Origin of the sequence: Paraburkholderia sp. CNPSo 3076, from assembly GCF_026343935.1 — a bacterium.
Lineage (GTDB): Bacteria > Pseudomonadota > Gammaproteobacteria > Burkholderiales > Burkholderiaceae > Paraburkholderia > Paraburkholderia nodosa.
Genome location: NZ_JAPMAL010000050.1, coordinates 1 through 46,153 on the forward strand (window position 1 = coordinate 1; position 46,153 = coordinate 46,153).

The window sequence follows — 46,153 nt, forward strand, 5'->3', positions numbered from 1 at the left end:
TGGCTCGCAGCAACTTCTCCGGCGCGATGCTCGGCCGTCCACCTTTTATGTCCGCTTCGTACATCTCGGCGAACAGTCGATCCATCTTCGCCAGCGCTTCGTTCGCCATTACGCGGATCGAACGCAACGGATGCGACTTGGGGACGAAGTCGTCCAGCTTGCGCACGGAAAACAAACTCTCGGTGAAAGTGTCGGCGCCGCGCATGATCTCCAGTGGGTAAGTGGTGGTTCATCTATCAACGCTTCACGAACTCTGCGCGATGACATGTTTCAGCGGTACTTCAGCAACCTGTTAAGCGTAGATCGACGCAACGGGCGCTTCGCCCACGCGCGCGTAGCCGCGATACATGCCTTCGGTGTTGAACGGCAGGACCACGTTGCCTTGTGAGTCCACGGCGATCAGGCCGCCACGGCCGTCGATGCGCGGCAATTGCTCCATCACGACATTCGCAGCGGCTTCGGAGAGTGAAACACCGCGATATTTCATTTGCGCCGCGACGTCATAGGCCGCGACCATGCGCATGAACATTTCGCCTGATCCCGTGGTGGACACCGCGCAGGTGGCGTCGTCGGCATAGCAGCCCGCGCCGATCAGCGGCGCGTCGCCCACGCGGCCCACCTGCTTGTTCGTGATGCCGCCCGTCGAAGTCGCCGCCGCGAGGTGGCCGTGCGCGTCGAGCGCCACTGCGCCCACCGTGCCGTATTTGCGGTTGGGGTCGATCGGCTCGTGCGGCAGGCTGTCTGCCGATGCGTTTGCAGCCGCCCGGGCTTCCGCATTTGCCTGAAGGGTTGCGCCATCGTGATCGAGCATCGCGCGCGCTTCGCCGCGGGCGAGCTGCCATTGGCGGTAGCGCGCGTCGGTGTGGAAATAGCCGGGATCGACGAATTCGAGGCCCTGGGCTGCCGCAAACGCTTCCGCGCCTTCGCCCGTGAAGAGCACGTGCTCGCTCTTCTCGAGCACGCAGCGCGCCGCCCGCACCGGATTGCGTACGCGCTTCACGCAGCACACGGCGCCCGCTTCGAGCGAGCGGCCGTCCATGATCGAGGCGTCGAGTTCATGCGTGCCCGCGGACGTGAAGACCGCGCCGTGGCCCGCGTTGAAAAGCGGACAGTCTTCGAGCAGGCGCACCGCTTCTTCGACTGCGTCGAGCGCGCTGCCGCCAACGGCCAGGATGCGCTGGCCGGCCGCGAGAATGCCGCTCAGCGCGTCGAGATACCGGGTTTCGACTTCGGGCGCCATCGATGCGCGCAGGATCGTGCCGGCGCCGCCGTGAATGGCAAGGACTGCGTTCGATTTCATGACTTCTTTTTCGTGGGGGAAGACGGGGCGCCAGGCGCGGCAGGCGCCTGCGCCGAGGTGAGCCACGGCAGCACCGATTCGGTGATGGCCGCCGCGGCAACGACGGAATCCTTCGCGCGCAACGCCACGGCGTCGCACAGCGCTTCGATGACGGCCAGTACCGCGGCTTCCGAGTTCGCCGCAAGGCGACGCTCGGAGCGGATCAGCAGCGTGAGATCGGCGAAGCGCGCGAGCGGCGAGTCGATGCTGTCGGTGAGCGCGAGCACGCGCGCGCCCAGCTTCGCGGCATGGCGCGAGAGCTTGATCGTGTCGTCCACGTAGCGCGGAAACGCGATGCCGATCACCAGATCGTCCCTGTTCGCGCCGAGCAGCCTGCGCGCCGAATGCGTGGGGCCGCCGACCGAGGCGAGCGCCTGCACGTTGTCCAGATACGGCAGCAGCGCGTTCTCCATGAGCCCGGCGAGAAACGCGCTCGTGCCCGAGCCGATCACGTAGACGCGGCGCGCCGAAAGAATCGCGTCCACAGCTGCGGCGGCCGCTTCGCTGTCGATCGACTGGCGCGACAAACGCAGGTTCGACTCGGCCTGCTCCAGCGAGGCGCCGAACAGCCCGGCGCCGCTGGTCAGCGATTCCTGCGCGCTGCGCAGCCGCTCGACCGGCGCGAGCGTGGCCTCGAAGCCGCGCACGAGCGCCTCGCGAAACTGCGGATAGCCGTCGAACCCGAGCGAGCGCGCGAAGCGGTTGGCCGTGGCCACCGAAGCGCCCACCGCGTCCGCCAGTTCGTCGATGCGCATGGTCGCGGCGTGGAACAGGTTTGCGAGCACGTACTCGGCCATGCGCCGGTGGCCCGGTGTGAGAACGGGCATCGCGGCGGTGATGCGCGCGACGATCTCGGCTTCGGGCGTGTCAGGAGTTGACGGTCGGGTTGGCATGCGTGAGCGGGAGTTGGGACGGCAAGGCCGTAAATGAAATTACATGAGCGGATCTTAGTGAAAATTAATTTTCATCGCGCCCTGGGTTTACCCTATTCGAGCGAAGAAAGGTCAAATTCGCCTGACCGGGCGCAACGCAACGCGAAGCTGTGCGCCTCGTACAGTTGCAGGATTTTGGAGGGAGGACCCGGCAGAAGCCGGAAAGAGACGTCGCCCGCAGGCGAGATAAGGCGCGCGGCGGCGCGTGGGAAGTGGTGCCGCACTTGCCGCCAGCCAGGCGCTGGCGGCAATCGAATCAGTCACATGAAAACGCGGTGCGCGGCTTCACGACGCCGCCATCGCTTCAGCGCTCGGCGCCAACCGCCACGTATTGCGCCCCGCGCGCTTGGCTTCATACATGGCCGCATCGGCGAGACACAGCGGATCGTCGGCCAGCGCCTTGTTCTCGGCCTCGGCCGAGAGCACCGCGCTCGTTGCATCCACCACACCAGCCGCGCCTGTCATGCCAGTCAGCACGACGCCCACGCTGGCGCTCGTCTCGATCACGCGGCCCGCGACGACGAACGCCTTCGACACTTCACGGCAAATGGCTGCCGCGATGCGCTCGCCGGTACGCGCGTCGCTCACGCCGCGGCTCGCCACCACGAATTCGTCGCCGCCCAGGCGGCTCACTACGTCGCCCGTGCGCACGGTGGCGACGAGCCTGCGCGCGACCTCCCTGAGCAGGGCGTCGCCCAGATCGTGGCCGTAGCGGTCGTTGATGGACTTGAAGCCATCCATGTCCATGAAGAAGAGCGCGAAAGGCTCGCCGCTCGCGCGCAGTTCGCACAGCGTTTCCTGCAGCGCGCGCCGGTTCGCGAGTCCCGTGAGCGGGTCGATCAGCGCGCCCTCGCGCAGGCGTTGCTCGGTGCGGCGCTGCTCGGTCACGTCGTGCGCCATCACGTAGAAGCCCGTCACCTTGCCTTCGCGCTTGGCCGGAATGTAGGTCGCCGACCACACGCGGTCGGCGTCGGCCCGATAGCGCACCTCGTCGCAGGTGACGCGTTCGCCGGCCAGCGCGCGCGCAAAGAGCGGCTGCAACTGCTCGAACACTTCGGGGCGCAGCGTTTCGCTCAGGCTGCGCCCGCGCAGCGCCGCCGGCTCCGCGCCGAACACGCGCTTGAACGTCTCGTTGTTGAACTGGTAGCAAAGATCGCGATCGACCACGGCGATCAGCGCCGGCACATTGTCGGTGATGGTCTGCAGCGCGTCGCGGCTGCGCTGCAGCTCCCCTGTGCGTTCGCGCACGCGCTCTTCGAGTTCGACGTGATAGTTGCGCAGCGCCTCCTCGCTCTTCTTGCGGCTCGTAATGTCCTGCACCGCCGCGATGAAATGCAGGGGCGTACCGGACACATCGCGCACGAGCGATACCGCGAGATTGACCCACACGGCCTCGCCGTCGGGCCGCAGATAGCGCTTTTCGATTGCATACGTGGCCTGGCGGCCCGCGAGCAATTCGGCCACTAGCGCGAGATCGGCGGCGATGTCGGCCGGGTGCGTGACCGAGGCGAACGTGCAGCGGCGCAGCTCGCTCTCCTCGTAGCCGATGATCTCCGAGAACTTCTGGTTCACGTCGAGAAAGCGGCCGTCGAGATCGACCACGGCCTTGCCGATCGGCGTTTGCTGGAACACGGTCCGAAAGCGCGCCTCGCTGATGGCGAGCGAACGGCGGTCGCGCTCGTGCGCCGTTCGCGCGCGGTTCAACTGCCGGCGCAATTCCAGCTCGCGTTCGACGAGGTGCGCGAAATCCGCGAGCACGGCGGCCTGTGCGGCGTCGAACGTGCGCGGCTTTTCGTCGATCAGGCAAAGCGTGCCGACCACCTGGCCGTCGGCCAGACACAGCGGCGAGCCGGCATAGAAGCGGATGTTCGGCGCGCCCGTGACGAGCGGATTGTCGAGAAAGCGCTCGTCGTCGAGCGCGTCTTCCACCACGAGCATGCGCTTGCTTAGCACGGCGTGCGCACAGAACGACACGCTGCGCGGCGTTTCGCAAGCCGCCAGCCCGTGGTGCGACTTGAACCACTGGCGGTCTTCGTCCACGAGCGAAATCAGCACGATCGGCATGTCGAACGCAAAGGCGGCGAGCCGCGAGATGCGATCGAATGCTTCTTCAGGATCGGTGTCGAGTATGTCGAGTTGCCGCAACGCCCGAAGGCGGACGTCCTCATCCAGAGGAAGCGGAGCAGTGATCATCGTGTGAGGGGCCCGACAGGGCGGATACGGTTGCATGGCGCTTTCCGTACCGGCGCGCCTTACCGGGGTTTACGGCCGGATTAAGCAAAAACTGAAGCACGGAAATGCCCGCGCCACGCGTGTCGTGCCAGTCTTGCGCGCCAGGCATTTCCCCTACGCACAAACCGCAACTTAAGCGCACGAACGTTCGGTATGCGTGTGGTTGCGCAATCATCGAGCGCCGCGGCCGTCATACCCGCGCTGCTCGCATGTCCCGGCGCCACGGCGCGTGACGCATCATCCTCCTGAAAGTTCACGGCGGTCAAATTGTTTCGTTTTCCGAAATACATGCCATTTTTAACCGGCCGGTTAACGTGTTGCGAAATCGATCAAGCCCTCAAAAAAAACATGTTTGGCGACTTCAGCAACGCTTTTTCACCGCCGTAAAAAGGGCAAAGCTCCACCCCTTCCGGTGTCACCATGAAAACCCTCGCGCAACCCCTGCGACTGAAATTGACCATCCGCATCGCCACCGCGGCGCGTATTGCCGCCGGCTGTGGCGCCAGCACGCGCATGAGCGCTGCACCCCGTGCGCGTCGCGCACCGTCGCGCAGCACTCATCCGCCTACCGGCACGTCGTGCCACTACGCCGTGCGCCGCCTCGCGGCGCAGGTGCGCACGCGCAGAATCTGACGCCACACGGACATCGAGACATGAGACAGGAAACCGTGGCGGCCATGCCCGATCCCGCCGCTGCCTTGAATCCCACGGCGGCGCTTCCCTGGATAGGACGTGCGCGCGCCACGTTGCGCGCCTCGATCCGCACACGCACGAAGTTCTTCATCGGCCTGTTCTTCGCCTTGTTCGCCACGCAAACCACGCTGCTGGCAAGCCAGCTGATCGCGTTTGGCCATGCCTTCGAACGCGTGGATACGAGCTGGCACGACGAGAGCGCCGCGCAGGAAAGCGAAGCGCCACCCAGGCAAGCCGTCTCCGCCGCGCCGCGCGAACTCGCTGTCGAGAGGCTGCACAGTCAGGTCCAGCGCGGCATCCTGCGCGTGCATCACACGCTCGAAGCCGCCTTTGCGATCGCACTCGCCACGCTCGCCTTCGGCCTCGTACTGCTGCACTACCTCGAGCGCACGCTACTGCGTCCGCTGCATACCTTGACCGACTCGCTCGTGCGCCTCGCGCACGGTGAGGACATGCGCGCATTGCCCGACATGAACCGCACCGACGAGATCGGCGCGATGGCGCATGCCTTCGATACGTTGTGCGAAAAATCCCGCGAGCTGCATCTCGCCCACGAAGCCACGCGCGCCGCCGAGGCCCACGCCCAGACACTGGCGCGCCACGATCCGCTCACGGGCCTGCCCAACCGGCGTTTGCTCGCCGCGGAGATGAGCGCGGCGCTGGAGCGCACGCAGCACCGCTCGCCCGACTACCTCGTGTTCGTGATCGATCTCGACCGCTTCAAGCCCGTCAACGACTTTCACGGTCACGCCGCGGGCGACACGGTGCTGTGCGAGATCGCCGCGCGCCTGCGCCGCGTGGTGCGCGACGGCGACACGGTCGCGCGCCTGGGCGGCGACGAGTTCGCCGTGCTCGCCCGCGTGCATCGCGACGACCATATCGAGGCCGCTAGCGAGCTGGCGCAGCGCCTGCTCGCCGCCACGCGCGCGCCCATCGACATCGGCAAGCTGCGCATCAACGTGGACGCGAGCATCGGCATTGCGTGCTGCCCACGCGACGGCGGCGACCCGGACGCGCTGCTGCGCGCCGCCGATATCGCCATGTATCGCGCCAAGTGCGAAGGCAAGGGCACGTACCGCTTCTTCGAGCAGAAGATGGACGACGAGCTGCGCCTGCAGGCCTCGCTCGAATCGGACCTGCGCCGCGCGCTCGCGGGCGGCGAGATCCGGCCGTTCTACCAGCCGCTCGTGCGCCTCGCCGACGGCCAGACTACCGGCTTCGAGATTCTCGCGCGCTGGCATCACGAGCAGCGCGGCTGGATCTCGCCCGAGGTGTTCGTGCCGCTCATCGAGCAGATGGGGATTTCGCCCGCGTTCACGGCTTCGATCTTGCGGCGCGCGTGCCGCGACGCGCTGCGCTGGCCTTCGCGCTACCACCTCGCGCTCAATCTTTCGCCGGCGCAGTTCAAGGACACGCAACTCGCGGCGCTGCTGCTCACGATCCTCGCCGACGAGGGCATGCCGCCCGAGCGCATGGAGATCGAGATCACCGAATCGGCGCTGATGTACGACTTCGACGCGGCGCGCGCCGTGCTCGCGGACTTCCGCAACGCGGGGCTGCGCATGTCGCTCGACGACTTCGGCACCGGCTATTCGAGCCTGCAGCACCTGCGCGAGCTGAAGGTGGACAAGCTGAAGATCGACCGCTCCTTCGTGCTCTCGATGACCTCGTGCAACGAGAGCGCCAAGATCGTCGACGCGATCATCGCGCTCTCCTCGAACCTCGGCATGAGCACGGTGGCCGAAGGCGTGGAGACCGCGGAACTCGCGCGCACGCTGGCGGCGAAGGGCTGCGATTACGCGCAGGGCTATTTCTTCGGCAAAGCGATGGCGGCGCGTGAAATCGACGCCTTGCTGAACGTGGATCGTGCGGCGAACGAGGCACGGCTCAAGCGTGTTGTCGAGCCGGCCTGAACAGATTGACACGTAGTACTTTGAGATTGGAAAGGTAGACATCATGTTTGTAGCAATAGGCTGGATCGTCGTGCTCGGATCGGTGATCGGGAGCTTCGTGGGCGTGGGGGGACACCTGCCCGCGCTCGTTCAACCATTCGAACTCCTGTGTATTTTCGGCGCGGCACTGGGCGCGTTCGTGGTGAGCAACCCGACCGCCACGCTTGGCAAGACGCTCAAGGCGCTGCCCACCTGTTTCAAGGGCGGCGGCTACACGAAGGCGCAATACCTGGAGCTGATCGCCCTCCTCTACGAGTTGCCGGACCTCATGGACGAAGAACTCGACACGCACCACTCCGAGGTGTCGATTGCGCCCAATGCCATCCAGAAGATGGCCGACGGGCTGCCCGCGTTCGGCATCGTGGCCGCCGTGATGGGCGTAGTGCACACCATGGGCTCGGTCGGCAAGCCGCCGGCCGTGCTCGGCGAGATGATCGCGGGCGCGCTCGTGGGCACGTTCCTCGGCATTCTGCTCGCCTACGGCTTCGTCGGTCCGATCGCGGACCTGCTGACCGCCAAGGGCCGCGCCGCCAGCAAGCCGTTCCAGTGCGCGAAGGCCGTGCTGCTCGCGTCGCTCGCCGGCTATGCGCCGCCCGTGGCCGTAGAATTCGGCCGCAAGGTGCTGTTCACCGCCGACCGCCCGAGCTTCCAGGAACTCGACGAAGCGGTGCGCGCCACCAGGGCGCCGAAGGCCGCTTAGGAGTCCCGAGATGGCCGAACGGAATCCTGGCTCGCGCGCCGCGCGCGACACCGAGGGCAGCAAGACCACGCTCGTGGTGCGCCGCGTGAAGAAAGGCGGCCACGAGGGCCACCACGGCGGCGCATGGAAAATCGCCTATGCGGACTTCGTGACCGCGATGATGGCGTTCTTCCTCTTGATGTGGCTGCTCGGCTCGACGTCGCAGTACGACCGCGACGGCATCGAGAAGTATTTCAACACGCCGCTTTCGGCCATGCCCGGCAGCAAGCCCGACGCCGCGAACCCCAACCCGAGGGTGGTGCAAGGCGGCGGCCGTGACCTCTCGAGCAAAACGCCGGCCGTGGGCGGCTCGAACGCGCAGCCCACGCTCTCGCACGTCGTGCCGATGGAAGCGGTCGATAAGTCGCACCTTTCGCAGCTCAAGGAAAAACTCTCGGCGCTCATCGAGCGCAAGCCGGAGTTGCGCGCGTACCGCGACCAGATCCGCATGTGGATCACGGACGAAGGCCTGCGCATCGAGCTGGTCGATTCGCTCAAGCGCCCCATGTTCGCGACCGGTAGCGCGAAGCTCGAGGACTACGCGTACGAGATCCTCGTGCAGATCGGCAGTGCGCTCAACGACGTGGACCGCGGCGTGTCGATCGCGGGGCACACCGACTCGGTGCCCTACTCCGGCGGCCTCGCCGGCTACTCGAACTGGGAGCTTTCGAGCGAGCGCGCCAACGCCGCGCGCTGGTGGCCGGCCACCTGAGCGAGGAGAAGCTGCTCCAGGTGCGCGGCCTCGCCGACGTCCTGCCGCTCGACCACGACACGGCGGACAGCCCGCTGAACCGGCGCATCACCATTCTGGTGATGAACAAGGACGCCGAGCGCGCGTTCTTCGAGCAGGCGAAACGCTACGACGTCGACACCCCGCAAAAGGCAGCCACGCCGGCTTCATAAGGCATCTACCGCGCGGCCCAAAATGGGTCTCCAAACAGGCAGGAACGCCGCCGATGCCTCTCGCGCCGGCGCATCGAATCGACGGGCGCGACGCGGTACGCGGCTTGCTATGTCTGCGGCAGGCGGCCAGAACCGCCGCGGCATCGCCTGCCGCCTGACACGGGAATCGTCGGGAGTCTGGCCGGACTCAACATTGTTCCCCTCATAGATGGAGACCAGCATGCCCACCTTCATTCCTCCGCCCATGCCAACCGGCAATGGCGTGCGCATCGTCGGCAAGGGCCGCGTGAGCGCCGCGGGGCCGGGCCCCGACGTGATGGCCGCAAGCACGCTCGACAGCGACCGCGTGCTCAGTTCGGACGGCCAGGAAGTCGGCAAGATCAAGGAAATCATGCTCGACGTGCAGAGCGGCCGCGTAGCCTACGTGGTGCTGTCGAGCGGCGGCTTTCTCGGCTTCGGCGACAAGCTGCTTGCCATTCCCTGGAGCGCGCTCATGCTCGACACGAGCCGCAAGTGCTTCCTGCTCAATGTGTCGTCCGAGCGCGTGAAGGAAGCGCCGGGCTTCGACCGGGACAGCTGGCCCTCCATGGCCGACGCGAGTTGGGGCAGCACGCTGCACGCGTATTACGGCGCCGAGCCGTACTGGGCCGCGGTCGAGCCGGTGACGCCGCGCCACTGAGCTTCTCGTCTGGCGCGCGGCTCCGGACGGTAAGCGGGCGTTCGGAGCCGGACTTCGCGTCGAGGGCACGCCGGCGTTCAGCCCGGCGTGGTCCCGGCGTTCGCGGCCATTGGCGGCGCCTCGGGGGCGTCGGCCGCCTCCAGCGCCCACGCGCGCTGCCCGAACGCGATCACGCGACCCGGCCGAATACGCCAGCGGTTGCCACGGACCCGATTTTGGGTCCCGATGGCGACAGGCGCACAATACGCGTTGTTACGGCCCAGCCTCAACGTCACCGCGATCAGGCGCAGCAACCCTACAGGTAACCCCGAACCATGACCCAGTTCTTCAGCGAAGCCGCCTCCGCCGAGGCCGTCAATGCGCGTATCGGCGAAAACGCCGACGAGCGCGTGCGCGAGGTGATGAGCGCGCTCGTGCGTCATCTGCACGCATTCGCGAAAGAAGTGCAGCTCACCCAGCCGGAATGGGAGACCGCCATCGACTTCCTCACCACGGCGGGCCAGCTCTGCAGCGCCGAGCGCCAGGAGTTCATCCTGCTCTCGGACACGCTGGGGTTTTCCATGCTCGTGGACGCCATCAACAACCGCCGCCCAGGCGTCGCCACCGAAAACACCGTGTTCGGCCCGTTCCATGTGGCCGGCGCGCCCGAGCGCGAGATGGGCGCGTGCATCACCGCCGACGGCAAAGGCGAGCGCTGCCTGTTCGAGGGCCGCGTGCTCGATCTCGAAGGCGGCCCGGTGGAGGGCGCGCGCATCGACGTGTGGTCCGACAACGCCGACGGCTACTACGACGTGCAGCAGCCCGGCGTGCAGCCCAGGTGGAACAACCGCGGCATCTTCACGACCGGCGCGGACGGCGTCTATCGCTTCGTCGGCATCAAGCCGGTCTCGTACCCGATCCCACACGACGGCCCGGTGGGCAAGATGCTCGCCACCCTCGGCCGCCACCCGTACCGGCCCGCGCACATGCATTTCCTCATCACCGCGCCGGGCTTCCAGAAGGTGGTCACGCATACCTTCGTGGGCGACGACCCGTACCTGCAGTCGGACGCCGTGTTCGGGGTGAAAGCGTCGCTCGTCGCGCCGTATGAGCGGGTGGCCGACAGCGACACGCCCTGGCGCTCCACGTTCGATTTCGTGCTCATGCCGCTAGCGCCGCACGCCTGATCCGGCAATGCGGCGAACTGGACGCGATATCGCGCCTTGCTCGCCGCATTGTCCGCCGCTCCCGGGTCATAGACTGGTCTCGCAGTCGAACGAACAACCGGGAACACCTTTGGGGGCGGCGATGCGGGTCACGAACTGGATTCTGGTGCTGGAATGCGCGTATATGGAGTTTTCCAGCTGGCGCGGCAAGAACGTGTATCGCCGTACGGTGGCATACGACAGCGTGGTGTGGTGCTAGCACTTCCCGCAACCATCTAGCCATCGACGCAGCGGCAATCCTCCACTACAGTCGAAGACTTTACCGTCATCGCTGCTGGAATCGAGGATTCGAACATGCTGTTCCCCGCCATTGCCACCGTCGCCTTGCTGATCGTGGTGTATGTCCACGTGAATATTCCGCGCTTCACCGAGCGAGGCCCGAAGCGCATCCTCGCCCACGCCACGTTGTTGCTGGCTGGCCTGTGCTTCGGCGTGGTCGGCGCGATGATGTCCGGCACGATCGCGCCGCCGTGGGCGGTGATCGCGTGCGGCATGGGCGTCGTGCATTTGCCGGCGCTCTGCGTGCTCGTGCTCAAGCGATTCGGGCATTCGGGACGCAGCTAAAATCCCGGCTCAGGCGCCTTACTGGCACTGCAACACGACGACGCCACCAATCCCCTGCTTATTCGGCAACGTGGCCGAGTAACCAACCGCAACCAGCGGCTTCGTCGCGTCGTGCCCCACGACAACCGACTGAACGGACAACTGCCCGGTCGTCGCAATGCCATTCAACGGCGACTGCGCGTTCGTAAGCGCATACTGGGTACCCGCCAGATTGATCGACAGGCTCAGATTGTTCAACGTGCGTGCCACGAGATCGAGCGTGGCCGTAGCCGTTGCGAGCGTACCGGTTACTCCGCCATCATTGTTCGCCACCGTATCAGCGATCAGTTGGGTACATGCGAGCGCGCCGCTCGTCGCGGACAATGACAGCGGCGTGCCGACTGCATAGTGAACGCTCTGCGCGCTCGTATAGGTATTGCCGTCCGTGTCCATGGCCTGATTCCACCGGCCAATCGCCACGTCGCTACCGACGCCCTGGATTTCGGTCACCGCACCCTTGGCAAGCCCAAGGCAGTCGGTCGCCGCACCCGACGACGCAAGCGTGGTAAATGCACCACCGGTCTGTTGAACCTGGCTCGACGCGGGCGCATTCGATGCAGTCATGTTCCTGTTCTTCGAATTCGCCGCCGGCAAACTCGGTACAACAACCACAGCCAGTTGACCGTTGTTGGCCGCCACCTGCGGTGCCGATCCCGAATAGGTGAAGTTGCCGTCCGGCCGGCACGCCGTCTGCGCCGAAGCTTGCGGTGTCGAGGCTCCGCCGGGAGAGGAGGCTGCTGACGCCGCTCCGCCTGCAGCGGCATTCGAGCCACTCCCGTTACCGCCACCGCATGCCGCCAGCAGCACGGAAGCACCCATCAAAACCGCCAGCAATTTGCTCTTTTCCATCGTTGTTATCTCCTTATGGTCGGTGAATCGTTCATCAGAATTGCGCTGTTACCTGAAAGCCCAGCGTTACGCTCGGCGCGGGAAGACCTGACGGTGCATAGATTGGCGTACCCGCGAATACGTCATAGCTGTAGGCGCCAAAGCGAGACGGCACCGAACCTTTCAGGCCGATAGCCGCACCCGCGAGCTGCGTGCCCGCGAGAAAAGCGGTCGCCGGACCCCACAGGTGGCCGTAGTCGACACCCGCATAGAGAACCAGCCACGATTGCCCGAGCGGATACTGAAGTTCGTTCCGCCAGTAGAAGCCTTTTTCCGCCGCGAGCATCGTCTGGCCGCTGAAACCTCTCACCGTATAGCGGCTACCAATCGTCAGGTCGTCGATATAGTTCAGCTCGTCATTCGTGAACTGCCCATGAAAGGTTCCGACATAACGAAGCGTCTGACCGGCGACCGCGAACGGGACCGAGAGGTTCGCGTCGAGCGTCGCCATGTGAAGTAGTACGTGGGTCCGCTTGTCGTGTTCGGCATCGCCCCGAGCCCACCGATACCCTGATGATAGGCGAGCGTGCCGTCGAACTGCGCCGCGCCGAAGTAATGCCGGTTCGTCAGCCCCGCCTCGATGAACGTGTTGTCTCGGTGTTGTTGCAGTATTTCGGTATCCTCGATAAAACTCGCACCAAACCGCTTGATAAGCTGGAGCTCGACGCCCGATTTGTCGTTCTGGCTGCGGTAGAAAACGCGCTCCAGCTTCAGGCCCGCCGTCTGCGCGTTGCCGCCCGAAACGAAGGTCTGGTTAACCCCGGCGATCTGTTGATAGTAGGTGTTCGTATAGCCGTAGAACGTACCGGTCCAGTAGCCCCAGGGAACCGAATACGAGGCATTCCAGCCGTGCGTCCCGAGGGAGTGATTGCCGAACTGGAGATCCTGGTTATAGCCGCCCGAGAGTACGTCGTTCAGGCCGAGGAGGTTGTATAGCCCGAGCGTGACGTTTCCGAGGTATCGGCCCGTCTCGTCCGTCCCGGAGTTGTCTGCCGAGACGACAAGCGACCACGGCTTCGTGCGCTTGACGGTAACGACGACGTCGCTCTCGCCGGGCGACGTACCAGGCATGATCTGCATAGCCGCGTCCTGGTTCGGCACGCGTTTCATCTGCTCCAGACCCTGCTCAAGGTCGCGCACCTGGAGTACATCGCCCTCTCGAGCAGGAAAGGCACTTTTGAGGGTGCCGCGCGTATTGGCGTCGGCGAACTTCAAACTGCGGATTACACCCAGAATAAGGGCGAACCTGAGCGTTCCCTTTGACAGATCCTGCGCGGGCAGAAGGATCCGGGTTGTAACGTAGCCACGGCTTAGGATGACGCCTTGCAGACCCTTGGTCAGCAGGTCGAGGCCCTGTCGTCCGACGCATTGCCCCTCGTAGTGCCGTAGCCAGTCGTGCAGGAACGCGCTCGGGTCCATCGGTAACGCCGACGCGCCTTTTACGAACTCGACCTCGGGCAACGTATCGGGCACCTCGACCGTGAACGTGTCGATACGAAAGCACGGCGTTTCGACGGGCAGTACGGGGTACTCTCCCGCTGCGGGCGCAGTCGAGCGCACAACGGGCGCGGCGACGGTCGCCTCGCGCTGCTGCGCGTCGCGCCGCTGCTCGACCTGCTGTTGCTGTTCTGCGTTGGTACGGGCCGCAGCATCGGGGGCCGGCTTGCGCAAACACATCGAATGAAATCAGGAATGCTAACGAGATGGCTGTTAGCTTCAGGTGGTGGTGCATTCTTTGTTCTCGGCTTCTTGTCGTCTATCCTACTGTCCGGGCCTGGGTGCAATATGGCCTGGAATCCAGACCCATTCCATACCGCTCCATTTCCAGAAGCCCATAACCCAAAACGCGTTGGAGCTCGGTGGTAGCACGGGCTGCATCTCAGGCTTCGGCGGAGGCATGGGCGGCGCACCGGGAGGCGCGTTCTGGCATGCCGCCAGCAGCGCGAGCGCTGCCAGCACACCAAAGCTGCTTTTATTCATGATCCTCCCATCGCCTCCGTGAGGTCGTTCCTCCTAAAAAATCGAGAAGTCTCAGGAACACTCCACAGAAAAAGCAGAGAACTCCGATCATTCCAATTCCAACCCCAACCCTTAGATTGAAAAGCCATCCGATCCAAGCCCCGATAACGGCGAATAGTGGGGCAAATGCAACGATCCTAAGAGGAAGCCATTTTCTCCCCTTGAAGCAGGAGAAAAAAAATAAAAAAACAAGCAGTAAAATAATCGAAACAAAGAAAAGTTGAGCCGGAACTTTCATGATCGTCAATTAATCACACAATGGCTCGTCTGAGTACATTGGGCTTGTCCTGCCGCAGCGCCCGCACCTACGCCCAAAACCCCCTTCCCGACAGAAATATTGCCACTGTTGTCATGCGTCACCGTAGTATCTCCGTACCACCCATCGCCACCCTGAATAAATGCGCCGCTAGATTTGGACGCGCCACTCGAAGCAGAACCAGCCCCCACTGTAACACCCACGCCGACACCAGCGGCAAGACCCGGGCCTATCGTTTCGCAAGACTGCGTATAACTGCAAATATTTACGTTTTTCCCCAGACCGAATGTGACGCCACCCTCAATGTTGTTGCCTAAACCAAGAGCATGCAGGCCTGCGTTTGCACCGATTTGAACCGTAAAATTTATATTGGACGACGGATTAAAGGTAAGGGAATTCTGCTCGGGCGTATGTGATCCCGTTGCATTATTTACGAAGGGATTGTTGTAGTTCGAGTCCTTTTTGAATAGACCATTGGCATTCTGACTAATATAAGCAATAGCCGTTGCGTTGGCACCCGGTACATTAGAAGCTGCGCTGTCAACAAGGCGCAAACCATTGCCAAGTAGAAGCTGTTGTGCTTGGTCGGGCGTGATCGCCAAGCCCGTCTGTTGCTCGTAGTATTTTGCAAAAGCTACAGCGTTAGTTGAAGCCCATTGCCGTTCACTCTGGTCAAGCTGACGGTTATAGACCTCGTTGTTTGATGCGGAACCCGCACCCGCGATTGCACCGGACGACCCGCCACCAGCAAGCGCGCCACCTGCCGCACCGCCCGCCGCCGCGACAACCTCATAGAGTGCATTGCGCAACGCTGCCTGACTTTCGGGCGGAACCTGCGCGACAGCCTGCTCGATAATCGGCTGCGCCAGCGACTGCAATGCGTCGCCTCCGAGTGAACCGCCCACAGCGCCCGCGATGTTACCGCCCGACAGCACCGCGCCAACTGCTGCCACCGCTGCATGCATTGCATCGCGTGCGACGCCGCCCTCGGCAAAGGCCGGATTGTTGCTCTCAAGCTGGTCCGCGATCTGGCCAGCCGCATAGGTTGCGGTCTTGCCAAACGCGTGAGCAAACGCAAGGTTGTTCTGAACTTGTTGCAGGTTGAACGTGTTCTGCACGGTCTGGTTTGCATTGGCCGTATCGCGCGACAGGCCCGCCGTACTGTCCGTTCCGCTCTGCTGGTCGGACTTCACCGTAATGCTGCCAGGGCTCACCGCCGCATGGGTTGTGCCGCTTGCGCTGCCGGTGGTCTGCGCAAAGCTCGGGCCACCCGACAGCGAAAGCCCTTGCGTCGAGCCGGAATATGACATCGTGTTCTGGACGTCGGTAAAGCCAAGGCTTCCCGTTGTCAGGCTGTTGCTTGCCGCCGGAGCTGCACTCGCAATCTCGGCGCCGTCAAGCTGCGTATGACCAGCAACGTTCACGTCGAAGCCACCAGTGCCCGCCACGATACCCGTCTGATGGTTGACGGACGCATAGTTGCTGTCGATGCCGGTATGGCTGACCGAGGCATCCACGCTGCTGCCGTAGCCGTAGGTCAGCGTGCCGCTGATACCACTGCTGTGCTGGTTGCTGCCGTAGGTAGACGTATCCTGAAGGCTCGTCATCGTCAGGTTGCCGCCAACGTCCACGTTGGCCGTGTTGCCTGAAACCTGTGCGCCCGCAAGCGTCGTGTCGCCACCGGATTTCATCGACAGCGTATTGCCTGCTGCGACGGTCGTATTGTCCTGCGTCACGCTGCTTCCGTTGCCCTGGCCGTGAGCGTTCTGCGCGCTGGCAAAGATGCTGATTCCGGTGCTTTTGCCGACGCCGATCCCGACACCGGCATTCCAGCCGCTCGAACTGTTCGAACTGCTGTCCTGTTCGGTGCTCTGCGCGCTTTGCAGCGTGATCGAGTTGTTGGCCGCCAGCGAGACGTTTTTCCCCGTCACGGTTGCGCCAGTCATGGTGATGTCACCCGTGCCCGCCTGCGCGTTGCCGTTTGCGTCCGGTGCGCCGGTCGCCGTCACAGAGACGTTGCCGTTGCCGATGATCGAGGAGCCCTTCGCGGTCGCCATCGACGTGCTGGAATCGCTGCTGCTGTGGCTCGACCCGACGCTGATCTGCAACTGGACGCCTTGCGTCGCCGCACTCGCGTCACCGTTCGCGAGGCCGCTCGCCGCGCCGCCGATCGCGCCGCGATTCTGGTAGGCCATTTCGGCTGCCGCCACGCCCTGTACCGCGGTGAGGCGCGAATCACCCGAATGGACACCCTGACGCACGGTTGATGCCATCTGCTGCCCGAGGCTGACGAGACCGCCGCCCAGGCCAACGCTCAGACCGGACTGGCTGGTCTGCTGCGCCTGGTTGTCCTTGTAGGTATCGTAGGCAGCGTCGACGGCGACATTCTGGCCGGTCAGCGCCACGTTACCGCCCGCTACGACCTCGCTACCTGTGATGCCGACATTGTGTCCGGCCGTAATCGAAACGTTGCCGGTCGATGAACCGATGACGCTCGCGTTATTCGTGACGGACGATTGCTGATCGGTGGTTGCGGTTTGCCTGCTACCAATCGTAACGCTCAGACCGCTTGTCCCCAGGCCCGAATCCTTTTCCTGGTAGCTGGTCGACGACTTCATGGTGTCCTGCGACGTCGTGATATTCACATCGTGCGCGGCGTTCAACGCTACGTCGTTCGTGCCGACTATTGCGCTACCCGCGACGTTGATATCCTTGCCACTTGAGACCGCGACGCTATCGGCGGATATCAGGCTGCCTTGCGAAAGCGTCGTCGTCGTATCGCTCGAACTCGATACCGCCTTGCCGCTCACCACATTGCTATGGCTGTGCTGCTCCTGCGAATTGTCGACGTGGGTTTCAGTGGCCGCGCCGATGTTGACATTGCCGAGTGCCGCGAGCGTCGCCGCTCCCTTGTGAGGCTGATCGTGCTGCCGGTGACGTTGATATCGTTGCCCGAGGCCACGACAAGCGAGTTACCGGACTTAAGCGTCGTCGCGGTCAATGTATCGTCGGAGGTGTGCAGCGATGCCGAATAGCTGCCGTGATGGTCGCTACCCGCGCTGCTGCTATCGACGGTGGAGGTCGTGGTGGCTGCCTGCAGCGTCACGTCGCCCTTCGCCGCGACGATACCGCCACCAGCCAGGTTGATGTTCGCACCAGTCGCCGTCAGGTTGCCGCCAACGCCAATCTGCGAAACGCCACCAACGTTCACCGTACTGCCGGTCGCGCTGTTGAAGTTCGTATCCGACACGCCGTTTGCGCCATAAACCACCTTCTGCTCGCCGGTCTGAACGGTGCCGATGTCGTAGTTGCCGCCCACGGCCATGCCGAGGTTGCCGCCAACATTGAGATTGGCCGCGTTCTGCTCGAAGTTGCCGCCCGTCGCAATCGCGGCGTCGCCCTTTACATTGAGGTTTGCAATAGGGCCGAGCATGGTCGTGGTTCGCGTGGCACCTGTCGCGCTGACCTGGTTGACGGTATTCGTCGCCGTATTCAGGAGCAGGTTGCCGCCTGCGTTGAGCGCGAGACTTCCCGCATTCACGGTCGCCGAGGTCAGGTTGACATTGTCCGTGGTTGCCAGCGACATGAGGCCGCCGCTTTGGAGTGTGCCGAATGCATTGTTGATGGACTGGCCGTTGATCGTCAGCGTATTGCTGGCCTGCACGGTGCCGCTGTTCGTGAAGGTCTGCGCGTTCTGGAGATCAATGTCGGTCGCCCCGATAAGCGGGCCGTTCATGTTCTGCTGGCTGGCCTGAGCGAGATAGACGAGCGGCACGAGCACCGACTGCCCGTCCACGACCTCCGTTTGCATGATGACCACGCTCTGCGTGAGCGCGGCGACCTGCTCGGGCGACAGCGCCATACCGAGCGGCAGGTTCAGCGATCCGGAAAGCGATGCGCCCGCCGAGAGCAGCGCCTGGTACATCGCCTGCGTGTCGGTATAGGGGCCAAGTACGGCCTTGCCGGTCAGCGACGTAATCTGGTTCTGTACGAGCTGCTGCTCGTACAGGCCATCGCCGAGACGCTTTTCCACGGTCTGCGGATTCAGGCCAAGCTGCTGGAGATAGTAGTCGCTCGATATGAACGATTTCGCGTTCGTGAAGGCCGGGTTCGTCTCGATCAGGTACGGCGCGTTCGGTGCTGTATCCCGGTGGAACAGGCCGCCTTGCGGAATCGACAGATTGCTCAGGACGTTCACCGCGGTGGCGCGCGCGATGACCGGATTCACCTGGACCGCGCTGCCATTAACCGAAGCGGCTCCGGTCTTCGTACCGCTCGCGCTGCCGCCGAGTACGCCGACATTGACACCCGTTACCGACTGACCGGGCGCGAGTCCGAGCGACGGAATACCCGCGTTGCCCGCCGTGTTGTTGATACTCACGCCCGTGCCCGAGAGCGTACCGCCCGCGACGAATGTCGATTCGTAGCTCGGCAGTGCGTAGATGCGGATATCAGCCGGTGCCACCTGGTAGCCGCCCGGATTGGAGGTGACGAATGTGCCATTGCCGAACGGCAACTGCCAGTTGTATTCCGTGTTGTCGTAGTTGTCGTAGTGGTACTGGCCCGAGTACGTCACCTGCACGGCGGGGGCCATCTGCCCCTTCCAGCTATTCTGGTCAAGCGAGACAGGCGCGGCGATGTTGCCTGCGGCCGCAACCGCACTCCAGTAGTTCTGGAACAGGCCCACATTCGACGCGTCGAGGTCGCCACCCGCGATAATCTGTGCTTGAGGGCTGAATCCCGTGACCAGGTTCGCAAGCGGTACGCCCGTATAGGTCGTGTACTGATATGTCGAGTTCCATTGTCCGCCGTGCGGTGGGTCGGTGGGCACGCCACCGATCATCGACGGGTCGCCCCTGGAGCCCAGCACCTGCGGATTGCCGGGGCCGCACGCGGCCATGTAGGTGGCCGTACACCCCGACAGACTGATGCCGAGCTGCGCCAGCAGCGCCGGATCGACCTGCTCCGTATACGCCCCGTCGGTCGTCATCACACGACGGGTATTGATGACCTGGTTCGCATGCAGCGCCATATCGCCAGAGGACTGGACAAGCGCCGATACGTTGTCGATCAGGTTCGCGTCGGTGTAATTGCCACTGGCATCCTTGCCGCCTGCGAGTACGACCCTGCCAAGACCATAGATTGCGGTGGTCGCCTGCGCATCGGTTGCCGTGGTGTCGTCGCGGTTCTCGATGTCGTTCGAAAGCAGCTCAAGCGTACCGTTGCTGTCGGTCGCGCCAATGAGCGCGGTCGGCCCCGTGTTCGACAACGTTTGCGTAGCATTCAACGAGACGCTGCCACCCACGATTGCGCCCGTGTTTTCCAGCGTATTCGAGTGAGTGGTGAGGGTCCCACCGGCCATCATCGTGCCGCTGTTGGCGATGTCGTTCGCGTTGATGTTCAGGTTATCGACCGCTTCAAGCGAGCCGGAATTGCTGAACGTGCCGGGTAGCGTAAAGGCAAGGTCGTGCCCGGCCATGAACTGAATGGCGGGCGTCGGTGCAATATCACCCTGAACATTCACCGTCACGTCATTGGCTGCGCTGTATGCGCCGCCTCCGGTAAGCGTTGCTGCGTTCAGCAATAGATCATGATCGGCGCCAATTTGCCCGTTTGTGTTCGTTACGGCCCCCGTCGCCGTAATGGCGACATCGCCGCCCGAACCGGTAAAGGTACCGATCTTGCCGCCCGTGTCATCGAGCGTACCGGCCTGGATCGCGACATTCGCGCCGCTGACCTGGCCGTTCTGCGTGTTCGAGATGGACGAGGCGCCGAGCGTCACGTTGCCATTGCCCGCAATGAGGCCGTTCTGGTTGACGATCTGGCTGCCACCCTGGACGGTCGTGTTTCCCGTGCCGAGGTTGCCAACGAGACCGTTCGTGTTGTCAATGGACGCGACCTGAACCGAAAGCGTGCTGGCGTCGCCGGCTGCTCCCGTGCCCGACTGGATCTGACCGTTCGTGTCCGTCAGCGCGCCGCCGCTCGTGAATGCGATCGAGGAGAGCGAGCGAACCTCGCCCTGCGTGTTGTTCACGTTGCCCGCGATGTTCGCCGAGATAGCGCCCATCGCAGCGAGCGCTCCGCCCTGATTGTTCAGGCTCCCAGCCTGAAGCGCAAGCTGCCCCGCCGTGATAACCTTGCCACCTGCATTTGAGAAGGAACCCGAACCATTAGCCGGGTCAATCGTGAGCGTGCCAGTACCCGCGTGCGTGATGGTGCCATTGTCGTTATCAAGCGTAGCCGGTGCGAGCTTGAGGTCCGTGCTGTTCGTCTGGAACGTGCCGCCAACCGAGTTGTCGAGCAGGTTGCTGACATTGACCGCCATCGGCGACGCGCCATACTGCGTAATCGCGCCGCCGTGGTTGAGGAGGGCGGTCTCGGATAGCGCGAGTTGGTTCGCCTCGATGTCGCCGCCGCTGTTGTCGAGCGTCGAGGTCGTCGTGAGACTGAGGTTCGGCGCAACAAAGGCCCCTCCGTTGTTCGTGAGAGACCCCGTGTGGACCATTTCATTCGAGCCCGCGCCGACCTGGCCGCCATCATTCGCCAGTGTGCCGCTCGTGAGGCTCAGATCCGAATTCGACAGCAGCTTGCCGTTCGCGTTATTGAGCGCACCGCCGACCGTTGCCGTAAGGCCCGTCTGACCGACCACGGTACCCGATGCGTTGTCGAACGCTCCGGCCTGGGCCACGACCTGTCCGTTACTGTTGATCTTGCCGCCAGCATTCGAGAGCGCTCCCGAACCGTTACCCGCGTCGAGTGTCAGGATTCCGGTGCCTGCGTGCGTGATCGTGCCACCATCGTTATCCAGTGCGGCGGAGGCAAGCGTAAGGTCCGTACTGTTGGTTTGAAGCGTACCGCCCGCGGAATTGTCGAGCGTATTGCTGACATTCACGCTCATCAGCCTCGAACCGCTCTGCGTGATCGTGCCCGCGTGATTGACGAGGTTCGTTGCGTTGAGCGAGAGTTGCGCGGCCTGGGTCGTGCCCCCGCTGTTGTCCAGCGTCGCGGCGCTAAGGTTCGCCGCCTGCCCTGCAACGATAGTGCCGCCACCGTTGGTCAGTTGTGCCCCGGCGTTGATCGTCGCATTACCTGATGCCTGGAGCGCGCCAGCGTTATTGTTCAGCGACTGCGTATTGACATGGAGGTTCGTTTGTGCGCCGACCGTGCCATGATTCGCAATGCTGCCGCCCTGCAAACTAACGGCGCCATTACCTGCAATCACGCCACCCTGCGCGCCGCCTGCGGTCGTACCCGCCGCGTTGGTAATTGCGCCCGTGGTCGTGACCGACAACCCGTCGCCGTTAAGCGACGTGACGCGGCCTGCCGTATTGTCCAGGGATGCGCCTGCGACGCTCAATCCGGCGGCGCTCTGAATGGTCCCCTGCTTGTTTGCGATGGCACCACCACGTACCTGCATCGCGCCGTCCGAGACGATCTGCCCGCTCTGGTTCGCAATTTGTCCCGAGGTCTGCGCGACGAGCGCCCCCTGCGACGAAATCTCGCCAGCCTGGTTCGACAGGCTGCCCGCGTTGAGCGTGACGCCTGTTCCGCCTGTGAGCGTGGCGTGGTCGTTGACGAGCGCGCCGGATGCCTGCGCGTTCACTGCGCCCCCAGCGCTTGTGGTCGCTCCCGCGAGGTCCACATCGCCCGCATTGGCGGTCAACGAAAGGTTGCCGTTCGCCGCGGTCTCGCTGCCTGCGAGATTCACACCGTTGCCTGAAAGCGTCGCATTGCCGCCCGCAACGTTCGGGCCGGTTGCGCTCAACTGGCCCGACGCGGAAAGCGAGAGGTCGCCACTGTTGCCGACCGAGCCGTCACCGTTCACGCCCGCGCCAAACGTGCCGGTCGATGCGATGCTGCCCGCGTTGATGGACGTGTCTTGTTGTGCCGCAATCGCGCCGCTAGTGGTAACCGCCCCCGGCGTACCAATGGCGGTATTCTGCTGGCCGTAAATCGTCCCGGTGTTTGCGACGCTCGCCGCATTGATACCGACCGTACCGCTCGCCTGCACCGTGCCAAACTGCACTAGCTGACCAGCAGAAGTCAGTGTAAGTTCGCCTGCCTGCGCGGCAATTGTCCCGGCATTGGCGACCCCGACACCATTCTCCGTGCCAACCAGAATGATGCGCCCCGAGTACATACCGCCGAGCTGCGAGACGTCGACAGAGACGCCGGGAACTGTGCCGGTACCCGCGATTGGCGTCGAATTGAGGCTCGCATAGTCGATGCTGTTCGAACCGGTTACGACGTGCAACGTATTACCGTAAATGGCCGCATTGGCTTGTACCGCGCGAGACAGGAGGTCCACCTCGTCGATATTCGAGGCGTTCAACCCCGCGCCCTGAACGGTAATGGAACCCTGAGTAACGTTAAAACCGGTGAGGTTGCCGCTACCGTCGATGATCGGGTTGCCCGTCGTTAAAATACCTTTCGACGTATTGATAAAGCCGCCGCCGTCAACTACCAGGCCCGAGGAATTTGCGATCACGACGGCGGCAGTTTTCACGCCTGCGACCTCGACGTAACCTCGTAATAATGACGGATTATTGCTATTGACCTGGTTAACGATTACTTGCGCGGCATTGTTCGGCCCGAAATTTGGGTTTCCGTTAATATGCCCTGCGAGTTGAGTGGACGTTATAGCGGGCGAGTTGTTCAATACCGCGCCGCCCGATCCGACGTCGAATTGTGAATATGTGTTAAGTGATACGCCAGCCCCCGACGGCCTGGTAACGTTCACTTGCGGGAGTCCGTTTGCGGTACCAATCACGTTTGGCGCATGCGCGCCGGACGGAACGATCTGCGCCTCCGAGAGAGCAGGAGCGAGCCCGAAAAGCGCAAGCGCGGCAAATACCGCGTGGCGCATGGCAAAAAGTGTAATCGGTCGTATTGCGGACGACGCGCCGGTTTCTCCCTGGCCTGATTTTCCCTGAGCGATGGCCGTTTCAGAAACGGCGACCAGCATACCCCTTAGCTTGCTGAAAACATGCCGGTAACAACGGTTATTCATTGCCTGTACCCGTAATGCTGAATGAAGCCCCGCGCCATGCGAGGTGTTTTTCAATTCTTTTACGACGACGCACGGCTATAACGGCAAATCGGGTGCCGTTATGCGAATCGCTTCAAGCTTGTAGCTGACGAGACTAGCGGACTGACTGCGGAATCACTATCAGATAAATCTGAGTTTATGTGAATCTGACGATATTTGATGATTAAAGTCATCCATTTAATGCGCACTGGATTATTTCCCCGCCTCCCTGTCATCAAGAGTCCTCAGTATTTGAGATAAACGACGCTCGAACGGCGCATCGTCACGTCCCCGGGCGCGAGCCGAACTGCGGATGTGTCTCCCGCTCGGTTATCCCAGTGCTACATGGAAGTTGGCCACCTGCCAGATAGATGCATCATCGGCATCTTTAGCCTTCTCGATCAGGCGAAAGCAGGCATGGATCGTCGCAAGATAGTAATAAAACATCCAGCTGAGCCATATCGAAGAATCGTAATCGGTCTTCTGGTCTTTTCGATGGTGTCGGATGCCGAAATTGTTCGCTAGCTGGAACAGGTCGGCCTCATCCTGTGAAGTCAGGACTGCCTTGGCTTCGTTTCTTATGAATTCAAGCACGTCGGCCAGATCCCTGATGGCATCCTTTCGTTCGGAAAGGGCGCGACGACGGTATTTCAGCTTGGCGGCCTCGCCACGCTCTCAGGCCCGCTGCACGGCGACGCCTCGGGCCGCGTGCGCGCGGTGTTCGACGACGTGGGCCGGCTCGGCGCGGAGCACGTCGTCGCCCATCATTTGCAGTCGGCCATTCCTATTCCCGGATTCGGGCACCACCTCTATCCCGACGGCGATCCGCGCGCGGCCGCCTTGCTGGAAGTGCTGGACCCGCCCGCAGAACTCGCCTCCTTCATCGAGAAGGTCGTGGCGCTCACCGGCCTCAAACCGAATATCGACGTGGCGCTCGCCACCCTCGCTGCGCAACGGAAGCTGCCGCGCGACGCCTCGTTCGCACTGTTCGCCACGGCGCGCAGCGTGGGGCTGCTCGCGCATTGCATCGAACAGCTCAGGGTGGGCAAGGTGATCCGCCCGCGCGGCCGCTACACCGGACCCGCGCTCGAAGACGCCGGCGCCCCGCAAGCACGGAAAACAACACCAAAACGCCCGACGCGGCGACACTCGAAAAGAACCGCCTCTTCAAGTCCGTGGCGCGCTGAGGCGCGCACAATTCTCCCCAATTGACTGGGGAAAACCACCATTGCGCAACGGTTCCAGCGGGCTTTACCGCCGACCTTCAGTTCCTTCGGCCAGAGCCGTAAACATGTTCAGTGCTTTGCCGTCTCACGCGCGAAGCACGATCGTTTTTCTGCTACCTAGCCCCTCGCGTTCTGGAGCCAACTTCGTGTTTGCACGACTCTCTATCTCTGTTCGCCTGCGCATCGCGGTCGGCGTACTGGCCTTGCTGATCGTGGCAGCCGGCGTTTCCGGCCTTGCAGGCATGTCGCGCACCAATACGGCGCTCGGCTATGCCTACTCGAACCAACTGGTCGCCGCCATCAACATCGGCAAGGCGAACCTGAATCTGACCATCGCGCGCACGACGCTCGACCGCATCCTCCTGCATCCCGACGCGCCCGATGTTCAGCCGTTGCTCGACAAGGCGCAGAACTATCTCGACACCTCGAACAAGGCCTGGGAGGTCTACCGCTCGCTGCCGCACGCTCCCGAAGAGCAGGCGCTCGCCGACGGCGTTCAGGCCGCCCTCACCGGCATGCTGGAGCAAGGCATCCAGCCGCTCATGGCCGCGATCAAGCAAGGCGACCGCCAGGGTCAGGACGACATTGCGATGAAGCGCATTCCGCCGCTCTCGGTCGCGCTCACCAAGGCCTCGACCGCGCTCGAAGCATGGCAGAAGGCGCATGGGGAACAGGCGTTCGACCGCGCACAGGACCGCTATTCGTGGCTGCGAGCCGGCAGCATCGCGCTGATCGTGCTCGGCCTCGCGGTGGCGGGCGTGTGCGCCGCGGGACTGCACCGCGCGATCGCAGCGCCTCTCGAGAACGTTCAGGGTGCGCTCCAGCGCATTGCGGACGGCGACCTGACCGCGAACCTCGAAACGCGTTCCAGCGACGAAATGGGCCGCCTCGTGGCGAGCCTCAAGGCCATGCAGGACGCGCTCGCCCAGACGGTGCGCAAGGTCAGTCACAGCTCCGAGTCCATTTCCACGGCGACGCGCCAGATTGCCGCCGGCAACGACGACCTGTCGCAGCGCACCGAAGAACAGGCGGCCTCGCTGCAGGAAACCGCCGCGAGCATGGAGCAGCTCACCGCCACGGTCAAGCAGAATGCCGAAAACGCGCGCACCGCGCAAACGCTCGCCAACAGCGCGCAGGAAGTCGCCGATCGCGGCTCGCAGGTCGTGAGCAACGCGGTGCAGACGATGGAGCGCATCGACGGCAGCTCGCAGAAGATCGCCGATATCACCGGCATCATCGAAGGCATCGCGTTCCAGACCAATATCCTCGCGCTCAATGCGGCGGTGGAAGCCGCGCGCGCGGGCGAACAGGGCCGCGGATTCGCCGTGGTCGCGAGCGAGGTGCGCTCGCTTGCGCAGCGTTCGGCGGCGGCCGCCAAAGAGATCAAGACGCTGATCGCGGAATCGGTCGAGCACGTTTCGACGGGCTCGGACTATGTGCGCTCGGCCGGCGAGACGATGAACGAGATTGGCGAGTCCATTGGCCGCGTGACGACCATCATGCACGAGATCGCGAACGCGTCCGAAGAGCAGCGCGACGGCATCGAGCAGGTGAATCTCGCGGTCTCGCAGATGGACCAGGTCTCGCAGCAGAACGCAGCGCTCGTGGAAGAAGCGGCCGCGGCCGCCATGGCGCTCAGCGAGCAGGCCGACTCGCTGCGCGATGCCGTTGGAGCGTTCAGGCTCGCGCACTGAGCGCAGGACAGCCGCCAGAAGGGATTGAGGCGCTGCCGGCGAACCGGCCGCCTCAATTCAATGCGTCGTTCAGCACGGTCGTCGCGTGGATCTTTGAAAGCGCCCGCTGCCATGCAGCGGTGTCGCGCGTGGCGTCGGCGTTTTCGATCAGCGGTTCGAGCATCGAAAGCAGGTCCGCCGAGCGCGATGGGTCTTTCGGCGTGTTCACGTCGGAAACGAGCGCACCTCGTTCGTACTTCGAATCAGCTGTATTCTGCTCAGACGACTGACGCAGCTTTCGCTTGCCCATACGGGCGTATTCGTGTGTTGAGCCGTTTTCAGCTCAGCTTGCGCAGGCCAGCTCCCGCATCCGGCGGGACCCGTCGAAGTCCCGGGCTTGCATGGCAGCCACAGCGCAGCCACGCTTTTCCAGCCGCTCGGCCAGCAGCCAGCAAAACACGTCCAGCTCGGCCCTGCCGCGCGTCGCGATGAATTCGTGCATGACTTCGTGCACGGCGCTTTCCTGTGTCGCCGTCGAAAGCATGCTGGAAATATGCGACGCGCCGCGCGCGAGTTCGAGCGAATACGCCGCTTCGTAGTAGTACAGGCCGCCTTGACGCGGCCTTTTGTGGGCCTTTTTCATGTTTCCCCCGTTTGCCTGGATCTCGCAGGCGTCTGCATCTTTGCAGGCGGCGCATGACGCGGCAATGAATCGGCAGTACCTGGGTCCAAATCTGTCGCTATGTCTCAAATACTTGTTGTTTTGTCTCACACGCGGCTTGAACGATCCGCGCGTTTCATGCTCAACGCATCAAGGCCATCCAGTAGCGCCAGTCGTCCGCCCCGGATTCTTTCGCCAGCTCGGTATCGCCGTTGAGCGCCAGCATGCGTACCGCCCGCGGCGAGAGGCCAATCGAGCGGCGAAACGCGCGCGTGAAATTCGCGGCATCGGTGAAGCCGTGCGCGGCGGCAATGTCGGCAATCGATATACCGCGTCGCGCCGGGTCGGCGAGCATCTCACGGCAGCGCCGCAAGCGGCGCTCGCGCACATAAGTCGCGAAACCGCCCTCCTGCTCGAAAAGGCGGTACAGCGTGGCACGCGACATGCCGAATGCTCGCGCTACGAATTCCGCGTTCAGTTGTGGGTCGCTCAGGCGCTTCTCCACATAGCGGCAGATCGATACGAATCCGCATTGCTGAACGGCCGGCATGTGCTCCGGGCTCACGCTCGCGTTGAGCGCGCTGGCCGCGAGCTGAAGCGTTGCGGGCATGACGGCCTGGGCGTGGGTGAGCGTCATCTGCGGGGCGTGCCGGTAAAGCGCGCCCAGATGCTCACGCAGCAGCGCGACCGTCGGATCGGCGCCGCTTATCACGCGCATGCTCTGCTGGTCGGGCGCCGTCAGCAGAGGGGCGAGCAAGCGCCGCGGCACCGCCAGATTGAGGAATTCGCTTTGTGTGGTTTCGGTCGCGAGCGGTTGGGCCGCGTCCACGATGAACATGTCGCCCGGTTGCGTACACGCTTCCGGCCCCCCGTCGCGCGCCCGGCAATGGCCGCCTAGATAGAACTGCAGAACATATTGGTCGTGGCCGTCGCGCCCGATCTTCGCGTTCGAGCGGTCGTAGCGCTGCGCGCCCGTGCGTATCGAGCCCAGCACCACGTCGCCGAACAGGTAGCCGCTCACGCTGGTGCGGAATCCCGCGTCGCGCGATTCGGCGGTCTGCGTGTCGAAGATGACGCTCACCGCCTCGCGCCACGCGGAAAACTGCTGGTCGCGAGACAAGACGCTGGTATCGAACGCGGAATGAGGCAGGGAATTGGGCGTTGGGCTCATAGGCCACCTTGGTATGCGAAATGACTACGTGATGGATATCCTCCACTCGACTACTGCGCTATCGGTTGCGCGCGCAAATTCTTTAGGGTGCGCGCATCAAGGAATATTGGCTACGGGGAATGCGCCTTGCTACGCGCAGGACGGGTGCCCCGTTTCATGCGCCGAAAGGGTTGCAATGCACAACGCCCGCCGCCGTCTTCGACGAAGAGGAGGAAGGTTCGATGAGCCCGCTTCATTCCATCGGCTGCCCATGCTGCGGCGGCCTGTTACAGGGTGCGTTCACGCGTCGCCAGTTCCTCGCGGCAACCGCAGCGCTCGCGGCCGCGCCGGCTTTCGGCCAGACGCAGACGGTTCCGTCCATCGCTTACGATTCCATTCCCAATCCGGTGCAGCTGCCGCTGGATAGGTATTTCGGCGAATGCTCCGGCGTCGCGGTGAATTCGCACGGACATATTTTCGTGCTCTCGCGCGGCAATACCACGGGGCCGGCTTACGGCGCCGCCGCCGCGCAATTGCTCGAATTTTCGGCCGATGGACGTTTCGCCAGAGAGATCGGCCATAACCTCTACGCGTGGTCGTTTGCCCACACCGTGAAGATCGACCGCCAGGACAACATCTGGGTGACGGACAAGGGCTCGGACATGGTGATCAAGTTCACGCCGGAAGGCCGCGTGGCGATGGTGTTTGGCCGCAGGCAGGAAGCGTCCGACGAAGAGACGGCGCCGCTCAAGCATCCGAACCCGCCCTTGCCGGCCGAGCCCGGACGCTTTCGCCAGGTCACCGACGTCGCCTGGGACGCCGCCGGCAACACCTACATCAGCGACGGCTATATCAACTCGCGCGTGGCGAAGGTGGACAAGGACGGCAACTGGCTCAAGTCATGGGGCGATCGCGGCACGGGGCCCGGACAGTTCCATACGCCGCACAGCATTGCAGTCGATGCGCAGGACCGCATTTATGTCGCAGACCGAAGCAACCGGCGTATTCAGGTCTTCGATACGAATGGCAAGTTCCTGCGGCAATTCACGATCGACGTTCCCGTGCCGACCGGCGCGCGGCCCGCCATCGGCAACGTGCCGGACGAAGCGACGATCGCCGCGGGCACGCTCGCGCCGGGCTCGCCGTGGGCGATCTGCATCTCGCCCGGGCCCGATCAGGTGCTGTACAGCTCCGACGCTTACCCGGGGCGCATCTACAAGTTGAGTCTCGACGGCGAGTTACTCGGCGTATTGGGCGAATCAGGCAAGCAGTTGAAGCAGTTCGGCTGGATCCACGAAATGGCGTGTCCCGCGAAAAACGTGCTGTTCGTCGCCGAACTGCTGAACTGGCGCGTGCAGAAGCTGGTGCTGCACGCCTAGCACGACGGCGCGCTCACGCACTCAAGCGCGCACCACCGTCACGCCGGCCGCCTCGATCGGCTCGATCAGCTTCGCATCCGTCGAACGCTCGACGACGATGGTCTGCGCCATGCCGATCGGACCGATGCAGTACGGCGACGCCGCGTTGAGCTTCGCGGCCGACGCCAATACGACCGTTTCGGCCGCGCGCGAGGCCAGTGCGCGCTTTACATAGGATTCCTCGAAATCCCCGGTGCTGAGCCCGGCTTGTACGTGCACGCCCGTCACGCCCATGAAGTACACGTCCGCATGGATGTGCGCGATCGCCTCCACGGCTGCCGCGCCCACCGTGACCACCGAATGCTTGTAGAGCTTCCCGCCGATCAGCACGACCTCGATGGCGGGATGCTCCGCGAGCGCCACCGCGACGCCGGGGCTATGCGTGACGATGGTCGCCTGCAGATTGGGCGGCAGGCACTCGACCAGGAGCGCCGAAGTCGTCCCGCCATCGACGATCGCCACCTGCCCCGGCGCGATCATGTCCGCGGCCTTTTGCGCAATGCGCCGCTTGGCCGCCACCTCCATGCCGCGCCGCTCGGCAATGGGCGCCACCGCCGGCGAAGCCGGCAGCGCGCCGCCGTGCACGCGCTGCAACAGGCCTTCGGCCGCCAGTTCGCGCAGGTCGCGCCGCACCGTGTCCTCGGAAACGCCGAATTGCGCGCTCAGTTCGCCGGCGAGCACCTGGCCGTCGCGCTTGAGCGCCGCGAGTATCGCTTTCTTTCGTTGATCTGTGAGCATGAGAATGGCACGAACCGGTTTGCACGAATTTTCTTGATTTTGCACGAAACTGCACGATACCATGAATGTCGAATGCCGACCAAGGGGAACGAGATGACTGCAACGAAAGAGCGCGTGCGAATGATCGAAACCACCGTGCTGTCCGACGACTGGTATGTGCTACGCAAGGTGACCTTCGACTTCCTGCGCAGCAATGGCGCGTGGCAGCGCCAGAGCCGCGAAACCTACGATCGCGGCAACGGCGCGACCATCCTGCTGCACGACCCGCGCAGCGGCAACGTCGTGCTCACGCGGCAATTTCGCATGCCGACGTTCGTCAACGGACATGACGGCATGATGATCGAGGCCCCGGGCGGCCTGCTCGACGACGCCGCGCCCGACGAGCGCATTCGCGCCGAAGTCGAGGAAGAAACGGGCTACCGCGTGCGCAACCTGCGCAAGGTGTTCGAGGCGTACATGAGCCCCGGCTCCGTGACCGAGAAGCTGTATTTCTACCTGGGCGAATACGACCCCGCCGAGCGGCCCGGCGCGGGCGGCGGAGTCGAGGAGGAAGGCGAGGATCTGGAAGTGGTCGAAGTGCCGCTTGGCGAGGCGCTAAGGATGATCGAGCGCGGCGAGATCGTGGACGGCAAGACGATTATGCTATTGCAGCACGCCGCACTCCGTCGGCTCTCCGAAGGACACGCAAAGTGAAACCACAACTGATCCTGATCGCTGGTCCGTACCGGGGCGGCACCGATGGTGATGCTGTGCGTATCGCCGAAAATCTGCGTCGGCTGGAACGTGCTGCGCTCGCGGTTTACGAGCGCGGCCACATGCCGATGATCGGCGAATGGGTATCGCTGCCGCTCGCTCGCGCCGCCGGCTCTGAACGTATTGGCGACGAAATCAGCGAGCATTTTCTCTACCCCGCAGCGCGCAGACTCATAGAACGGTGCGACGCTGTTTTGCGCATTCCAGGCGAATCGAAGGGGGCCGATGGCGACGTGGAATTGGCCCGCAGCCTCGGCAGACCCGTTTATCGCAGGATCGACGAGTTGCCTGACGTCATATTCGGGGAATCTGTTGCTGATGAATCGCGCGGCGTGCCGCGATAATCGCCGCTTATCGCGGCAATGCTGCACACCCCGCGAACCCACCATCACCTGCAAACCGCGGCAACGCAGGAAGCGTACGACCGGTGGCCGCGACCGGACTGCCACGCCCGTCGGCTCTCCAGTAGCGGCGCCCGTTGTGTCGGACTGAATCGGCGGCGATTCCCGAGGGTGCGGTAAGTTTTGGCATCTACGTGACTGGCGAGAACGGATGGAGCACCATCGGGGAGCGTAGACGTAGTGCCGCCGTTCGCCTGGGCATCGTGATCGTCCGTACTGGAGACCTCCAATGATCAACGCCCACAGCTCCGTTTTATGCCTGCCTTCTCCGCCGTGTGAACCGCGCTCACCGGCTCTCCCGACCTTTGGTCCGCTTCGAGGTGGCTCGAGCGACCGCTTGGGGGTCGGCTACGGCTCATTGCATCGGACATGCTGTCGCACAGGACCGGTCCTTCGACATTGCCGCGCAGATCGTCGACAATCCCTTTCACCGGACTCGTGGATGGGAGGTAAGTGAATCGATTTAGACGCGATGTGCCGCTGCCACCGCAAATGCAGGGTCGCTGGAAAGGTGCAGATGATCCGCCTTCAGAGCTAGTTGTGGATGGAGGTGCGATTACTTGTTTCGGGGCGGTTGTGAACTATGACCACAAGGCCATAGTCGAGGAAGACGGAGCTTTGACCGTTAGCCTTGGCGTCGACGATGATTTGCGTATAGACGACTTTCAGCGGGAGAAAATCACTGGCCTCGTCACGACACCCGAAGGCCGATTCCTTCTCTATAACGTGAGTTTTGGGCTCGAATTTGTGCGTCCGGCTCCTTGATTGACAAACGTCCTCGTCCGATCACTCCGGTACGCAGACGGACTGCCGCATCGGGCACCGGACGGCCAATTTGTGCCGTTGGCCAATCAATGGGACGGGGCCTTCAGGCGGCCGTTGCGCTCCAATAGCTGCGGTCGAACACTGTGCGTATAGCCCCCCAGGCGAACGCCTCGCCGGTAACGAAGCGTAACAACAGCCAAATCCAGCGCAACCGGCATTGCGGCTTGTGCACCAAGACGGCAGCCGCCGACTACGAACGACTACGTCCCACCGGGCGCGACCGGTACGGGCGATCTTGCCGCCTCATGACCGGGCAGTGAACGAATGTCCACGCACCACGACCTACTGGCTTGCCTGCAAGCGCCGGTACTCCGCCTGTTTCATTTCGACGTAATGCTTCCGGTCGATTTCGTGCAGTTGCCGTGGATATTGCTCGCTGGCGCTGAACCAGTTGTTCAGGCGTTGCTCCAGCCGCGTGTCGGGCAGGCTGACCGGTTCGCCGATAAAGGCATCGATAGCCAGGTAGTAACGCATGGTATTGCGTTCGACGAGGCCGCGCACCCCATCGGCGTATTTCGGCTCTGGCGCGGACGGACCCGCGATATTGGTGAATCCGACCTTGCCGCGACCGAAAGTTGCCAGATAGCCCTTCATGGCGAGCCTCCCGAATACGCCGTAGCTGTATGCATAGGTCAAGTGCAGGAACGTGCGACCACTTCCGAGGGACACCGCTTCCAGAACGATCTGATAATCGCGGGTGTCCAGCGGTCCGCTCCCGGCGTGGAGCTTTATCCGGAAATATCCCGGGCCGGTCGTCGCCGGATCGTATTCGAATTGCAGGCGATAAGTGGAAGCGAGCTTCTCTTCGGGCACCTGATCCTCGCTGATGTTGACGGTCAGCGTGTCTCCGCTGCTGCTCGCGGAGACATGGCAGTACTTCACGTTGGGATGCAGGATCAATACGTTGCACCAGTTCTTTGGGCCGTGCGACGGATCATTGAGGATGCGACTGACAGTCGCGAACGGGTAATCCATCACCGCGTAGATTTCGCCTGCGACCGTGGATGAGGACTCGCGGGAATCGAGGTACAGCCTCCGATGAAACGCATTTTGGTCGAGTTGCGGTTTCAGGCTCTCGTAGGTGGCGCGCAAGCTGGTCGCATTATCGACCGGTTCAGCCGCCCGCCCGAGAGTTAACGGGTAGCATACGGCGAGAACGAGGATGCACACCGTCCCGCGTAGCCGCTCGGTGACTGAGCATCGGTGAGACCGACTAATCTCCGGTTCGGGAAGACGGGGCATAAGAATCCTGATGCGTTCGGTGGCTCCCATCCACGAGTGCCTGTCCTCCCCGGTATGCGCATGAATCATGCCTTCCCGGCGGTTGATAAAGACTCTTATTCACTCCGGTACTCCGACATGCATCACCCGTTCCTTGCGGTTCGCTTCCGTGCAGGACGCCTGGAGACTTTGCCGATGCAATGGTTTCAGGAAGCCATGGGCGAAATTGCGACAACCACGCAGAAAACGTGATGGATCGTGGATCGAGTGGCGGCCCCATACAGATCGAGATCGCCTGCGCAAAATATTGGGTTGCAGTGGTGCACTTTCAATCAAAACGAACTTGTGGGCGCGGTGCATGGGTAGCTCCTTGCACATCGCCAACGTCAGCTCAGCAGAATCTTCATCGAACTAGTGCTCTCGGCCATCTACGGCAGCTCAACCAAAGTCGGAAAGGGACAATCGAGCGTCAGCAGTACGCTGTGACGTGACACACACACAGTCGATGCCGCGAGCGCTACCGAACCAACCCGATCGCCGTTCGCTGCCGCGTGGGGACGCCTGTCGGCCACTTGAAACAAGCCTACACTCATCCATGCTCCGCGCTACCTGAATGCCGGCCGCCACATCAGTTCGACGGGCGCGGGGGACATGTTTGTTCCTCATGGCGCCGCTCATTCGCGGCAAAGGAGAAACCATGGAAAAGATCCCAAAAGCCACGGCCTTGTTCGTCGCAGGCTTCGGCCCGATTGTCATTGAAGCCCAGGCAAGCCGCGAACTCTACAGTCGGGCCTTCGGTATTCCCTTCAAGGAAGAGAAAGGTGGCTACCTCCATACGGAGAGTCTGCAAGGCGCAAACACTTTCGCCTTGTGGCCGCTCTCCCAGGCCGCTCAGTCGTGCTTCGGCACGGATTCGTGGCCTCGTGACGTACCGATCCCGCAAGCCTGGATTGAGTTTGATGTCGACAACGTCGAAGCGGCTACGGCAGAACTTGAGTCACGAGGGTATCGGATGCTGGTCAGCAACCGGAATGAGCCGTGGGGCCAGACCGTCAGTCGCTTCATCGGGCCAGAAGGATTACTGGTAGGAATCACCTTTACGCCATCAATGCGGCAAGAGAAATGATGGCGGTCGCTGTGGCAGTCCCGCGTGCGACTGGTTTGGCCGCCGAGAAGCACTCGCTTCCCCCAGGTGAATGGCTGATGAAGTGCTGAGAACAGGCCTCGCCGTCCTTGCGGACCTGGTGGCTGCAACGGGTCGAACTCTGCCGACCGCGTCCTGGTTCGGCCATGCCGGACCAATGGTCCCCCTACTCGTGCCCGCGTTGGGTCGTGTTGAACCCAAAGGGGCTACCAGGGATAGAATCCCGAACCCACCAGACCAGGAACTCCATCGATCGTCACGGCCTTCACGTAGGTCCATTTCTGCGTTGGCTGGGTCTGCCCAGGTTTCGGGGACATGTAGTCGACCCATCCCGATCCACTGGTCTTGGCCGTCTGAATCATGGCGTCGTGAAACAACTTGCCATTGACATCTTTCTGACCGCTGACCTTCGTCCCCTCGCGCGCTGGGATGCCCGTATTCAACAAGACATTCGACTCAAGGTCGTATACGAACACATATGTGTCACCGTGCAACCACTCCGAGTCCTTTACTCTGAACTCGGAAAAAGCTGCCTTACCTTGACTGTCGATCAACGCGGCGGCTTTGTTGACTAGCGCTTCGACTTGTCTCGCCTGCTCGGATGGGGGAGGAGACGACTGTGCAAATGATGCGGTGCCGGGCAAGCCCGAAAAAAGCAAGAGACCGAGCAAGAACGCTTTCATCTTCATGACATCACCTCCAGCGGTGGGCATTGTGGCCGTGTGCGCGCTTCCAGAACTGACGCTGGGAATTTCTGGCTAGCCTGATTGATAGCCAGGAAAGCCGCAATACCATGAAAGCGCGCGCCGCCCGGCATACGGGCTACCTGATCGAGCGGTACTAAAACAAATCATTTCCGGTGCGGCCCATCATGCTCCAATATTGGTGCAAAGGCTTGGGCACGGGATCAAAGGGTCATCACTGCGGGGGACGGCGATGTTCGAGCGATACGAGCGACTGGCGAAGCAACTCGGTGTGGACCATCCGGTGCTGCTCGCACCGATGGATCTGGTGGCAGACGGCAAGCTCGCGGCGGCCGTGACGAAGGCGGGCGGATTCGGCCTCATCGGCGGAGGCTACGGCGACGAGGCGTGGTTGCGCAAGCAGTTCGCCGCCGCTTGCGGCGCGCGGGTCGGCGTGGGTTTCATCACATGGAGCCTGTCGCGGCGGCCGCACCTGCTCGACGTCGCCATCGAGCATGCACCGGCCGCGATCATGTTTTCGTTCGGCGACGCGAGCGCGCACATCGGGACGACGAAGCTTGCCGGCATTCTCACCATCTGCCAGGTTCAAACGGCGGCGATGGCCCGCGAGGCTGTCAATTGCGGCGCCGATATCGTCGTCGCGCAAGGCGCCGAAGGCGGCGGTCATGGTATCGCTTGCAGCACGATCTCGCTCGTTCCGGCAGTCGTCGACGCCGTCGGCGATCGCGTGCCCGTGGTGGCGGCCGGCGGAATCGCGGATGGCCGCGGCTTCGCAGCGGCCATCGCGCTTGGCGCGTCCGGCATCCTGATGGGCACGCGCTTCTACGCGAGCGAAGAAGCGAGCGGTGACGACGAAGCGAAGCGGCGCATCGTCGAATGCAAGGGCGGCGAGGAAACCGTGCGCGGCATCCTGTTCGACATGGCGCGCAACAACGTCTGGCCAGCACCGTACACGGGGCGCGTGTTGCGCAACGCGTTTTCGGAGAAGTGGGCCGGACGCGAGCGCGAGCTGTTGCAGCAGTTGCACGTCGAGCATCCGCGCTATATGGAGGCGCGCGCCACAAGGCAGTACGACCTGGCGGCCGTGATCGCCGGCGAGTCGGCGGCGTTGATCCGCGAGGTACTGCCGGCCGGGACGATCGTCGCAAATGTCGTCAGGGAAATGGATGCGATTTTCGGGTATTCGTCGTACAAAGCGCGGCGAGCATCAACTGCCTCAACTTAATCGCTGCCGGTGTGTCGCCTTCGGCCAGTATGCGTCATTCGCGCGCCAACGTGCTGACATTCAGACGTCGGTTCTGCCCAGCAAGTTGCCATACGAGGCTTCGCCGCTTTCATCGTCTTTTCAGTTCATGTCTGTCGCGAATAACAACGACGTATTGTCCGTCGCGGCCCGAACGACCATCAGCCCACGGCGCCCCAGCAACGGTCGCCCCCGCTTACGCACACCCCTGCTGACTCCGATACCGGACGCAGGGCCGCACCATCCCGCCGTCCATGGCAGTTCCAGACTGCAATGGAATCGGTGGAGTTCATCATGAAGTTCTATCTCGACAACACCTGAAGAAAGATACCCTCAGCTTAGGGGTTACCACCATTGGAAGGTCAAGCGTCTCGACTGCGACGAACGGTTCGTGGCCCTGTTTATTCGATTGCCGAGGTCGGTGGTGCCCTGGTCCAGATGACGCGATCCATGAGCTAGTATGGGCAGGTAAAACGGAGGATCGAAGACAGCATCGGCCTCGTGCAGCCATCAGCTGCCCGCTTTGCCCTGCTGTTCAGCCACTTGCATCGCCGCGTTCCGACGGAGGTCGACATGAACGAACAATCCGTGCTCGGTATCATCCATGCGCAGGAACTACTGATGGTGTCCCTCATCCGCATACTTCCGCCCGACGAACGGCGCAAAGTTTCCGACGAGTTCCACGGCCAGGTCGAGCTGGCCGAAGCGCCGCATCTGAGCGACGGCCATAACCGCGAGATGACCGAAGCGTTCAGGGCGCATATCCGCAAGCTGTCTATCTTGCTGGCGTCGTTGAGTTGATCAGGCCGAACCTCGCGCCGCCGGCTGCCTGAAACATCCACCGAACCAGCTGAGGTACCGCCGTGAAATGCAACACGCTATCTCTGCTGCTCGCCCTTGCCGCATGTTCGCAAATACCTGACGCAAGAAGCCCGGCGCCTTCAACGAGCGCGTCGACTGCTGCGGCAGCGAGCGCGCTACCGGCGATCGAGCCTGGGATCCTCAGTCAGTATCACTGGCAACTCAGCGACGCATTTGACAGCAAAGGCATGCGCATCGATGCGTTGTTTGTCAGTGCAGAAAAGCCAGTGCAACTGGAATTCAGCGCCGACCGGTTAAACGTAGTCAATAGCTGCAACAATATGGGAGCCAGCTACAGCGTCAAGAAAGGAAGGCTGCAGATTGGCCAGATGGTGAGCACCATGATGGCCTGCCCTGACGCCGCCCGCGCCGCCCTCGACGACGCTATTGCCCAGCGCCTGCATGGAAGTCTCGGCGTGAGCCTGCTGGCCCGTGGCAACACCCCGCGCATGCAACTGGCGGCCGACAGCGGCGACACACTAACTTTTACGGGTGTGCCCACTGCTCAGACGCGTTTCGGCGGCCCCGGTGAAACGACCTTCCTCGAAGTGACCGCGCAAGCGGTGCAGTGCCAACATCCGCTCGTTCCGGACAAGCAATGTCTGCTGGTGCGAGAGCGCCACTTCGACGAGCAGGGTCTGCCAACGGGAACACCGGGTGAATGGCAGCCGCTGTATCAGGATATCGAGGGCTATACCCACACGCCTGGAATGCGCGAAGTACTGCGCGTCAAGCGCTATACCATCAAGAACCCGCCCGCCGACGGACCAGCCATTGCATACGTGCTGGACATGGTGGTTGAATCGGAAAAGGTCAAGAACTAGCGCATCGCTTCGCGCTCGGCTCCGCCGCGGAGGAACGGAAAATGGCTCGACTGCTATCGGTGAATGTCGGACTTCCGCGCGACGTCGAGTGGAAAGGCCGCACTGTACATACCGGAATCTGGAAACGCCCCGTGCAAGGCCGTTGCTGGGCCGGACGACTGAATCTGGCGGGAGACGGTCAAGGTGATCTTGCCGGACATGGAGGTGAGCAGCGGGCCGTCTTCGTGTATCAGATCGAATCGTGTCGCTACTGGCAAGAACAATTGAAGAGGAATGACTTCGCCTATGGGGCGTTCGGCGAGAACTTCACGATTGAAGACATGCCCGACTCTGCGGTATGCATTGGCGACCGCTATCGGATCGGCAGTGCACTGTTCGAAGTCACCCAGCCTCGCGTCACCTGCTATCGCGTGGGCATCCGGACGAACGAGCCGCGCATGCCTGCTTTGTTGACTTCCAGCGGACGGCCAGGATTCTACTTTCGTGTCCTGCAGGAAGGCGAAGTGGGTGCTGGCGATGAGATCGTGAAGGTGGGCGAGGCGAAGGAGCAAATGACCGTTGCAGAGGTCAACGCGCTCCTCTACTCGTCCAATCATTCGCGAGATCGACTGGAGCGTGCGTTGCGGATCGAGGCGCTTTCACCCGGCTGGCGGTGGTCGTTCGAGGCGTTACTAAAGGCTGGCACGACAGGCAAAACGAGCGGGAACGCAGGGCTCGCCCCAGCAGCGGCTTCGTATCCGGTGGCACCAGGATTCCGTCCACTGACGGTGGCGGCGATCGAACAGGAGTCTTCGGATGTTGTCTCGTTCACGTTGACGAACGCGAATGGCGAGCCGCTGCAAGCGGCATTGCCAGGCCAATACGTGGTATTGCGCCTGCACCCGAGCCCGGGTGGACCACCACTTTTCCGCAGTTATTCGCTCTCGGGTTCTATTTCCACCGAGCGCTATCGGATCAGCGTGAAAATCGAGCCGAATGGCAAGGCTGGAACCTGGATGCGGGAACATGTGCAAGTGGGCGATGTGCTCGATGTGAGTTCAGCGCGTGGAAGCTTCGTACTGTTACCAGGCGATGGACCGGTGGTGCTGCTCAGCGCGGGAATCGGCGCAACGCCTGTTCTGGCAATGCTGTTCGCGCTGTCGGCCGCACGCTCAACACGGCGAGTTCTGTGGCTGCACGCGGCGCACGATCGCGAGCATCATCCATTTGCCGCGGAGGCGCGCCGCCTCATGCGTTCGCTCGCGCATGGGAGCAGTTATGTCTGTTACAGCGCACCGGGCTCGTTTGACCGCAGGGGGGAAGACTTCGATGCCGCCGGCCACCTGTCGCACACTATCCTGAGCGAGATCGGTATCCCTCGGGAAGCGGATGTCTATCTCTGCGGACCGACACGCTTCATGGCAGACATGAAAGCGGCGCTCGCGGCTTTGAGCGTACCGCCGGAGCGGATTCATGCCGAGATCTTCAATGGCGGCGAGGCGTTCAATCCCGGCATTGTCGGTGCCCCAGAACGCAAGCCCCATGCGCCCTGCGACGAGGCGAACACTGGTCCGCTGGTGTCGTTCGCGCGCAGCGGCATCGCTGCGCACTGGAATGCGGCGGCCCATCAGAGCATTCTGGAACTGGCTGAAGCCTGCGACGTCCCGGTGCGCTGGGCCTGCCGGACGGGTGTTTGCCACAACTGTGAAAGCGGATTGATCTCCGGCTCCGTTACCTACCAGCCTGATCCGCTCGATCCGCCCGCAGGCGGAAATGTGCTGATCTGCTGCGCAAGGCCGCAGGACGATCTAGTGATCGACATCTAAGCAGTCGTACCGAAAGCGCCCTGCTCCTGCGCGCGCTAATATTGGCCGTTATGTGTGCAACATGGGAGAGCAAGTAGCCGTCACCAGGACGACGGTGCCCGGTCCCATCTCGGTTCGAAGTGCCCCACCTCCGCGTTCAGCAGAGTCCGGCCATAAAGAGACAGCTGCGTCCCGAACACGAATGTCGGCTGATTGTGCGAAACCAGTCCGTCCCACTCGTGTCAGTGGCACCCCATCAAAGGCTGCGGATACGAGCATCATTTGGGTGGAGGGAATCTCTGCTGAATCATGCAAAATAGACGGCATCCAAGATGCGGAGGCCGGTCGTGGGCGTGAACTTTGACTTGAATGACTTGCAGGCGTTTCGCGCGGTGGTGGAGCTGGGAAGCTTCCGAAAGGCCGCGGAGGCGGTGAGCATATCCCAGCCAGCCCTGAGCCGTCGGATTGACAAGCTCGAGGAAGCACTCGGCGTGCGTCTCTTCGAGCGTACCACGCGCAGCGTCACGCTCACCACCGTCGGCCGCGTGTTCGCCCCAAGCGCAGAACAACTGCTCGATGATCTTGACGTCGCGCTGCTCGGCATTCGCGATGTTTCATCGAGCCGCCTGGGTCATGTGACTATCGCGTGCGTGCCTTCGGTGGCGTATTACTTTCTGCCGAGCGTCATCGCGAGCTATCATCGCCGCTTTCCACGCATCCGGGTCAAGCTCCTCGATTCGAGCGCTAACGAGGTGCTTGGCGCCGTCATCAGCGGCGAGGCTGATTTCGGCGTGAGCTTTATGGGCAGTCAAGAGTCTGAGATCGAGTTCAAAGTCCTGCTGCAGGAGCGGTTTGTTGCTGCCTGCCGCCGCGACCATCCCCTCGCACGCAAGAAGCGCGTGACCTGGGACGAGCTCTACGAACACGACTACGTCTCGGTCGACAAAACTTCCGGTAACCGCCTGTTGCTCGACCAGGCGCTCGCTGCCGTGGCGCCCCGAGCGCCGAGCGTTTGCGAGACCCGGCACGTCACGACCATGCTCGGGTTGATCGAAGCGGGGCTCGGCGTCGCCGCCGTGCCGTCGATGGCCATGCCCGGACATGATCACCCTATCCTCACGAGCGTGCCGCTCGTCGAACCGGTGGTGAAACGACGCGTGGGAATCGTAAGACGCCGCGGACGGCCGCTCACGCCCGCCGCACAGGAGTTTCACCGGACGATCGTCGAGACGAAGCGCGCCGGCGTCGCACGGAGTGATGCCGTGGGCGACGGCGCGACGACGACGGCGAAGACAAGAAGAAAGACCGCATCGTGAGGTTGGCTCAGATAAGCCTTCCCATGGTTCTGCCTCAATGCGCGGAGACGGAATCGAGCCCGGTCGATCTCACTTCGGGTTGCACATCGGGCGATGTGAGATAGTCGAGGAGCGCCTTCGCTTCCTTCGGATGCTGCGCGCCCACGGGGATGCCGCCGGCGAAACGCGTGACGGACTGCAGAGACTCGGGAATCTTGCCAACGAATGTGACCCCTTGGACAGGCAGCAATTCGCTCACCTGCTGGAAGCCGATTTCGTAGTCACCGTTCGCCACCACCGACGCCACTGGAATGCGCGGGATCATCTTCGCCTTCGAGCTGACCTGATCCACGATGCCGAGCTTCCTGAACAACTCTCGCTCGATATAGACGCCGCTCGCGCTGTCCGAGTAGGCAATCGACTTCGCATGCAGCAAGGTCTGCCTTAGGCCGTCGGCCGAGCCGATGTCGGGCTTCGCCGCACCTTCACGCACGACCATGCCGATGCGCGAATCGGCCAGCTCGACCCGCGATCCGGGGATGACCTTGCCTTGCTTGATCAGATCGTCAAGTGCGTAGCCGACCATGATGACGACGTCCGCAGGCTCGCCACGCTCGAGCCTGTTGGGGATCGCTTCGGGCGATTTGCCCATCGACGGGCCGAGCGCGGTGTCGAGCGTGTTGCCCGTCTGGGAAGCGAACCTTGGGCCGAGCACCTTGTACGCGGCGGTGAAGCCGCCCGAGCTCATGACGTGCAGGTCGGCAGCCTGCACGTTCGCCGCAGCGGCCGAGGTTGCGACGAGCGCTGCCGCGCAAAGTTTCAGAAGCAGATTTCTCATGGTTGTGGTCGTGCAGGGTTGCGATGGGTGCGGGGGAAGCGCATCAGTGCGCCGGCGTCAGTGTCACTGCGCGGCGGCGATAGAGCGCGAACGTCGCCAAAAGGGCGCACGCTGCGGCGAGGCTCATCCAGTAGCCGGGTGCGGCCTTGTCGCCGGTCATATGAATGAGCGCCGTCGAAATCGCTGGCGTAAAGCCTCCGAACACGGCCGTAGCGAGGCTGTAGGCGAGCGAGAAGCCAGCAACGCGTACCTGCACCGGCATCACTTCCGTGAGCGCGACGACCATCGCGCCGTTATAGATTCCGTACATGAACGAGAGCCAAAGGAGGACAAGCAGCATGTTGACGAAGCTCGGCGCGTGAGCGAGCAGCGACAGTGCAGGATATGCGGTCGAGATGGCGAGCACCGTCATGCCGACGAGGAGCGGCCGGCGCCCGATCTTGTCGGAGAGCGCCCCGCCGATCGGTAGCCACACGAAGTTCGAAACGCCGACACACAGCGTCACGAGCAGACTGTCGGCGGTGCTCAGGTGCAGGACCGTCTTGCCGAAGGTCGGCGCGTAGACCGTGATGAGATAGAAGCTCGTGGTGGTCATCGCCACCAGCATCATGCCCGCGACGACGACGGCCCAGTTCTGGACCAGCGTGCCGAATACTTCCTTCATGCCCGGACGATGCTGGCGCGCCTTGAACTCCTGCGTTTCCTCCAGATTGCGACGCAGCATGAAGATAAACGGCACGATCATGCAGCCGACGAAGAACGGTACGCGCCAGCCCCATGCCGCGATGGCCGATGCGCTCAGCCATTGGTTAATCGCGAAGCCGAGGCCCGCAGCGACGACGATCGCTACCTGCTGGCTCGCGGACTGCCAGCTCGTGAAGAAGCCTTTGCGGCCGGGCGTTGCCATCTCGGCGAGATACACCGACACGCCGCCCAGCTCGGCGCCCGCCGAGAAGCCCTGTAGCAGCCGCCCGAGCAGCACGAGCGCGGGTGCCAGAAGTCCGATCGTCGCATAGCCCGGTACGAACGCGATCAGGATGGTGCCGCTCGCCATAATGGAAAGCGTGACGATGAGGCCCTTGCGGCGGCCGACGTCGTCGATGTAGGCGCCAAGCACGATCGCGCCCAGCGGCCGCATCAGGAAGCCGGCACCGAACACCGCGAACGTCATCATCAACGAGGCGAACTCGCTCTTGGCGGGAAAGAAAACGTTGGCGATCTGCGTGGCGTAGAAGCCGAACAGGAAGAAGTCGAACTGCTCCAGGAAATTCCCGGCCGTTACGCGGAAAACCGCGGCGGCCTTTGAATGTCTGGTCGAAAGGTTAGACGAGGGGTGCATCGAGGTGTCTCCTGAAATCCAGAATATACGCGGCGTTCCGGGCGATTGTGGTTTTGGCAATGTTCGCCCGGAGCCGGCAAAACGATAAGTGCAAATTTCGGAACGATTGATGTTCTGTCGTTATCAATCGATGTCGAGGCCGCCGCGCCGTTTCGTATGCCGCAACGCGGCGGCGGTCGTCACAGGCTCACCACCCGCGTATTGATACATGTTTGAATGCTGACTATGAGTCGGCCTTGAAGCGCGATTGCGACACTCGAGGGGGCGACGTGAACGGCGGAAACGGGTCGGGGGCGATCGCCTCGCTCGGGCGTGGGGCGGTGGTCGGCGAAGGGCCGTCATTCACCGCTATGTTCGCTGGCCCCGCAGCCGGTATGCCCGGTCCGCCAGGGCCTGCCTTGTTTTGTGGACGGTGGGCGCCGCAAAACGCACGCGGCTCAGAAATGAGACAGCCCTGCACGTCCGGTCGGCTATCATGCCTGTTCTCTCCGAAGTAGCTCCTTATGATTTCCGTCCGTAATATCACGCTGCGCCGCGGCGTTAATGTCGTACTCGATCGCGCGTCCGTCACCTTCACCCCCGGCGAGAAGATTGGTCTTGTCGGCCGCAATGGCGCCGGCAAGTCGTCCTTCTTCGGCCTGCTCAACGGCACGCTGCACGAAGAGAGCGGCGAGTTCTCGATCCCCGCCGCATACAGGATGGGCCAGGTCGCGCAGGAGATGCCGGAGACCACGCAGAACGCGACCGACTTTGTCGTCGAGGGTGACACCGTGCTGCTGGCCGCGCAGGCCGAAGTCGCCGCCGCCGAGGCCTGCGACGACGGCATGCGTATGGCGCACGCCTACATGAATCTGCACGACGCCGGTGCGCACGATGCCCCCGCACGTGCCCAGGCGCTGATCCTGGGCCTTGGCTTCAGTGCTGCGCAGCTTAGCCAGCCGGTCAACAGTTTCTCCGGCGGCTGGCGCATGCGACTGCAGCTGGCGCGCGCGCTCATGTGCCCGTCCGACCTGCTCCTGCTCGACGAGCCGACCAATCACCTCGACCTCGACGCGCTGGTCTGGCTGGAAGCCTGGCTCAAGCGCTATCAAGGAACCCTGGTAGTGATCAGCCACGACCGCGAATTCCTGGACGCGGTGACGCAGGTGACGGTGCACGTCGACAACGCCAAGCTCGTGCGTTACGGCGGCAACTACAGCAAGTTCGAAGAGATGCGCGCTGAGCAGCTCCTGTTGCAGCAGGCCGCGATGGCCAGGCAGGCGGACAAGATTGCTCATCTGCAGAAATTCATCGACCGTTTCAAGGCCAAGGCCTCGAAGGCGAAACAGGCGCAGAGCCGGGTCAAGGCGCTCGAACGCATGGAAAAGATCGCACCAGTGCTTGCCGATGCGGAGTTCACCTTCGAGTTCAAGGAGCCCCTCAACGTCCCGAACCCGCTGTTGTCGATGCTGGACGCGAGCTTCGGCTACCCCGCGCCGACCGGCGCACTGCCGGGCACGCCGCCCACGGTCATCGTGCGGGGCATCAGCCGTTCCGTGCTGGCCGGGCAACGCATCGGCATCCTCGGTGCCAACGGCCAGGGCAAGTCCACGCTGGTGAAGACGGTGGCGCACTCGCTGGAGCCGATTGCCGGTGAAATCAGCGAAGGCAAAGGCCTGAACATCGGTTACTTCGCCCAGCAAGAGCTCGACGTGCTGCGCCCGCTCGACACGCCGATGGAACACATGATCCGCCTTGCCAGGGACACGCCGGCTCACATGCGCGCCCCCGGACAGAGTGGAACCGAACAATCGCTTCGCACTTTCCTCGGCACCTTCAACTTCAGTGGCGACATGGTCCATCAGGCGGTTAGCACGATGAGCGGCGGCGAAAAGGCGCGGCTCGTGTTGTGCATGATCGTGTGGCAGCGCCCCAACCTGCTGTTGCTCGACGAGCCTACCAACCACCTCGACCTGGCCACACGCGAAGCGCTAGCCATGGCGCTCAACGAATTCGAAGGCACGGTGATGCTGGTCAGTCACGACCGGGCCCTGCTGCGTGCCGTTTGTGATGAGTTCTGGCTGGTCACCAAGGGCGGCGTCGAGCCCTTCGACGGCGATCTGGACGATTATCAGGAGTTCCTGCGCGACGAAGCCCGTCGCACGCGCGAGCAGGCTGCCGCAGAGTAGAAGGGCGCCTGAGATACCCCCGGGCGGGCGGCGGGCGTTGTATGGGAGGCGAAGCGCGGACGTTCGCCAGGGACTTCGGCAATCGCGCGGGCAAGCGCGCCCCAATGCAAGATATCAGCCATTAACAGGTTGCGGAAATACACCCCCGGCGGAAGCGGTGCGCCTCGATGTACGCGCCCGCCAGTCGCAAACTTTCGCATTGTGCAATCTCAACGCGAATTCAACGTTCTTTCGGCGGCTTGAGGCCGACTTCTGACCTCCTTGCCACGCTTTCCGCCACTTATAAGCGGATTTGTGCCAGTGATCGCATGCGCACGAGGTTGTATGCCGCCATGTTCAACACGAACATCTGGTCCACCTTCTTCAAGCCACGCACCATCACCTGACGCATGCGCCCCACGGTCTTGGCCCAGCCGAAA

General features: G+C 62.9%; 35 protein-coding genes, 6 pseudogenes and 1 riboswitch. Of the genes and pseudogenes, 20 read left to right on the top strand and 21 right to left on the bottom strand.

Annotated features, from left to right (window positions below; translation table 11 throughout):
• From M3A49_RS38010 to M3A49_RS38025, 4 genes and pseudogenes are all read right to left on the bottom strand, one after another.
• A pseudogene (locus M3A49_RS38010) lies at nt 1–205 on the bottom strand (IS5/IS1182 family transposase); the annotation flags it as partial.
• Between the two features lie 87 nt (nt 206–292).
• Nucleotides 293–1,300, bottom strand: coding sequence for an isoaspartyl peptidase/L-asparaginase family protein (locus M3A49_RS38015; RefSeq protein ID WP_266233418.1), 1,008 nt, complete (start codon nt 1,298–1,300; stop codon nt 293–295).
• Entirely contained in the window at nt 1,297–2,232 is a 936-nt protein-coding gene (locus M3A49_RS38020) for a MurR/RpiR family transcriptional regulator (RefSeq protein ID WP_266233419.1), read from the bottom strand. Before M3A49_RS38020 ends, M3A49_RS38015 begins: the two co-directional genes overlap by 4 nt.
• 324 nt (nt 2,233–2,556) lie before the next feature.
• Nucleotides 2,557–4,464, bottom strand: a complete 1,908-nt coding sequence (locus M3A49_RS38025; protein WP_266233420.1) for a PAS domain S-box protein — start codon at nt 4,462–4,464, stop codon at nt 2,557–2,559.
• 459 nt (nt 4,465–4,923) lie between these two features.
• Between M3A49_RS38025 and M3A49_RS38030 the strand changes: the two genes are divergently transcribed.
• The 7 genes and pseudogenes from M3A49_RS38030 (at nt 4,924) to M3A49_RS38060 (ending at nt 11,238) form a co-directional block, all read left to right on the top strand.
• A complete protein-coding gene (locus tag M3A49_RS38030) occupies nt 4,924–5,136 on the top strand; it encodes a hypothetical protein (protein WP_254353748.1) in 213 nt (70 codons plus the stop codon).
• A 20-nt stretch (nt 5,137–5,156) separates the two neighbouring features.
• The gene (locus M3A49_RS38035) at nt 5,157–7,109 is read left to right on the top strand and encodes a putative bifunctional diguanylate cyclase/phosphodiesterase (protein ID WP_266233421.1); all 1,953 of its coding nucleotides are present in this window, start codon (nt 5,157–5,159) and stop codon (nt 7,107–7,109) included.
• A gap of 43 nt (nt 7,110–7,152) precedes the next feature.
• Nucleotides 7,153–7,848 carry a motility-associated protein gene (locus tag M3A49_RS38040; protein ID WP_266233422.1) on the top strand — a complete coding sequence of 232 codons (696 nt, stop codon included), beginning with the start codon at nt 7,153–7,155 and terminating at the stop codon, nt 7,846–7,848.
• 10 nt (nt 7,849–7,858) lie between these two features.
• A pseudogene (gene motB / locus M3A49_RS38045) lies at nt 7,859–8,790 on the top strand (flagellar motor protein MotB).
• A 220-nt stretch (nt 8,791–9,010) separates the two neighbouring features.
• Nucleotides 9,011–9,469, top strand: coding sequence for a PRC-barrel domain-containing protein (locus M3A49_RS38050; protein WP_266233423.1), 459 nt, complete (start codon nt 9,011–9,013; stop codon nt 9,467–9,469).
• A gap of 314 nt (nt 9,470–9,783) precedes the next feature.
• Entirely contained in the window at nt 9,784–10,635 is an 852-nt protein-coding gene (locus M3A49_RS38055; RefSeq protein ID WP_266233424.1) for an intradiol ring-cleavage dioxygenase, read from the top strand.
• 333 nt (nt 10,636–10,968) lie between these two features.
• Nucleotides 10,969–11,238, top strand: coding sequence for a hypothetical protein (locus M3A49_RS38060; RefSeq protein ID WP_266233425.1), 270 nt, complete (start codon nt 10,969–10,971; stop codon nt 11,236–11,238).
• An 18-nt stretch (nt 11,239–11,256) separates the two neighbouring features.
• Here M3A49_RS38060 and M3A49_RS38065 read toward each other — a convergent pair whose 3' ends face one another.
• The 7 genes and pseudogenes from M3A49_RS38065 to M3A49_RS38090 form a co-directional block, all read right to left on the bottom strand.
• The gene (locus M3A49_RS38065) at nt 11,257–12,126 is read right to left on the bottom strand and encodes a hypothetical protein (protein ID WP_266233427.1); all 870 of its coding nucleotides are present in this window, start codon (nt 12,124–12,126) and stop codon (nt 11,257–11,259) included.
• 34 nt (nt 12,127–12,160) lie between these two features.
• Nucleotides 12,161–13,842 (bottom strand): annotated as a pseudogene (locus M3A49_RS38075) (ShlB/FhaC/HecB family hemolysin secretion/activation protein).
• Nucleotides 13,843–13,926: 84 nt separating this feature from the next.
• Nucleotides 13,927–14,145 (bottom strand): CDI system lipoprotein BcpO, encoded by a 219-nt coding sequence (gene bcpO / locus M3A49_RS38080; protein WP_254353738.1) that lies wholly within the window; start codon nt 14,143–14,145, stop codon nt 13,927–13,929.
• Nucleotides 14,146–14,427: 282 nt separating this feature from the next.
• Nucleotides 14,428–17,250: a hemagglutinin repeat-containing protein gene (locus M3A49_RS42830; protein ID WP_416339095.1), complete on the bottom strand. Its 2,823-nt coding sequence runs from the start codon at nt 17,248–17,250 to the stop codon at nt 14,428–14,430.
• Nucleotides 17,247–23,210: a filamentous hemagglutinin N-terminal domain-containing protein gene (locus tag M3A49_RS38085; protein ID WP_416339096.1), complete on the bottom strand. Its 5,964-nt coding sequence runs from the start codon at nt 23,208–23,210 to the stop codon at nt 17,247–17,249. The genes M3A49_RS42830 and M3A49_RS38085 overlap by 4 nt, the downstream gene beginning before the upstream one ends.
• Before the next feature lie 156 nt (nt 23,211–23,366).
• A pseudogene (locus M3A49_RS42835) lies at nt 23,367–23,450 on the bottom strand (ESPR-type extended signal peptide-containing protein); the annotation flags it as partial.
• A 348-nt stretch (nt 23,451–23,798) separates the two neighbouring features.
• Nucleotides 23,799–24,062: a hypothetical protein gene (locus M3A49_RS38090; protein ID WP_266233428.1), complete on the bottom strand. Its 264-nt coding sequence runs from the start codon at nt 24,060–24,062 to the stop codon at nt 23,799–23,801.
• Nucleotides 24,063–24,122: 60 nt separating this feature from the next.
• Between M3A49_RS38090 and M3A49_RS38095 the strand changes: the two are divergent.
• Both M3A49_RS38095 and M3A49_RS38100 read left to right on the top strand, forming a co-directional pair.
• Nucleotides 24,123–24,655: pseudogene (locus M3A49_RS38095) on the top strand (citrate/2-methylcitrate synthase); the annotation flags it as partial.
• A 185-nt stretch (nt 24,656–24,840) separates the two neighbouring features.
• Complete coding sequence (locus M3A49_RS38100; protein ID WP_266233429.1) at nt 24,841–26,388, top strand: methyl-accepting chemotaxis protein; 1,548 nt, start codon at nt 24,841–24,843, stop codon at nt 26,386–26,388.
• A gap of 52 nt (nt 26,389–26,440) precedes the next feature.
• Here M3A49_RS38100 and M3A49_RS38105 read toward each other — a convergent pair whose 3' ends face one another.
• From M3A49_RS38105 to M3A49_RS38115, 3 genes are all read right to left on the bottom strand, one after another.
• Nucleotides 26,441–26,677 carry a hypothetical protein gene (locus M3A49_RS38105; RefSeq protein ID WP_266233431.1) on the bottom strand — a complete coding sequence of 79 codons (237 nt, stop codon included), beginning with the start codon at nt 26,675–26,677 and terminating at the stop codon, nt 26,441–26,443.
• Between the two features lie 33 nt (nt 26,678–26,710).
• Nucleotides 26,711–27,010, bottom strand: a complete 300-nt coding sequence (locus tag M3A49_RS38110; RefSeq protein ID WP_266233432.1) for a hypothetical protein — start codon at nt 27,008–27,010, stop codon at nt 26,711–26,713.
• Between the two features lie 160 nt (nt 27,011–27,170).
• Entirely contained in the window at nt 27,171–28,148 is a 978-nt protein-coding gene (locus tag M3A49_RS38115) for a helix-turn-helix domain-containing protein (protein ID WP_266233433.1), read from the bottom strand.
• A gap of 272 nt (nt 28,149–28,420) precedes the next feature.
• Between M3A49_RS38115 and M3A49_RS38120 the strand changes: the two genes are divergently transcribed.
• On the top strand, nt 28,421–29,557 hold the full coding sequence (locus tag M3A49_RS38120) for a peptidyl-alpha-hydroxyglycine alpha-amidating lyase family protein (RefSeq protein WP_266233434.1): 1,137 nt from the start codon (nt 28,421–28,423) through the stop codon (nt 29,555–29,557).
• A gap of 21 nt (nt 29,558–29,578) precedes the next feature.
• Here M3A49_RS38120 and M3A49_RS38125 read toward each other — a convergent pair whose 3' ends face one another.
• Nucleotides 29,579–30,397 (bottom strand): DeoR/GlpR family DNA-binding transcription regulator, encoded by an 819-nt coding sequence (locus M3A49_RS38125; protein WP_266233435.1) that lies wholly within the window; start codon nt 30,395–30,397, stop codon nt 29,579–29,581.
• A 30-nt stretch (nt 30,398–30,427) separates the two neighbouring features.
• Between M3A49_RS38125 and M3A49_RS38130 the strand changes: the two genes are divergently transcribed.
• The 3 genes from M3A49_RS38130 to M3A49_RS38140 all read left to right on the top strand — a co-directional run bounded on the left by M3A49_RS38130 (nt 30,428) and on the right by M3A49_RS38140 (nt 32,253).
• Nucleotides 30,428–31,027, top strand: coding sequence for an NUDIX domain-containing protein (locus M3A49_RS38130; protein ID WP_266233436.1), 600 nt, complete (start codon nt 30,428–30,430; stop codon nt 31,025–31,027).
• Nucleotides 31,024–31,431, top strand: coding sequence for a DUF4406 domain-containing protein (locus M3A49_RS38135; protein WP_266233438.1), 408 nt, complete (start codon nt 31,024–31,026; stop codon nt 31,429–31,431). The genes M3A49_RS38130 and M3A49_RS38135 overlap by 4 nt, the downstream gene beginning before the upstream one ends.
• A gap of 181 nt (nt 31,432–31,612) precedes the next feature.
• A riboswitch (ZMP/ZTP riboswitch) is annotated at nt 31,613–31,695 on the top strand.
• Nucleotides 31,696–31,941: 246 nt separating this feature from the next.
• A complete protein-coding gene (locus M3A49_RS38140; RefSeq protein WP_266233439.1) occupies nt 31,942–32,253 on the top strand; it encodes a hypothetical protein in 312 nt (103 codons plus the stop codon).
• Nucleotides 32,254–32,595: 342 nt separating this feature from the next.
• Here M3A49_RS38140 and M3A49_RS38145 read toward each other — a convergent pair whose 3' ends face one another.
• Entirely contained in the window at nt 32,596–33,555 is a 960-nt protein-coding gene (locus M3A49_RS38145) for a hypothetical protein (RefSeq protein ID WP_416339097.1), read from the bottom strand.
• A gap of 99 nt (nt 33,556–33,654) precedes the next feature.
• Nucleotides 33,655–33,894 (bottom strand): hypothetical protein, encoded by a 240-nt coding sequence (locus M3A49_RS38150; RefSeq protein ID WP_266233441.1) that lies wholly within the window; start codon nt 33,892–33,894, stop codon nt 33,655–33,657.
• A 337-nt stretch (nt 33,895–34,231) separates the two neighbouring features.
• Between M3A49_RS38150 and M3A49_RS38155 the strand changes: the two genes are divergently transcribed.
• Entirely contained in the window at nt 34,232–34,660 is a 429-nt protein-coding gene (locus M3A49_RS38155; RefSeq protein ID WP_254353726.1) for a VOC family protein, read from the top strand.
• 224 nt (nt 34,661–34,884) lie between these two features.
• On the opposite strand, the gene M3A49_RS38160 is transcribed toward M3A49_RS38155, so the two are convergent.
• Nucleotides 34,885–35,367, bottom strand: coding sequence for a cache domain-containing protein (locus M3A49_RS38160; protein ID WP_266233442.1), 483 nt, complete (start codon nt 35,365–35,367; stop codon nt 34,885–34,887).
• Between the two features lie 247 nt (nt 35,368–35,614).
• On the opposite strand from M3A49_RS38160, the gene M3A49_RS38165 reads away from it, so the two are divergent.
• The 5 genes from M3A49_RS38165 to M3A49_RS38185 all read left to right on the top strand — a co-directional run bounded on the left by M3A49_RS38165 (nt 35,615) and on the right by M3A49_RS38185 (nt 41,410).
• Nucleotides 35,615–36,607 (top strand): NAD(P)H-dependent flavin oxidoreductase, encoded by a 993-nt coding sequence (locus M3A49_RS38165; RefSeq protein WP_266233444.1) that lies wholly within the window; start codon nt 35,615–35,617, stop codon nt 36,605–36,607.
• A gap of 591 nt (nt 36,608–37,198) precedes the next feature.
• Entirely contained in the window at nt 37,199–37,426 is a 228-nt protein-coding gene (locus tag M3A49_RS38170; protein ID WP_254353724.1) for a hypothetical protein, read from the top strand.
• Nucleotides 37,427–37,488: 62 nt separating this feature from the next.
• Nucleotides 37,489–38,310, top strand: a complete 822-nt coding sequence (locus M3A49_RS38175; RefSeq protein WP_266233446.1) for a DUF4377 domain-containing protein — start codon at nt 37,489–37,491, stop codon at nt 38,308–38,310.
• A 41-nt stretch (nt 38,311–38,351) separates the two neighbouring features.
• Entirely contained in the window at nt 38,352–40,115 is a 1,764-nt protein-coding gene (locus M3A49_RS38180) for an MOSC and FAD-binding oxidoreductase domain-containing protein (RefSeq protein ID WP_266233447.1), read from the top strand.
• 326 nt (nt 40,116–40,441) lie between these two features.
• Entirely contained in the window at nt 40,442–41,410 is a 969-nt protein-coding gene (locus M3A49_RS38185) for a LysR family transcriptional regulator (protein WP_266233448.1), read from the top strand.
• Nucleotides 41,411–41,444: 34 nt separating this feature from the next.
• Here M3A49_RS38185 and M3A49_RS38190 read toward each other — a convergent pair whose 3' ends face one another.
• Together M3A49_RS38190 and M3A49_RS38195 are read right to left on the bottom strand one after the other, a co-directional pair.
• Nucleotides 41,445–42,227, bottom strand: a complete 783-nt coding sequence (locus M3A49_RS38190) for a substrate-binding domain-containing protein (RefSeq protein WP_266233449.1) — start codon at nt 42,225–42,227, stop codon at nt 41,445–41,447.
• Between the two features lie 43 nt (nt 42,228–42,270).
• Complete coding sequence (locus M3A49_RS38195) at nt 42,271–43,566, bottom strand: MFS transporter (RefSeq protein WP_266233450.1); 1,296 nt, start codon at nt 43,564–43,566, stop codon at nt 42,271–42,273.
• A gap of 503 nt (nt 43,567–44,069) precedes the next feature.
• Here M3A49_RS38195 and M3A49_RS38200 point away from each other — a divergent pair.
• Nucleotides 44,070–45,734, top strand: a complete 1,665-nt coding sequence (locus tag M3A49_RS38200) for an ABC-F family ATP-binding cassette domain-containing protein (protein ID WP_266233451.1) — start codon at nt 44,070–44,072, stop codon at nt 45,732–45,734.
• Between the two features lie 280 nt (nt 45,735–46,014).
• On the opposite strand, the pseudogene M3A49_RS38205 reads toward M3A49_RS38200, so the two are convergent.
• Nucleotides 46,015–46,153 (bottom strand): annotated as a pseudogene (locus M3A49_RS38205) (IS5/IS1182 family transposase); the annotation flags it as partial.

Excerpts from the sequence above, each read along its gene's own strand:
- M3A49_RS38065 (WP_266233427.1), bottom strand. The coding sequence starts at position 12,126 with ATGGAAAAGAGCAAATTGCTGGCGGTTTTGATGGGTGCTTCCGTGCTG.
- M3A49_RS38025 (WP_266233420.1), bottom strand. The coding sequence starts at position 4,464 with ATGATCACTGCTCCGCTTCCTCTGGATGAGGACGTCCGCCTTCGGGCG.
- M3A49_RS38150 (WP_266233441.1), bottom strand. The coding sequence starts at position 33,894 with ATGCACCGCGCCCACAAGTTCGTTTTGATTGAAAGTGCACCACTGCAA.
- M3A49_RS38040 (WP_266233422.1), top strand. The coding sequence starts at position 7,153 with ATGTTTGTAGCAATAGGCTGGATCGTCGTGCTCGGATCGGTGATCGGG.
- M3A49_RS38060 (WP_266233425.1), top strand. The coding sequence starts at position 10,969 with ATGCTGTTCCCCGCCATTGCCACCGTCGCCTTGCTGATCGTGGTGTAT.
- M3A49_RS38125 (WP_266233435.1), bottom strand. The coding sequence starts at position 30,397 with ATGGTATCGTGCAGTTTCGTGCAAAATCAAGAAAATTCGTGCAAACCG.
- M3A49_RS38110 (WP_266233432.1), bottom strand. The coding sequence starts at position 27,010 with ATGAAAAAGGCCCACAAAAGGCCGCGTCAAGGCGGCCTGTACTACTAC.
- M3A49_RS38030 (WP_254353748.1), top strand. The coding sequence starts at position 4,924 with ATGAAAACCCTCGCGCAACCCCTGCGACTGAAATTGACCATCCGCATC.
- M3A49_RS38105 (WP_266233431.1), bottom strand. The coding sequence starts at position 26,677 with ATGGGCAAGCGAAAGCTGCGTCAGTCGTCTGAGCAGAATACAGCTGAT.
- M3A49_RS38195 (WP_266233450.1), bottom strand. The coding sequence starts at position 43,566 with ATGCACCCCTCGTCTAACCTTTCGACCAGACATTCAAAGGCCGCCGCG.
- M3A49_RS38180 (WP_266233447.1), top strand. The coding sequence starts at position 38,352 with ATGGCTCGACTGCTATCGGTGAATGTCGGACTTCCGCGCGACGTCGAG.
- M3A49_RS38200 (WP_266233451.1), top strand. The coding sequence starts at position 44,070 with ATGATTTCCGTCCGTAATATCACGCTGCGCCGCGGCGTTAATGTCGTA.
- M3A49_RS38155 (WP_254353726.1), top strand. The coding sequence starts at position 34,232 with ATGGAAAAGATCCCAAAAGCCACGGCCTTGTTCGTCGCAGGCTTCGGC.
- M3A49_RS38120 (WP_266233434.1), top strand. The coding sequence starts at position 28,421 with ATGAGCCCGCTTCATTCCATCGGCTGCCCATGCTGCGGCGGCCTGTTA.
- M3A49_RS38190 (WP_266233449.1), bottom strand. The coding sequence starts at position 42,227 with ATGAGAAATCTGCTTCTGAAACTTTGCGCGGCAGCGCTCGTCGCAACC.
- M3A49_RS38160 (WP_266233442.1), bottom strand. The coding sequence starts at position 35,367 with ATGAAGATGAAAGCGTTCTTGCTCGGTCTCTTGCTTTTTTCGGGCTTG.
- M3A49_RS38020 (WP_266233419.1), bottom strand. The coding sequence starts at position 2,232 with ATGCCAACCCGACCGTCAACTCCTGACACGCCCGAAGCCGAGATCGTC.
- M3A49_RS38145 (WP_416339097.1), bottom strand. The coding sequence starts at position 33,555 with ATGCCCCGTCTTCCCGAACCGGAGATTAGTCGGTCTCACCGATGCTCA.
- M3A49_RS38035 (WP_266233421.1), top strand. The coding sequence starts at position 5,157 with ATGAGACAGGAAACCGTGGCGGCCATGCCCGATCCCGCCGCTGCCTTG.
- M3A49_RS38055 (WP_266233424.1), top strand. The coding sequence starts at position 9,784 with ATGACCCAGTTCTTCAGCGAAGCCGCCTCCGCCGAGGCCGTCAATGCG.
- M3A49_RS38170 (WP_254353724.1), top strand. The coding sequence starts at position 37,199 with ATGAACGAACAATCCGTGCTCGGTATCATCCATGCGCAGGAACTACTG.
- M3A49_RS38015 (WP_266233418.1), bottom strand. The coding sequence starts at position 1,300 with ATGAAATCGAACGCAGTCCTTGCCATTCACGGCGGCGCCGGCACGATC.
- M3A49_RS38130 (WP_266233436.1), top strand. The coding sequence starts at position 30,428 with ATGACTGCAACGAAAGAGCGCGTGCGAATGATCGAAACCACCGTGCTG.
- bcpO (WP_254353738.1), bottom strand. The coding sequence starts at position 14,145 with ATGAATAAAAGCAGCTTTGGTGTGCTGGCAGCGCTCGCGCTGCTGGCG.
- M3A49_RS38050 (WP_266233423.1), top strand. The coding sequence starts at position 9,011 with ATGCCCACCTTCATTCCTCCGCCCATGCCAACCGGCAATGGCGTGCGC.
- M3A49_RS38165 (WP_266233444.1), top strand. The coding sequence starts at position 35,615 with ATGTTCGAGCGATACGAGCGACTGGCGAAGCAACTCGGTGTGGACCAT.